The organism is Metabacillus sp. cB07, assembly GCF_016839225.1.
In the GTDB taxonomy this organism is placed as follows: domain Bacteria; phylum Bacillota; class Bacilli; order Bacillales; family Bacillaceae; genus Bacillus_P; species Bacillus_P indicus.
In genome coordinates, this window is the sequence record NZ_CP069296.1 from 743,790 (window position 1) to 801,460 (window position 57,671).

The following is a 57,671-nucleotide window of genomic DNA, read 5'->3' on the forward strand; positions in this document are numbered from 1 at the left end:
ATTGAAGCAGTAAGATTCAGCAGGAAGTCCCTATATGCGGACTTCCTGTTTTTTTATAAATCCCCGGCTATTCCATTCTTCTGAATAAAAGGTATATAATTAGGTTCATCATTTACCTAAAGAATCGGGGGGCCGATCTGCATGATCCTTGAGAAGATCCAGACTATTACAAACATTAATGATATTACGGATATGGTCAGCACCTATTTGAAAAAGCCGGTTGTGATTGAAAATGATCAATTTTCTCTTTTGTCCTACAGTTCGTATTACATCGATCAGTTTGATCAGGCGAATCAGCAGACCATTTTCACGAAACACTGGCCCATTCCCATCTTGGAAAAATTTATGGATGAAGGAATTGTGGAACAGCTGAAGACCATTCCCCATCCATTCAGAGTGAAACAGATTGCAGACATTGGCCTGAATCAGCGTGTCGTTGTAAGCGCTATTTATAAAGACCAGGTTTTTGGCTATATATGGGTCCAGGAGACAGAGCCTATGTCAGAGGGGGATCTCGATTTTCTCCATGAAGTGTCCCGTCATATCGGGAAGCTACTCTACCAGAAAAATCAGATTAACCTCAGGGAAAACGAAGAAAAAAATGAATTCTACAAAAAGATCATCGGGGAAGCCTTTCAAACGGAAAACCAGATCAGATGGGAAGCGGCAAATCACAGTATCATGATACCTGAGACGTTTATTGTCACGATCTTTACGGTTTCCCAAAGCGAGGAGGAGCAGCTGGAGGAACTGACGGAGACGGTCAGGCTGTTTGCCAATGCCCTGAATCATTTTGCGCACGTCTTCACCGATCAGCTGAAGGTGGTTGTCATTATCGGAAGCAATGCAAAAGTATCCGATCAGCTCGCGGCAAGTGCAGCAGAACTGACTTCGACGGTCATCTCCCAGCTTGGCGGCTATAAGATATATGCCGGCATCGGCAATTCGTATTCCTCCATCCTGCAGCTCAGAAAATCTTACTATGAGGCTCTTGAAGTGATTAATGCAGCCAAGTTTATCGGTTCTTCTGAAAAACTGCCGTTTACCTACAGCAAGCTCGGCATTTTCAGATACCTGGAGACCATTTCAAAGCACCACAGTATTACCGGCTACAACAATACGAGCCTGCAGATCTTAAGGAAAAAAGATGAAGAAAGCCAGACAAAGCTGATCCATACGCTTGAAATTTATCTTCTTAATAACTGCAAGCTGAAACCAACCGCTGAACAGCTGTTTGTTCACACAAATACACTCAAATACCGGATTAATCAAATTCAGGAGCTGACAGCCATCGATTTTGATGACTTTTATACGCGGATTCAGCTGTATATTGATCTGCAGCTTCTGAAAAAAGAGATCTAACCGGGGAGGGCTTTATTTGATGTATTCGATTTTTTTATTCCTGCTCGCGGGTCTTTTGGAAATTGGAGGCGGGTACCTGATCTGGCTTTGGCTCCGAGAGGGAAAACCCGCATACTGGGGAATCGCTGGCGGCGTGTCTCTTGCCGTCTATGGAATCATCGCTGCGATGCAGACGTTCCCTTCGTTCGGACGGGTCTACGCTGCTTACGGAGGGATTTTCATCATTCTCTCAGTCATTTGGGGATGGGGAGTTGACCGTAAGACACCTGATTTTTATGACTGGATTGGTGCTGGCATCTGCCTTGTCGGAGTTTCCGTCATGCTGTTTGCGCCGAGGGATTAAGGCAGTTGTTTTCCGGGCGTTTAAGATGATTGGATTGTTAGCAGGCCGGATTGGATTGTTAGACATGGAATTTGGATTGTTAGCGGATAGTTTTGGATTATTAGACGGGGTATTTGGCTTGTTAGCCAGAACAACTGGATTGTTTGACCTTAAAATTGGTTCGCAGCCCTGCTGCAGAGTTCGTAAAAGTCATTTTTCACATGAAAACGTCTGTTCCAAAGCGGAACAGACGTTTTTTTATCGCACTTATTTTATTTTCTCGTCAATGGCAGCCGTGTCGACAGAAGGTCCGAACCATTCCGTCAGCTTTTCTTTCGCCTGGCTTTTAATATCATCGTCAATATACATTGCAACCTGAAGGAGGGCGAGGCCCAAAGCTCCGAGGTCATCGGTGTAGCCCACGCCTGCGGCAAGGTCCGGTATAAGGTCAAGCGGCAGAATGAAGTAGCCTAAGGCGCCGATGATGATGGCTTTTGTTTTGGCGGGCACTTCAGGTTTTTGAAGGGTATAGTACAGCAGAAGGACGGCGTACACGACAGATGATCCGGCTTTTTTGCCGAATTTTTTTAATTTATCCCAGAACTTTGAGTCGGAATAATGTTTTTCCGCTTTCTGCAATTCCTCAAGGGTATTCTTTTCCTGCTTGATGGTCATGCTTTCACCTTCGTTTCCATGTGGTATGCCATTATTTTACTACAAGATGGGCACATCATGATAGCACTTCGCTGTTTATTAACAGATGCTTGAGGAAATATAACAGTAAGAAACCTACTCAGGAGGCGCTATATGTTTTTTCATCCGATGGATATTCTCATTTTTGCCGCGTTTGGGCTTGCCCTGTGGGCGCAGGCCAAGGTGAAAAGCAATTTTAATAAATGGTCAAAAGTTCAGGCGTCATCAGGACTTACCGGCATGGAGGTTGCACGGAGAATTCTTGATCATCACGGTCTCCACCATGTTCCGGTAGAACCGGTCAAAGGAACTCTTTCCGACCACTATGATCCGACGAAAAAAGCGGTTCGCCTCTCAGAACCTGTGTATGCCGGTCATTCAATTGCCGCCATTTCGGTTGCGGCACATGAAGTTGGGCACGCCGTTCAGCATAAAGAAGCATACGGGGCACTGACGTTAAGGCATAAAATGTTTCCGGTTGTAAGCCTGTCCTCCGGGGTGGCGCCTTTTCTGCTGATTGGAGGATTTTTGCTCGGTTCGATGAATCTGATCGGACTCGGCATTATTTTCTTCTCGGCAGCTGTCGCCTTTCAGCTTATAACGCTGCCGGTCGAATTTAATGCAAGCAACAGAGCAAAGGATTTTATGATTGCAGAGGGCATTATCCGGAATGAAGAAGAGCGCGGAGTGAATAAAGTGCTTGGAGCAGCCGCCCTGACATATGTGGCTGCGGCACTCATCTCTTTGCTTGAGCTACTGAAGTTTGTATTAATTTTTACACAGAACAGAGAATAGACAGATGCCGGACCTTGTAAAAAAAGCGTCCGGCTTTTTTGTGCTGACATTCATTTCACGGGAGCAGTACTCTCCAAATATCTCATCCCCGCCTCCGTAATTTTCGTTCCTCCGCGTCCTTTCCGTTTTTGAATCCATCCTTTTTCCTCCAGATCGTCAAGCCGTCTTCGTACTTGCTGAGGGGTAAGGGGCATGATCCATTCTTTTGTTTTTTCCGAAATCAAATCTCTGCTAGCTGCTTTTCCTGCCATGTTGCATTCTTTCACAATCGACAGGATGGCGTCGTGCTCTGACTGTTCACCGCTTGCTGCCTGCGGAATACCTGATGGGAACGAATGAGGCAGGTCATTTTTTGTTAAAACAGACCCATCGGCAACTGTAATCATATAATCGACCGTGTTTTTAAGTTCTCTTATGTTGCCGTCCCATTCGGCTGATGCAAGCAAGTTCATTAATGCGGGTTCGACCTTGAGCCACTTGCCGTTTTTTGTGATGAAGTGGTGAATGAGAAGCGGGATATCCTCTTTTCTTTCCTTCAGTGACGGAATGGAGAGGTTGAGGACATTCAGCCGGTGAAACAGATCATTGCGGAATGTCTGCTCTTTCATTTGCTTTTCAATCCGTTTATTTGTGGCCGAGATGATTCTGACATTAATGGGGATGATTTTCGTTCCGCCGATTCTGCGGATTTCCTTTTCCTGAAGCACTCTCAGAAGCCGTGACTGCATAGAGAGACTGATGTCGCCGATTTCATCGAGAAAAATCGTCCCATTGTCGGCAAGCTCAAACAATCCTTTCTTTCCTCCGCGCTGAGCACCCGTAAATGTTCCTTCTTCGTAGCCGAAAAGCTCGCTCTCAAGCAGGCTTTCAGACAGAGCACTGCAGTTGACAGGTAAAAACGGTCCGTTTTTCCTCATGGAATGCTGATGAATGGCGTGTGCAAATAATTCTTTACCTGTTCCTGATTCCCCCTGGATTAAAATAGGATGTTCAGATAGAGCCAGTTTTTTCGCGATCTGCTTGAGGTTTTTCATGCCGGTATTCTCGCAAATGATGTCATCAAAGCTGTATTTGGCAAAAAAACCTTTTTCGCGCAGCTTCCGCTGGGCTGTTTTTTCAATTTCCGATGCCTGCCGGACGCTTTTGAAGACAGCGACAGTTGTTTGTTCAAAAGCCATTGAATAGCGATAAACAGCAACATCGACTCCGTGAATGCTGAAAAGACGGCTTTCTTCGATGCCGTTCTGAATAAATGAAACCACGTCTTCCTGAAGGGCTGCTGTTTGAATGGGAGTGTTGATGATGTCAGATCCTCTTACATGAAACAGAGCTTCAAGCTTTTCATTAAAAACCGTAATTTCCTTTTTTTATTCATGGCGAGAATGCCGTCATCCACCGTGTTGACTACGTTCTCGAGATGCTGATAAATCGCTTTTGTCTGTTTTTGCGCAGCCATCAGCTTTTGCTGCAGCTCAATCATGCTGCGGATGTACCTCTCTGAAATGTGGAGAGCTGCATTTTCAGGCAGATTGCAGTAGTCCGCTATTTTTAAAATCGTGGTCATATCAAACAGCCGAACGCCAATATCGAGAATAAGCGGGATATAAGAGGGGACAAGTTCGATTTCGCCCGGTGAAACGGCTGCATCGATTTTCTCTTGATAGGTCTCATTCTTTTTAAACGGGAGAAACCGGACATGGCTGATACCCAGCTGATAAAGCGACTGAATCAGTTCCATTGTGACATTGTACTCATCATTTACGACAAGAACGCTTGAACCTTCCGGAATGGAAAGGAGTTTGTCCAGATAGTCATGATGAACGGTGCGTTTGCCGATTATAACTTTTTCTGCATCTATATTCTTTATGTAGGAAAGTTCATCTTTGAGGGCTTCAGAGGAATACAGGATAATATCTGCTTTCAAATTCGAAGGAAGACCTTCATCGGCAGCATAGCTCCTTATAGAAAGGTCATCACCCAAAAGCTGAAGAAGCTGATGGTGAAGCGTTTTCTTTGTTTTTGTACCGCCTGTCAGGAGAATGAGGGATCGTTTCATATATTCGCTCCTTTTGGTTCTATTGGTTCTATAATATCACAATTAGCCGCCAATAAAAGACCAAAAAAGCAAGGGTTATTAGAAATTTTAGATAATAACTCTTTATGCATTAAAGTGAATATGAGCCCTTGAAGAAAATATCATTTTGAATGATACTTACATATGACAAGCATTGAGGTCGGTTGATAACAGCATTTTCTCTTCTTTTTTTCATCTTGGCACACAAATTGCATTTATCTTATTAAACGCATCAAAAGAAAAAGGGGAGAAAACAATTATGGCTCTTGCAGAAAATGCTTATGAACCAAAGGGAAAAGAAGTGAAACCAAAAAAGGAAAGAAAGATCAATGTATTTGCCCTCCTGCTGGGTGTACTGGTTGTTGCAACTCTATTAACCTATGTATTGCCCGCAGGAGACTACGCCAGGGTAGAGGTTGACGGAAGAACCGAGATTGATCCGGATACCTTCACGTCTGCTGAAAATACGCCGGTCAGTCCGTTCGGCATGGTAAAGGCTCTTCACACAGGAATGGTTGAAGCGGCAAACATTATTTTCTTCGTTCTGATCATTGGGGGATTTTTTGGGGTTTTAACTGCTACAGGCACGATTAATTTGCTCATTACCACTCTTGCAAAAAGGCTGGCTTCAAGAGAAAAGCTATTGATTCCGGTCATGATGCTGTTCTTTGCAGTCGGCGGATCGCTTATGGGGATGGCTGAGGAGACGCTTGCTTATATTCCGCTGCTCATTCCGCTTGCTCTTGCTTTGGGATTTGACGTGCTTACGGGAACGGCAATCGTTATTCTCGGAGCAGCTGCCGGTTTTACTACAGCGGTCATGAATCCATTTACGGTTGGGGTTGCTCAGGGAATAGCAGAGCTTCCGATGTTCTCTGGAATGGGATACAGACTGGTATTGTTCGTGATTGTCTATGCGGTTTCCGTTATCTTCGTTTACCGTCATGCGATGAAAGTGAAAAAGGATCCGTCAAAAGGGTTCTTCGGAAAATATACAAAAGAGGAAGCGGATGTGCTGCTTCATTCAAAAGAAAGGCTGCAAACAAAGCACAAGCTGATTTTGGGTGCATTCCTTCTAAACTATGTTGTCCTTGCTTTTGGAGTTATTAAGTTTCAATGGTATATCACTGAAATTGCGGCACTGTTTGTTGTTTTAACCATTGTCATTGGTATAATAGGCAGACTTTCTGCAGATCAAATGGCAAAATCCTTTGTCGAAGGGTCTTCGCTGCTGATTGGCGGAGCGCTGATTATCGGTGTGTCGAGAGCGACACTGGTCGTTTTGAACGAAGGACATATCATTGACCCGATGCTTTTTGGAGTGTCTGATACGCTTAAGAACATTCCTGCTTTCTGGAGCGTCATCGGAATGTACAATTTCCAGGCTCTCATCCATTTCATTCTTGCTTCAGGCAGTGGACACGCGATGCTTACTATGCCGATCATGACGCCGCTTGCTGATTTGCTTGATATTACCCGTCAGACGGCTGTTCTCTCTTTCTCATTTGCAGATGGAATCGGAAATATTATTTTCCCGACAGCAGGCACGCTGATGGCCGGACTCGCGATTGCGGGCATTCCTTGGACAAAGTGGGCAAAATGGGTGCTGCCGCTTGTTTTCATTCAATATCTGATCGGCCTTGCAGCCGTTGTGATTGCTCATTTAATAGACTATGGACCGTTTTAAACGACGGATCATCCCAGATAAACAGGAGGTTTACACTTGCTTACACTTATAAAAAATACAGAAGTTTACGCGCCGCATTATTTAGGGAGGAAGGATGTTCTTCTTACTGCGGACAAAATCGGCTATATCAAAGACAAGATTGACCTTGATCTTTCAGCACTGTCCGTTCATGTGATTGACGGAACCGGCAAACTTCTTGTTCCGGGCTTCATCGATTCGCACGTTCACCTTATTGGCGGAGGGGGAGAAGGCGGGTTTAAAACCCGTACTCCCGAGCTGAACTTGACCGATGCCACGAAAGCGGGCGTTACAACAGTTGTAGGAGTGCTTGGCACAGACGGGACGACAAGAAAAATTGAAAGTCTGCTTGCAAAAGCTCATGCCCTAGAAGAAGAGGGCATAACAACGTATCTGCACACAGGGTCCTACCAGACTCCCGTAAAAACGCTGACAGGAAAAATTGAAGAAGACCTTATTTTTATCGATAAAATGATCGGGGTTGGAGAGATTGCGATTTCCGATCACCGTTCATCAGAACCGACGTTTGAAGAGCTGTCCAAAATTGCCGCCGCCGCAAGAAACGGAGGTCTGATCACTGGGAAGGCCGGCGTCCTTGAAATCCATGTCGGCGACAGTGAACGCAAACTCGACCTGCTTTTTGAAATCGCCGAAAAAACGGATATCCCAATCCATCATTTCCACCCGACCCATATTAACCGGAACGAAGAATTGTTTGAAGAAGGCATCAGGTATGCAGAGATTGGCGGATATGTGGATTTCACAACGAGCACGATTCCCCAATTTCTCGAAGAAGGGGAAGTAAAGTGCAGCCAGGGTCTCAGACTGATGCTTGAAAAAGGAGTGCCTGTCACGCAAATCACGTTTTCATCAGATGGCCAGGCAAGTCTTCCTTATTTTGATGAGAACGGAGATTTTGCCGGACTTCAAGTCGGAAAAGTTTCTTCTCTCTACCAGGAAGTAAGGTCGGCTGTTCTTGATGAAGGGGTTGAACTTGAGACGGCACTGCAGGTGATTACCTCAAACCCGGCAAGGATTCTGAAGCTTAAGAAAAAAGGGGAAATCCGCGAACAGCATGATGCAGACATTGTCATGCTTGAAAAAGAGTCTCTTGCAATCGACACGGTCATTGCGAAAGGGAAAATAATGGTTGAAGAAGGCGTCCCGCTTGTTAAGGGCACCTTTGAACAATAAATGAAAATCAGCCTGCGTATACAGACAAACATCCAACATTAAGAGGGGGAATTGGTGTGAAGAAACGTATCAGCATGCTTGCAGCGGCCTGTCTTTTAGCGTCAAGCTTCAGTATTCCGGCAGGAGCCGCCGGCAAAGAGGAAATCAAAGGAAGCCTCGTTATTGCGGGGGGGGCTTTGGGAAGCAGCAACGAAGCGGTTTATGATGCTTTCATTGACCGTGCTGGAGGCGCAGGGAAGGCGAAAATCGGCATCATACCTGCAGCGAGCGGGAAGCTGAAATCATCGAATGAGTTTAAAGCAGATCTTGTGAAATACGGCGTGAATCCTGCAAATGTTGAAATTCTTCCAATCTCTGACCATGATTTCAGCGATACAGATTTTGACGAAAAGCAATGGACGGAGAATGTGAATAAACAGGAAACCGTTAATCAAATTAAAGAGCTTGATGCCATCTGGTTTGTTGGCGGAGATCAGCTTAAAATCACGAGCACCCTTTTTAACGATAAAGCTAAGCGGACAAAAGCTCTGGATGCCATCTGGGATATTTATGAAAAAGGTGCGGTCATCGGAGGGACAAGCGCCGGCGCTGCCATCATGAGTGATGTGATGATTACAGGCGGCGACAGCCTTGGCGGCCTTAAAGGCGAGTTTACAACAAAGGATCAGTCTAACCCTGATAAAGAATATGCCCCAGTCTATATTGAAAAAGGACTTGGCTTTTTCCAGCACGGCATTGTGGACCAGCACTTCGATGAGCGTGCACGACTTGGACGTCTTGCTGCAGCGGCTGTGAAGTATGAAACGAATAAGAAAACAAACTATTCATACGGAATTGACGAAGATACGGCCTTAATCGTAGACAACAAGACCAAAACAGCGGAGATTGCCGGCCGCGGCGGCGTGACGGTTGTGGATACAAGCAAGGCGAAGCCTGCGCGCAAAAATCTGCACCCTGTAAACAATGTGGAGCTGAGCTTTTTGTCGCCAGGGGATAAGATTGATTTGAAAACGAAAGCTTTTACTTTCAGAAGCGACAAGCTTGACACAAGAGGCTACGAATACTATTCGTTCAAACCGCTTGATGCCACCGGCGTACTGACGTCATACGGAAGATTGAAGCCGTACCTTTCCTACTCGCTTGTTGATAATAGCTCAACAGATTCAGTAAAAAGCTACTTATATGACAGCAAAGGAAAAGGGTTCGCTTTAACCTTCAGCAAAACGGATGGAACAAACGGCTACTGGGGCTATCAGGATGGACAGAAAGATGACTATTCAATCGTGAAGGTCAAAATGGACGTCTCGCCGGTGAAGGTTTCATTCAAGAAGGATGACAAGGCGTTTAAAGACTATAAACCTTCTAACTTTACGGTTCCAAGCAAACAGGACCGCGGTGACATCAAAGGAAACCTGGTCATTGCAGGCGGTGCTCTTGGATCAACTAACGAGTCGGTTTACAAATCGTTCATCGATCTTGCAAACGGGAAAACAGATGCCAAATTTGGGATTATTCCGGCAGCAAGCGGATCACTAAGCTCAAGCAATACGTTTAAAAAGGATTTGATTCGATACGGAGTAAAAGAAGAAAACATTGAAATTCTGCCTATCACTGTTTCGAATTACAAAGATACGCCGGATAATGATGCAACTCAATGGGAAAAGATTAAAAACACTGATGAATTTGCAGCCAAAGTTAAAAACCTTGACGCCATCTGGTTTGTCGGAGGAGATCAGACGAAAATCACGAAAGCTCTTTTTAACGCTGATCAGTCTGAATCCAAAGCCTTAACAGCCATCTGGGACATCTATAAAGAAGGTGCAGTCCTCGGGGGAACGAGTGCAGGGGCAGCCATTATGAGTGACGTAATGCTTGCTGGCGGCGGAAGTCTTGACACTCTAGCACAAGGGTTTACTGACACTTATGACGGCATGCAGCAGCAGGAAGGCGGACCGGGCTATCTCGAGCGCGGACTCGGCTTCTTCCAATACGGCATCATTGACCAGCATTTCGACAACAAAGCCCGTCTCGGAAGACTGATTGCAACAGCTTATGAAAAAGGAGACCGCAATCAGCTTTCTTACGGAATTGATGAAGATACAGCCATGGTTGTCCGCAATGCCGAGAAGAAAATAGAAGTAGTCGGCCGTGCAGGGGTTACAGTCGTTGATCTGTCAGAAGTCCAGACGAACCCGGCGGCTCAAAGCCAATATAAAAATATCCAGCTGTCCTCACTAGCAGAAGGCGACTCTGTCGACCTTAAAACGAAGGAATTCAGCATCAGCGAACACAAAGTCAGCACAACAGGATACGAATACGGAGATTACCAGGCTGCGCCGCACTCAGGCGTACTGACTCCGCACGGAACACTCAGCAAATTCATTTCCTACAACCTTGTTGACAACTTCGGAGAAAAAGAAGTAAAAAGCTATGCCTTCAACCAGGGAAAAGGCGTTGAGCTCACATTCAGAAAAACAGAAAAAACCGACGGATTCTGGGGCTACAAAGACGGCGGCAAAGATGATTATTCATTCGTAAATGCCGTACTTGATATCCAGCCTGTTTCTGTAAAAGTGAAATAATGATTGAACCAGGCCGATTTTGGTCTGGTTTTTTTTAATTATTTAAATAAGAAACTCCAGTGGATTGCAGCGGAAGGAACTTGACTCCTGCGGGATATAGAGGGCAAGGGAGACCCCGCAGGCTGGCCGAGGAGGCTCCCGGCACTCCCCGCGGAAAGCAAGTTCCTGGAGCGGAAAGGAACGGGTACAATTTGAAATCTGCAATGAACAGCGGAAAGGAACATGTCCTATTAATAAATATATTTATACATAATCAAAAATTAACTAATTTGTATTATAGATAAACTCGAGCTAAACTAGGAATTGTTAAACAAACAAACCAACAAACTCAGGAGGTAACATATTATGAGTAAACATATACTAATGGTCGTGACAACGGCTGACAAAATGAACGAGGATCACGCAACGGGCCTTTGGCTCTCTGAATTCGGAGAAGCTTACGTTGAATTTAAAAAAGCCGGCTTTGACATCACAGTGGCAAGTCCACTTGGCGGAAAAGCCCCGGTTGATGCACGCAGCTTAGAAGGCGGAGAAACTCCGCAGGATATCCTTGATACAGCTCAATACCTTGAAAATACACTAAAGCTTGAAGACGTAAAAGATGCATCTGCTTTTGATGCAATCTTCCTTCCTGGCGGACACGGAACCATGTTTGACCTTCCGGATAACGTGAAGCTTCAGGAACTGATCCGTGACCTGTATGAAGCAGACAAAATTGTAGCTGCCGTGTGCCACGGTCCAGCAGGTCTTGTCGGCGTGAAGCTTTCAGACGGCACGCAGCTTGTCGCAGGCAAAGCTGTTACAGCATTTACAGATGAAGAAGAAAGAGCGACAACACTTGACCGTTTCATGCCGTTCCTTCTTGAAACACGCATGCGCGAGCTTGGTGCAAAATTCGTCGCAGCTGAAAACTGGACAGACCACCTTCAAGCTGACGGCCGTCTTATTACAGGACAAAACCCGCAGTCTACAATCAGCGTAGCTAAAGAAGTCGTTAAACAATTAAGCTAATTCACGGCGGAAGCCTGTAAACTGCGGTTTACAGGTCTTCTTCTTTTGTGTACCGGTTCTTCTTGCCGCAAAAAGAGAAGAATTTTTTAAAACACAGGAAAGACTATTTGATGAACGAACACATAAGGAGTGTCAGAAATGATGAAAGCATTACTGCTTAACGGCAAAAATGAATGGAAGAACATGAAGATTGAAGAAACAGAAAAACCGGCACCTCAAAAAGGTGAGGTTGTAGTCGAAATCCATGCAGCGGGGCTGAATCCGGTTGACTATAAAACAGGAACGAACGGCAACCCGAACTGGTCATTCCCTCACATTCTTGGCCTTGATGCAGCCGGAACAATCCATGAAGTCGGCGAAGGCGTCACTGAATGGAAAAAGGGAGACCGTGTTGTGTACCACGGAGATTTTAACAAAAAAGGGGCTTATGCAGAGTATGGCGTGACAACGGCTCATACGATTTCACGCATACCGGACAGCATCACGTTTGAAGAAGCGGCTGCTCTTCCAACTGCAGGATACACGGCGTATCAGGCGCTGTTCCGCAAGCTTCCGATGAATGCCATTGAGACCATCTTGATTCACGGAGGAGCAGGCGGAGTCGGCGGCTTTGGCATTCAGCTTGCAAAAGCGGCGGGCAAAACAGTCATTACAACAGCATCAGAACGCAACCATGACTATGTTCTTTCACTCGGAGCAGATCATGTCATTGATTACACAAAAGAAGATGTAAAAGCGAAGGTAATGGAACTGACAGACGGACGGGGAGTGGACGCTGTCCTCGATACAGTCGGAAGAGACAATGCAACAGCATCACTTGATTTGATTGCCTACAACGGGCACATTGCCCACATTGCCGGAGCACCGGATTACTCCCGTGTGAAACCATTTACAAAGGTCATCTCCTTCCATGAAATTGCTTTGAATGCGATTCATCATCACAATGATGTAATCTCAGAGCGCGATCTTGCAAAAATGGGCGATGAGCTACTGAAAATGGTCGAAGAGAAAAAAGTTTCACCGCTGCTTGAGAGAGTTATTACACTCGAAGAAGTGCCGCAAACGCTAGAGGAGCTTTCAAATCGTCATGTAAAAGGAAAAATCGTTGCAAAAATAAAATAACACAAAGGGGCAATCCATTCATGCAGCCAATTACAATCACAGCGATATTAACAGCTAAACAAGGCAGAGAAGCGGAACTCAGAGCAGAGCTTCAAAACGTGCTTGCCCCCTCTCGTGCTGAGGAAGGATGCATGGAATACTCGCTGCACGAATCTGCAGAAGATGAACGTGTATTCGTCTTTTACGAAACGTGGAAGGATGCGGAGGCCCTGCAGCAGCACATTGATTCGGCACATTATCAGGCCTGCAGAAAAAATACGGCAGATTTAATGGAAAGCCGGCAAGTGCTTAAACTGAGAAAACTGTCATAAAACGGCATCCAGACACCGACCGCTTAGTCCGTCGGTGTCCTTTTTTATATAATAAAAGAATACTTCATAGCGATAACGATAAAAATTTTTATAACAGAATTAAAGGGAGAGAGCTTGAAATGATTGATTTTGAATGGTACCGGAGCTTTATCAGCATCTACCAGCACAGGTCTGTCTCCGGAGCTGCAAAAGCCCGCATTCTTACTCAGCCCGCTATGAGCCAGCACTTGGCAGCGCTTGAAGCCGAAGTCGGCGAACCGCTGTTCACGCGTGCTCCGCGGAAGATGATCCCGACAGAGAAGGGGAAGGAACTTTACACAAAGCTTGTGCCGCTGATTGAGAACCTTGAAAAAATGACGCTGTCGATCCGGTATGCCTCAGCATCTGCATCTTCAGCGCCGCTGATTCGAATAGGTTCGCCGGCAGAGTATTTCACAAAGGCGGCTTTAGCAAAGCTGTCTGACATGGGCATCCGGATGTCGGTTCACTTTGATGTGGCGCCTATTCTTCTGGATGCTCTGCAAAAAGATGAGACGGATCTCATCTTAACGACTCAGAAGGTGCAGGTAGCGGGCATTGACTATGAAAAAATAGAGGACGAGCACTTTGTCCTTGTTGCTCCTGCGGGTTATCCTGAAGCGGAGGAAACAGAAGACTGGATGAAACGCCAGAAATGGCTCAGTTATGGTCTTGAACTCCCGATTATCAGAAGGTTTTTCAGGGTGCACTTTGGAAAGCGTCCGGAAGTTCAGCCGCACTGCGTTTTTCCTGATTTACGAACCATTCTTGAAGCAGTTGAACTGGGAATGGGGATCAGTGTTCTGCCGGAATATTTGATAAAGGACTCCCTGCATGCAGGGAAAATAAAAATTCTGTTTTCCGAACGTAAAGTGGATAATACGATTTTTGCAGCATATAAGGTTGAAAATAAAGACAATCCGTATCTCGGTGAAGTACTGAAGGTGCTGAAAAAGTAAACAATTCTGAACTTTTTCCGGCTGTTGTTAGAAGTGCCATTATGAGTTATACTTTTACGTATTATTCAAAATTTTTTATTCTTGTATAATTTCAGGTAAGAGGGTCTGAACGTTTCTACCTGGCAGCCGATAAAATGCCAGACTACAAGAAAGTGTGTACAGCAAAAAATGAGTTTATACGGATGCTGCAGTCTGAAGCCTTTCGGATTGACCGTGTCCTTTCCATGCTCTTATTTTGCCATGCTTTCTGTCTAGCGGCTGATGGTGTGGGAAAATAGGGGTTTTTTAATTGATTTTATGCAGATTACGTAAAAGAGCAACATGGCTCTTTTTCAGCCGGAGGAGAGAGACAGATGGATTTAGTAAAAGGAACAGTGCTCTTATTAGTCGTACTAGGTTTATTTTCATTATTCAGCTATAAAGCTCCAAAGGGCATGAAAGCGATGGGAGCTCTCGCGAACGCTGCAGTGGCGGCCTTTTTGGTTGAAGCCTTTCAGCGGTTTGTCGGAGGAGATCTCCTGAAAATTGAATTTCTCGGAGAAGTAGGAGATGCGGCCGGCAGTATGGGCGGAGTTGCAGCTGCAGCTCTTGTCGCACTTGCGCTTGGGGTTTCGCCGGTTTATGCCCTGATGCTTGGTGTATCCTGTGCGGGACTCGGTTTGCTGCCGGGATTTTTTGCAGGCTATGTTGTGGCGTTTCTGGTTAAATGGATTGAGAAAAAAACGCCTGCCGGACTGGATTTGCTCGTTACAATCATTGTCGCGGCACCGCTTGTCCGGTTCATCGGAAACGGTCTGACGCCGGTCGTTGATGCGACGCTTCTGAATATTGGCGGCATTATTACGGAAACGGCCAACAGCAATCCGGTACTGATGGGGATTATCCTTGGCGGAGTCATTACTGTGGTTGCCACTGCGCCGCTTAGCTCCATGGCTCTTACTGCGATGCTTGGACTTACAGGTCTGCCAATGGCAATCGGAGCCCTTGCAGTCTTCGGGTCATCCTTTATGAACTATGTCCTGTTCAGCCGTCTGAAATTCGGCGACAGACGGACAACGATTGCAGTTGCCATAGAGCCCCTTACACAGGCGGATATTATTACCGCGAATCCTGTGCCTGTTTATGTGACGAACTTTTTCGGCGGGGCTGCTGCAGGAGTCGTTGTTTCCCTGTTCGGACTTGTCAATGATGCGACGGGAACAGCAACACCGATTGCAGGTCTTGCTGTTATGTACGGCTTCAATGATCCAATGACCGTTACAATCGCAGCTGCACTATGCGCCATTGCCGGCGGAATTGCAGGGCTGCTCGGTTCCATCGTGTTTAAGAATTTCAAAATTAAAACAGTGTCAGAGATTAGAAAAAACAGCCTGAAAGAGGCTGCATAAAAACAATATAAGATTCCTTCAATGCAATAAAAAGAGGAACTCCAGCTGAAACTGGGGTTCCTCTTTTATATCTATTTATTTTTGTCTTTAAGCGCTTTAATTGCTTTTTCTGTTGCTTCAGCAATAAGCTTGTCGTTATATTCAGCATCTTTTTTATCACGGCTTGAAAGGACAGCAAGCACAATAGGATCTCCTTTTGATGGCCAAATGATGGCAATGTCATTCCGCGTACCGTATGATGCTGATCCAGTTTTATCAGCTACTTCCCATCCTTCCGGCACTCCAGCCCGAATTAACGCATCTCCAGTAGTATTCCTCTTCATCCAATCTATTAAAAGTTCACGTTTCTCGGGTGGAAGTGCATCTCCCAATATAAAAGCCTGAAGACTTGCAGCAAGTGCTCTCGGGGTACTCGTATCATGAGTTTCACCAGGATTGACTTCATTCAAATCTGGCTCAAAACGCTCAGGGCTTGTCGTGTTATCTCCAATATCCTCCAGTGCTTTCTTAAATCCTGCCGGCCCGTCCAATTGTTTAAGGATAAGGTTCCCTGCAGTATTGTCACTGTATCGAAGAGAAGCATCAGCAAGCTCCTTAAGAGTCATCCCCGTATCAATATACTTTTCTGTAATCGGATTATAATTAACTAGATCCTCGCTTGTATAAGCAATTCTTTGATTAAGATCTTCTAAAGATTTCTGTTGTAAAAGGACTCCTACAGCCAGAGCCTTATGAGTAGATGCATAAGCAAAACGCTCATCTGGATGATAGCTTACTGTTTGGTTTGTGCCAGTATCCAACGCAAAGACACCAAGTTTGGCATCATATCTTTCTTCAAGCTCAGCAAAATCATGATGATGGGCATTTTCTTTTTCCTTGGTTTTAGTTAAACTGGTATGAATATCGTTGTTTGAACAACCTGCAAGAGCTGCACATGAAAGAAATAGTACAGGGACAATTTTTCTAAATGTGAAAGTACTAAAGCTCAATGATTTCATTAAAATTCAACCTCTTTCTGAAAAATATTTGTTATGTATCTTCTCTGATAGCAACCGCACCTTTAGTTCTTGATGTAGAATGAAGACCATCTAAGACTATTAAAAGATTACATTTGTAGTCCGACTACATCTGTAGTAAAGTATTACATATGTAATCAAACTAAGTCAATCCTTAATTTTTTTATCATCAAGCCACTATGAGTATGCTATATTCCTGTATTTTAAAAATTTTATAGTCAAGAGAGGTGGTTTTGAAGGACATGATTATAACTCAGTTTATAATAGGTCTATTGGTGTCTTCCTTTTCCGTTACTGTGATCTTGCTTATAAGAATGTGGTTCCGAAGACAATTAACGGCAAAATGGACCTATCATTTGTGGATGCTGCTTTTTTTTGCTTTAGCACTTCCATTCATTCCTGCTAGTTTGTATAATTTTAGTTCTCTCTTTAGCAGTGGGGAGACGTATCAGACTAATGCGCCCGGCTCTAATACTGGAAAAAATGGAACTCAGAGTCTGCACCTTTTACAAGATTTTTCTGAATCTGTCAACCGGCCTGACCTGTCTTTCCTTAATATGAGTGTGATGGGCTTATGGATGTCAGGGGTGCTTATACTTACCTTTATGATGCTGCGCGGATGGATCAAACTTAGAAGGATAAAGAAGGAATCTTCTTCGTTTGGCAATAAAGAAGTTCTCGTCCTTTTCGAAGAATGCAAGAAAAGACTGCAGATTAAAAAATCAATTAAGATTGTTCATTCGAAGAGTGTCCAATCTCCAATGATTTTCGGACTTTTTCAAACATATATCGTGTTACCTTTTCAGCATGAACACTGGCTTAGCTTGAAAAATTACGAGTATATCTTTCTTCATGAACTGAGTCACTATAAAAACAAGGATTTGCTGACAAATGTCGTGATATTGTTCTATCAAATCATTTATTGGTTCAATCCCCTTATCTGGCTTGCTTTTAAAAAAATGAGATTCGATCGGGAAATTGCATGCGATGCATCTGTCTTACAGTTACTGGATGATCACTCTATTAGTGATTATGGACATACAATCATTAACTTTCTGGCTCTTTCAAAGCGGTCAAGTAAGCTGCAGTTAGTGACGCAATTAGACGGTTCGAAGGTCCAAATTAAAAAACGAATTGAGCAAATTTCTGCCTACAAGAATTCCGCAAAAAAACCAATCAGAAAAAGCATCTTTATTTATGTTTTGGCCAGTGTCATACTAACGATTCAGTTACCTTTCGTTTCTGCATTTTCTACGGAAAACGACCGATACTATTTCAGTAATGACAGAGCAGCGTATAAAGATTTGCATCAATTCTTTCGTGGGTATGAAGGAAGCTTTGTTTTATATGATCATAATGCACAGCAATATCACATTTATAATGAAGAGAAAAGTACGCTGCGGGTGTCACCTGATTCCACATACAAAATTTACAGTGCCTTATTCGCACTGGAATCAAATGTAATCTCACCTGAAGAATCCACTCTTGCATGGGATGGGAAGGAGCAGCCCTATAACGCTTGGAATGAGGATCAGGATCTCTCATCTGCTCTTCAAAAATCTGTAAGCTGGTATTTCCAGGAAGTAGATCGCAGAACAGGATTTGAAACTATACACTCCAATCTAAAAGAGATAAACTATGGAAATTCTGATATATCAGGGGGAATGGATGAATTTTGGCTAGAATCCTCATTGAAAATATCTCCTGTCGAGCAAGTTAAACTGCTGCATTCCTTTTATTACAATAAATTTGGATATAATGAAAAGCATATCAAAACTGTGAAAGAAGCACTGCTCATAGAAAATCATGAAGAAGCCCGCCTCTCGGGAAAAACTGGTACAGGAACAGTAAATGGAAAAAATATCAATGGCTGGTTTATCGGTTATGTAGAGACGAAGGACAATACATACTTCTTTGCTGCCAATATACAAAACGAAGTTAATTCAACAGGAAGCAAGGCGGCAGAAATCACATTATCAATCTTACAAGATTTAGGAATCTATAAAGGAAATGGAGGGGTGGAATATGGAGAAAAGCATACCTAGTATTTCAGAATCAGAATGGGAAATCATGAACGTACTTTGGGACAAAGCCCCTCGAACAGCGAGTGACATCATATCTTCCTTACAGGAAAGTTCCAACTGGAAGCCGAAAACAATACGCACTCTTCTCGATCGATTGGTTCAAAAAGATGTAGTAGGTGTCAATAAAAATCTGAGAGTTTACACCTTTTACCCGCTTTATACGCAGGAAGAATGCCAGCGTGCCGAGACTGAATCATTTATCAACCGCATCTACGGAGGCACCCTGAAATCCATGCTTGTCCAATTTATTCAGGAAGATACACTATCTGATGATGATATTAATGAACTTCGCTTTATGTTAAATAAGAAACCTGAAAAGTAATACCAAAAAAGTCGATTTGGAATGTTTCCAAATCGTTTTTTTTGTTTGGATCGCACTACAAGAAGCACACCATTAATAAATGATGTGCAAGTTTTAGATTTATTTAATTGCATTTCTAAACGTAATGGGCGCAGCTAAGAAAGTTTTTTATGCCTGTATACCAAGCTTCTTCATCCTATACTGCAGGCTCTGACGGCTCAGCCCGGCATCTGCCGCGGTTTTTGTGATGTTGCCCCGGTTTTTTTTCAGCATGGAGCGGATATAGCCTGCTTCTGTCCGCTCCAAATGCTCTTTCAGCTGTATGTCTTCTGTCCCTTCCTCGAGGTGTATCTCAAAAGGTGCGGCAGAGGAAGATGTTCTCGTAAATGACTTTGAGCGGAAATGCATGGGAAGGTGGCTGAAGCGGATCGTATCTTCATCTGCCATCACATTCATCGCACCTTCAATCATATGCTGCAGTTCCCTTACATTGCCGGGCCAGTCATACGTGATCAGCATGTCCATGACCTCCTGATCAACACGCCGCACGTCCATTTGGAACAGCTCATTATATTTTCTGATAAAGCGCTGAATAAGAAGAGGGATATCTTCGGTTCTGTCTCTCAGAGGAGGGACAAAAACAGTGACTACGCTTAATCGGTAATAAAGGTCTTTTCGCATCCGGTCTTTCGTGATGGCTTCAACAGGATCTTCGTTGATGGTAGCGATGATCCGCACATCAATCGGAGTGTCTTTCGTATCGCCTATCCTTCTGATCGTTCTCTCCTGCAAAGCCCGAAGCAGCTTGGACTGGAGGTTTGGATTCAATGAGTTGATTTCATCAAGCAGCAGTGTGCCGCCTTCTGCCTGTTCAAATAAACCCGGATGATCAACAGCCCCTGAAAAAGCCCCTTTTTTTGTGCCGAACAGCAGGCTTTCAATCAAGTTGTCCGGAAGTGCGGCGCAGTTCTGGGAAATAAACGGGGCGGCTGATCGGCTGCTTCCATTGTGTATGCTTTGAGCGAACAGCTCTTTGCCTGTTCCGGTTTCGCCGACTATCAGAACAGAGGAGGTTGTCCTTGTCGCCCTTTTTGCACCTTCAATCACATCTTTTATAGCAGAACCTTCTCCGATGATACTGTCAAACGTGTAAGATGTTCCGCTTCTTCCTTTTATCGTGTTCTTCATCAGACTTTCAATCTTGGTCATGTCTTTGGCAATTTCGACCGCGCCAATAATCTCATGGCCGTTTTTGATTGGAAAAGTGTTATTGACCGTTGTAATCTCCTTGCCCCTGTTGTTGAAGTAAGTCTGTTTGCTGTTCTTTGTTTCCGTTCCGTTTTGGAGAGCCTGCACAAGTGTGCTTCCTTCCTTTGAAAACATAAAGACGTCAAGGAGGTTTTTGTGCATCACATCTTTGCTGTCCATTGATTCAAGCTGGGACATTTTTTTGTTGTAAAGAATGGTGGTGCCGTTTTTGTCTATCACATGGAGCCCGACATCTATTTCATCGATGATGGCTTCCATGAAAAGCTGCATGTATTCTATGTTTATATTCATCATATTTTCTCCGGATTTTTCTTCTATTTTACTCTCATTCTGAATGGAGTGCAAAAATTTTTTGCGTTTAATAAGCAAAAAAAGTTGGCGGTGCAAAATGACTTTGCACATCAAAGCTGATTCTTTCAGCGAATGAACGTTGGCACAGAACTTGCATTTACATGTGTAAGGAAAGTATGAAGGAGGAAACAAAATGACAACTTTGACAAAATCACAGGAACTGATCCAGCAGACATCCAAGTTTGGAGCAAACAACTACCATCCGCTGCCGATCGTAATTTCTGAAGCGCTCGGTGTATGGGTGAAGGATCCTGAAGGAAATGAGTACATGGATATGCTGAGCGCATACTCTGCTGTGAATCAGGGTCACAGACATCCGAAAATCATCAAAGCCCTGAAAGATCAGGCAGATAAAATCACCCTGACATCCCGCGCTTTTCACAATGACCAGCTCGGACCGTTTTATGAAAAAGCGGCAAAATTGACGGGGAAAGAAATGGTTCTGCCGATGAATACGGGGGCAGAAGCAGTAGAAACGGCCATAAAAGCGGCACGCAGATGGGCATATGACGTGAAAGGCGTGGAAGAAAACCGCGCTGAGATCATCGCATGCATCGGGAATTTTCACGGCCGTACAATGTCAGCCGTGTCCCTGTCATCAGAAGAAGAATATAAGCGCGGCTTTGGTCCGATGCTGCCAGGCATCAAACTGATTCCTTACGGAGATCTTGAGGCATTAAAAGAAGCGATTACCCCAAATACGGCAGCGTTCTTGATTGAACCGATTCAGGGAGAAGCAGGGATTGTCATTCCGCCTGATGGATTCTTGAAGCAGGCATCTGCGCTTTGCAAGGAACAAAACGTCCTTTTTATTGCTGATGAGATTCAGTCAGGTCTTGGCCGGTCGGGGAAAACATTTGCATGTGACTGGGAAGATGTTGCTCCTGATATGTACATTTTGGGCAAAGCACTTGGCGGCGGGGTATTCCCTATCTCGTGTGTTGCTGCAAATAAAAACATCCTGGGTGTGTTCAATCCGGGCTCGCACGGTTCCACGTTTGGCGGGAATCCGCTGGCATGTGCTGTTTCGGTGGCTGCGCTTGAGGTGCTGGAAGATGAGAAGCTATCAGAGCGTTCACTGAGACTGGGAGCTTATTTTAAAGAAAAGCTTGCAGAAATAAAGAATCCTCTCATTAAGGAAGTGCGGGGGAGAGGCTTATTTATTGGGGTAGAGCTGACAGTTCCTGCGCGTCCATACTGCGAAAAATTAAAAGAAGAAGGCCTGCTCTGCAAAGAGACGCATGAGACGGTCATCCGCTTTGCACCTCCGCTTGTGATTTCAGAAGATGATCTCCAGTGGGCAATTGAAAGAATTACAAGAGTACTATCTAAGTAAAAAGCTATTATCATATCAATGGGGTGGAATCGTGGGGATTATTAAGGACGTACAACAGGCAGATAAAGAAAAAGAAAGCTTAAACTTATTTCAGTCGACGCAGACAATCATCAAAGAGGCTTTGGGGAAATTAGGCTACTCAGAAGAATTTTATGAGCTGCTGAAGGAGCCTGTGAGAATGCTGACTGTCCGCATTCCGATTCAGATGGACGACGGCTCGGTCAAAGTGTTTACAGGCTACCGTTCCCAGCACAACGATGCCGTCGGTCCGACAAAGGGCGGCGTGCGCTTTCATCCGGAAGTCAACGAAGATGAAGTAAAAGCCCTTTCCATCTGGATGAGCTTAAAATGCGGCATAGTCAATCTTCCTTACGGCGGCGGAAAAGGCGGCATTATCTGCGACCCGAGAGAAATGTCATTAAAAGAGCTCGAAAGACTGAGCCGCGGATATGTTCGTGCGGTGAGCCAGATTGTAGGTCCTACCAAAGATATCCCTGCCCCGGATGTGTTTACAAACTCCCAGATCATGGCGTGGATGATGGATGAATACAGCAGACTGCGAGAGTTTGATTCACCGGGTTTTATAACAGGCAAACCGCTTGTCCTTGGCGGTTCCCACGGAAGAGAAACCGCAACAGCAAGGGGAGTGACGATCTGCATTGAAGAAGCGGCAAAGAAAAAAGGCATCAGCCTTGCAGGTGCCCGCGTAGTCATTCAGGGCTTTGGCAACGGAGGCAGTTTCCTCGCCAAATTCATGCACGACGCAGGAGCAAAAGTCATCGGCATTTCAGATGCCTACGGCGCCCTGCATGACGAAAACGGGCTTGATATTGACTACCTGCTTGACCGCCGCGACAGCTTTGGCACGGTAACAACTCTTTTTACAGATACCATCACAAACCAAGAGCTTCTAGAGCTTGACTGCGACATCCTTGTGCCGGCAGCCATCTCAAACCAGATCACGGCTGAAAACGCCAGTAAGATTAAAGCATCCATTGTCGTAGAAGCAGCAAACGGGCCAACGACGATTGAAGCTACCAAAATTCTCACCCAGCGCGGAGTCCTGCTCGTTCCGGACGTCCTGGCAAGTGCGGGAGGGGTAACCGTTTCCTACTTTGAATGGGTGCAGAACAACCAGGGCTACTACTGGACCGAGGAAGAAGTCGCAGAGCGTCTGCAGAAGGTTATGGTCGATTCGTTTGAAAACACGTTTCAGACTGCACTCATTCACAGAGTTGACATGAGACTTGCCGCCTACATGATCGGAAGCCGTAAAATGGCTGAAGCATCACGTTTCAGAGGGTGGATTTAAATCAGAGTAAAGAACACAAATCCGGATGAGGGTTTGTGTTTTTTTTTTCTAAAACTGATGAAGAAGCCTGTGATAAACTTAAATAGAGAAATAATGGAAAGCATAGAAGCCAGTTCAAGGGGGATGCAGCATTGAAAGAGACAGAGGAAGGATTTCAAATCACTTCAGAAACAGAAAGATTAATCATTAGACCATTGAAAAAAGAAGATTATGAGAATTGGCTGAATGAATTTGAAGCACGGCAACCATCACTAAACCGGCACGACAGCGGGAAATTTGATATGAGTGAGTGCACAAGGGAATGGTTTGATCAGCTTGTAGACAAATATCAAAAGCTGGCTCTTTCAGATACTGCCCACGTTTTTGATGTTTTTAGAAAAACGGACGGCAGACACATAGGTACGGTTGATTTTTCAACTTTGGCAAGAGATGATTTTCAGTGGGGCCGGATCGGGTATACGATTCATAATCAGCACTGGAAAAAGGGATACGGCAGCGAAGCGGTGAAAGAAGCTCTGACGATCGCTTTTCAGCATCTGAAGTTTCACCGTATTGAAGCTCATATCAATCTTGATAATGCTGCTTCCGTCCGATTAGCCGAAAGGGCGGGCATGGAATACGAATGCACGCGCAAAGGATTTATATATGAAAATGATGAGTGGACGGATCATTTGGTTTATGTCAAAAACGCAGACTGATTTTTTATAAAACGAGGGACCCCAAAATCATTGGGGTCCCTCGTTTTATTATCTTTGAAGTTTATATTTTAATGCAGCTATACATATCACAAGCCAGGCGCAGCCTGCTGCAAACCCTGCGATGACATCGCTTGGATAATGAACACCCAAATAGATGCGGCTGAAGCCTATTAATAGAATGAGAAGCATCGACAGGGTCAGAATCAGGACTTTCATGCTCTTTTTTCTGACCATGGTCGTCAGCAGGTAGGCTAAGATTCCGATAAAGGAAAAGGACACCATGGAATGGCCGCTTGGAAAGCTGTAGCCGCTCTCATCTACAAGCGGATTAAAGGTCGGACGGTCTCTCTTAAACAGCCATTTCAAATAATAGTTCAGAAGAGACGAGCCGGATACCGATACGATCAGAAACAGACCTTCCCACCATTGTCTTGCGATCAAAAGAAAGATCAGGGCAATGGACATGCCGATCATAATGCCTGTTACAGATCCGAGGGAGGTGACGGCGGACATGATCTCGCCGAAGAATGGAGTGCGGAAGCCGTGTATGTACTGAATGATAGGATTATCAAAGGATTTAAGCTCCATTTCAATCACTTCATCGGCAAATTCGATAAAGACAAAACAGCACGCGCCGATGAGCAGAATGGAGTACATGATGAATGATTTGGACAGGCGCTCTTGTGCTTCGTTTTTCATGAACATGCTCCTTATGCGTTTAATTGTAGGAATACCACGTTTCACAAGCAAGCAAACATGTGGTTTCAATTGCAGGATTTTAGGAAATTAGAATACTACAATTGGAGGTGCTGCACAATGATAAAAGAACTGATAAAACGCATTCAGCTGCATGAAACTGGGGATCAGGCAGCCGTCCTGTCCCATTTCTTCCTGCTCTCATTATTTCCGCTGCTGATTTTTCTTGTAGCACTGCTTCCATACCTGCAGATTGAGACAGCGACAATCGTGGATGTTATTAAGCAATATGCGCCGGCTGAGGCGGGATCCATGCTGACGGACCACTTGACCGGTCTCATGAATGAGCCAAACGGCGGCTTGCTTTCATTCGGTCTTCTTGCCGCCCTCTGGTCTGCTTCTAATGCAACAAACGCCTTAATCCGTTCACTGAACAAAGCGTTTATTGTCGAGGAAACGAGGCCGTTCTGGAAAATCCGCCTTCAGGCCATCATTATGACGGTGGGACTTGTCCTGACGTTCGCTTTGACACTCGTCCTCCCGATCTTCGGAAGCGCCATTATAGAATTTGTCGGCAACTACTTTTCTGTCGTGAGCGAAAATGAAATCTTCTTAAATGTCTTGAGATTCATTATTTCATTTTTTATGATGTGTGCGGTGCTGATGGTACTCTACTATCTTGCACCTAATGAGGATATGACATTGAAAAGTGTATACTTCGGTGCCATCGTCGCCACTGTGATCTGGCAGGTGATTTCTCTCGGATTTGCCTTTTATGTTTCGCAGTTCGGCAATTATAATGCTACATACGGAAGTATCGGGGGCGTCATCGTACTGATCATGTGGCTGTATTTATCAGGCTTTGCCATCCTGATCGGAGGAGAAATCAATGCGATTAAAGCCTGTGAGAAGAATGGGAAAAAGTGTGTGTGAGAAGAACGAAAAAACTCCAATCGGTTGGGATTGGAGTTTTTTTGTTTATCATTTCTTTGTCTGGCGTGTTGACAGCAGCGTGAATCGTACCCTCGGAAACAGAAAAACGATTTGGGAGGGTAAGCAAACGTGCGAATCATACCCTCGGAAACCGAGAAACGATCTGGGAGGGGAAGCAAAAGCGTGAATCGTACCCTCGGAAACCGAGAAACGATCTGGGAGGGTAAGCAAAAGCGTGAATCGTACCCTCGGAAACCGAGAAACGATTTGAGAGGGTAAGCAAACGTGTGAATCGTACCCTCGGAAACCGAGAAACGATTTAAGAGGGTAAGCAAAGCACTGAATCGTACCTTCGGAAACCGAGAAACGATTTGGGAGGGTAAGCAAGCGCGAATCGTACCTTTGAAAACCGAGAAGTGGAATGGCGGATAGCACCAGAACAAAATCCCCCAAAAAGGCAAAACCGGCCTTTTCCGGTGATTTCTTTTCTGCCTGTCAGGCCTTAACAGTCGGCTCCGCTTTTCTTTATTCCCACTTCACAAACGCCTCCAACAAAATCGACAGCAAAATCCCCATCATCAGTCCGTTTGAAAGCAGCGGTGAGATGTAGACGGAAAGATCCCGGAACACGGCGGGATCTGTGTTCATGATGCTGACTCCAATCAGGAGCGGGGCGGCGATCCGGAAGATGGTTTTTGAATCGAATGCTGTTCCCTGTATGCTTTTCAGCGCAGTTCCGAAAAGCTGAAGGTAGGCGACAAACAGGACGGCGTTGCCCACAGTTACCGGGAGAGTAACCAGAATGGATACAAGAGGCGGGAAGATTCCCATAATCGTGATCATCGCTCCGCCGATCAGAAACGGCTTGCGCTTGAAAAGCTGAGTGCTTTCCAAAAAGCCGATGGTAGAGGTAAAGGGAGCATACGAAACCAGCCCAAGTACCGAGGCGAAAGCGGAATAAGAGCCTGTAAGGAAAAAGGACCTTCTGAAGGATGCAGGTTCAGGTTCGTCCTGATAAAGCTTCGCAGCCGCCTGGATGGAAGCGATCGTATTGCTTAAGTTCATCATTCCGCCAAGAAAGGCAATTAAGACAATGCCCCATTCCAGGTTTGGAAGACCAAGCGGGAAGAAAATGGATCCTTCAGGAGAAACGGATTTGGCTGCAGTTTCGCCTGGGAAGAGGATCAAATAGAGAATCCAGCCGACCGCAATTCCAAGCAGAATTGAAAAGTTTCCGAGAAAGGCATTACCTTTTATTTTAAGGAAGCTGACAAACAGAACGAGCAGGATGGAGAATAAGCTAACAGCCACGTTTAGCGTTCCGTCATCTTCTATTTTCAGCATCCCTTTAAAAAAGGTGAGAATCAGCTGAAAGGCAAGCAGGAATAAATAGACGCTTGCAACCATTGGCGTGAAGATCTTCTGAACCACTGAAGTCAAGTTGAAAGCAGCAAGGATGATGGTGACAATGCCCGCGAGCAAAATGCCGGAAGCAATCCCGCCTCCAATTTGGGTAAAACTCATCCCAAGAGAGGATGCAGACATGCCGAGGTTAAGAATCAGTCCCCAAATAATCCCTGAATGGCCTTCCATGATCGGGTATCTGTGGCCGATCCACCCCTGAAGAAAACAGGCGATACCGGTAAAAATCAGGGAGCTTCTGAGTGTGACGGCAATCTGGTCCGGAGTCAGATCAAAAGAAGTGCCGACTGATATCGGAACCACAATCGTATTTGCAAATATAAAGAACAGCCACTGCACGGAGGCAAGCGGTGTCGTGAATTTAGAGTTGTTCATGTTTCAATCGATCCTCTCTGACATACTTCAGTATCTAGTCTATCAAACATCATTTTTCAGTTGGGAACGGCAAGTAGATTTTTAAAAAACACCCATCTTCAACCATTCAATTTATGCTATCATACAGTCAGGTATATGGAAAATATTTATATGATCGTTAAAGTATATGTAAATCATATGATAGTAAGGAGGATTGCATATGGATATCAGACAATTGAATTATTTTATTGCAATAGCTGAAGAAGGCCAGATCACAGCTGCTGCAAACAGACTCAAAATGGCCCAGCCGCCCCTCAGCCAGCAGCTGAAGCAGATGGAGACAGAGCTTGGACTTATTCTTGCCGAGCGAAAGGGGAAATCACTTGAGCTGACAGATGCCAGGGAAAAACTTTACCAGCATGCATTAAAAGTAATAGATGCAATGGAAGAGGCCCTTTTTGAAGTGAAAGAAACAGGTACAGGAAAAAAAGGGAAGCTGTCCATTGGGGTGAACACACTCTCAAACGATAATCTGCCCAGTTTATTAAAGGATTTTCAAAAGAATTATCCTGATGTAACTTATAAAATTCAGCAGAATGATTCAGCCCAGCTTTGCAGGCTGTTAAAGGAAAAAGTGCTGGATCTTGCCATCGTCAGACTGCCGCTCGATCTGAATGATTTTCACGTCATTCACCTTGAACCTGAACCTTTTTACTTTGTCTCTTCAAGCCCGCTTGATTCTGATCAAAGAACCGTTAGAGCAGAGGAAGCCATAAAGGTTCCTCTCATTATTCCAAGTACAGAAGGACTTGGTCTTTACAGCAAGATTTTATCTGTTTTTACATCAAGAGACTTGGAACCTGACGTCATATGCGAATGCTCGGATGTCACCATTCTCTTTGATCTGGTCGCAGCAGGTTTTGGCGCAACGATTGTACCTGAGACGGTCATCAGATTAAAACCGCCTGAGGGTCTTCACGTTTATCTGATGGAAGAAACGGAGGGGTTGGGAGAATCAGGACTCATTTATTTAAAAAATCACTACCTGCCGAAAACGGCACAGAACTTTATTGATCTTCTGCAAGAAAAGAAAAAGGGACAGACGGAGGGGTAATTGTGAAGAAAACGCTTGTAAAGAATGTGATGATTGAAAAGGGCTATGCTTTTAATGAATTGGGAGATGTCACCGCTACAAAAACAGACATGGCTGATTTCATTCTTTCTGACGGGAGAATCGAAGAAATTGTTCCTGCCGGTTCAGAAGTATTTGAAGATTATGAGCTGTTCGATGCAGAAGGCGCATTGGCACTTCCTTCGTTTGCGGAAATGCATATCCATTTGGACAAGACCTATTACGGAGGGAAATGGAAAGCTCCGACTAAGGCGAAATCGATTTTTACGAGAATAGAAGAGGAACAGATCCTGCTCCTTGAACAGCTGCCCTCCGTGCAGGAACGTGCAGAAAAGTTGCTTGAGCTCCAGCTGATGAACGGGACCGGATTTGTCAGAACACACTGCAATGTCGATCAGGTTGTGGGTGTGAAGCATATTGACCTGCTTCAACAGGCATTTAAGACATATGAAAATAGGCTTGAAGGTGAGATTGTCGCTTTTCCCCAGCACGGTTTGCTCAGAAGCAGCAGCGTTGAGCTTGTAAAAGAGGCGATGAGAAACGGAGCACAGTTTGTCGGAGGTGTTGATCCGGCTACAGTGGATGAAGATATTGAAACGTCACTCTCTTCAATGGTAGAGATAGCTGTGGAATTTGGGGCAGGAATTGATCTGCATTTGCATGACAGAGGACACCTTGGCATTTATACAATTAAACGTTTATTGAGCATGCTGGAAGATGCGAAGTTCAAAAAGCCTGTGGCAATCAGCCACGCATTCGGACTTGCTGCCCTTTCAGAAGGCGAAGCACGGGAGCTCGCGCTCAGATTTGCAGAACTTGGAGTCAGCCTTGCTTCAACCGTACCCCTTGATTTTAAGATGCCGCTTGCTTTAATGAAGGCTGAAGGGGTAGACGTTTATCTGGGCAATGACAGCATTACAGACCACTGGGATCCTTTTGGTACCGGGGATATGCTTGAGAAGGCAAACGTGCTTTCACAGGTAAACCGGTGGAAGGATGAGCTTGCCTTGAGTCAGTCGCTGGGCTACATCACAAAAGGAATAACTCCGCTGTCAAAAGAAGGTGAGCAGCTTTGGCCAAAACCGGGAGACCGCGCGGATTTTCTTTTAACGGAAGCATCCTGCTCTGCGGAAGCCATCGCGAGAAGAACAAAAAGAAAGGCCGTGTTCTTTAGAGGAAAGGCTGTATATGAAACAGAATAACCATGAAGGCCGAGTTGTGCTTGTTCATTGAAGCGGTTACAATAATAGAAGCTTTATTTTTTCATAGGAGATGAATGGAAGATGAAACGAGTTGCAGCGGGGATTTTGCTGATGTCAGTTTTTTTTGTTCTTTTTGCCTGTTCAAAAGGCGAAAGCGAGGCAGAAGGTTCACTGATGGTTCATGCCGAAATCAGCGTTCCTGAAAAGATCAGCCTGAATACGGAAGAAACCCTTTCCGTCTCTGTCACACAAGGAAATCAGGCTGTGGAAGATGCTTCTGACGTGCAGTTTGAAATTTGGAAAGCAGACAGCAAGGAAGAAAGTGAAATGATCAGAGCGGAGCACACAGGTGACGGTATCTATGAAGTTAAGAAATCGTTCAGTGAAGAAGGCAGCTACTTTGTGCAGACTCATGTCACGGCCCGTGACTTGCATGTTATGCCCAAAAAAGAATTTGTTGTCGGCAAAGGGACTCTCACGGATAAGTCAGAAGATAAAAAAGAAGACCATTCTCATCACTAAAAGCTTCCAGCGGAGGCTTTTTTTTTATAGTATGAAATTCTTCAATCTTTACATAGAATTAATCATTCTTTGTTACAATATTGATTAGCAATATCGAATTCCGATATCAAGAAAGGTGATGGTCAATCGTGCGTGAATTTATTTTAGGCGCCATTAAAATTCACATTCTGTACCATGCGAAAATCGAGCCGATCTACGGGTCCTTCATGATTGAGGAGCTTAGAAGCCACGGATATGAAATCGGTCCGGGAACACTCTATCCGTACCTGCACAATCTTGAAAAGGCAGGCTACTTAACGAGAGAAGACCGCAAGGAAAACGGCCGGATCCGCAAATACTACAGCATCACAAAAGAAGGAGAGCAAGCGCTCATCGATGCGAAGAGAATGCTGAGAGAGCTTGCAAAAGAAGTGTTGAGGGAGGAGTATTAATGCTTAAAACGTGGATTGAAATTCTGCTGGTGTCAACGAGGCTTGGCCTCACTTCATTTGGCGGGCCAGTGGCTCATCTGGGTTATTTCAGAGATGAATATGTGAAAAAGAGGCATTGGCTTGACGAACGCAGCTATGCAGATCTTGTGGCGCTCTGCCAGTTTCTGCCCGGTCCTGCGAGCAGCCAGGTAGGCATATCCATAGGAATTGTAAGAGGAGGATTGGTCGGAGGCTTTATCTCCTGGTTTGGATTTACAATGCCGTCTGTCATTGCTCTTATCCTGTTTGCCTACTTTGTTACCGGTTTTCAGGCTGAAGACGCCGGGTGGATCACGGGTCTGAAGATTGTCGCAGTTGCGGTTGTAGCACAGGCGATTATGGGAATGGGGAAAAATCTCGCACCTGATCGGCCGAGAATTGCCATCGCTGTGATTGCCGCAGTATGCGCCCTGTTTTTCCCGACAGCGATCGGCCAAATTGCCATCATCATCATTGCCGGAGTGACCGGTTATATCATGTACCGGAATCAGGATGTTCCAAAGGCTGATAAACTCGCTATTTCCATAAGTAAAAAGACAGGAGCTGCAGCCTGGATTCTATTTGCCGGACTGCTGATCGGACTTCCGCTGCTCCGCCAGCTCTTCCCGTCTATTTGGATGGCGATGTTTGATACGTTTTACCGTGTCGGATCGATCGTCTTCGGCGGAGGGCATGTCGTTCTTCCGATGATTGAGAGAGAGGTCGTGCCTCCAGGCTGGATTTCTGAGGAAACCTTCCTTGCCGGATACGGTGCGGCCCAGGCGGTTCCAGGACCGCTGTTTACGTTCGCGAGTTATCTCGGGGCGTCAATGAACGGAGTGACAGGAGCCCTTGTTGCGACAGCTGCCATGTTCCTGCCTTCATTCCTATTGGTTGTCGGCATGCTTCCGTTTTGGAACTTTCTTCGGGAGAAAAGCAGCGTGCAGGCAGCACTGATGGGAGTGAATGCCGCTGTTGTCGGTATCCTTCTTGCTGCACTCTACGATCCGGTCTGGACAAGTGCGATTAAATCAACAGGAGACTTTGCACTTGCCCTGGCAGCATTCGCCTTGCTTGTCTACTTTAAACTGCCTCCATGGCTTGTCGTGCTGCTGGCTGCTGCCGGCGGTATCGTTCTTGGGCTAATTGGATAGCAGTTGAATGATGAAAAGACCTTCTTTTGGAGGTCTTTTTTCTGTTTAATATAAAAAATCACCCGGGAAAATCCCGGGTGATTTGCAATTAACCTCCTGGCTGCACCTCTACAGCTTGATCCAAGACTTCTTGAGGAATACTGAAGCCTTCAAGCTCGTTCATTTCTGAGAATTTGGTAGAGATAGCCTGCTGCAGTTCCACTTTCTGTTCGTTTTCCGTAACGAACATTTTAATCACCATATCCAGGGCTTTCGGATAGTGGGTTTCTTTATCAAGTGTGTACGTATAATCAATTTGTTCAATGTCCATTTGGTCCATAACAGCCTGCATATTCGGATCAGAGCCCATCATGTTTCCAGTCAGGCCCATCAGTTTTTCTCCATTACCTTTTACGCTCAGGATATATTCAGTGTCTGTTTCTTCAAGCTGAATGTCATCAGCCATTGCTTCCATTTGCTTAATCTGGTCTGCAGGCGTCATTGTTTTCGCCTGATTCATCATTTCTCCCATGCCCGGTCCTGCCTGGCTCATTTTGATCCAGCCTCCTGAAGCAGGATCGTTCATGTATATGTACTGGTCATCCATATACATTTCAATGGAAGTTGTCTGTCCTTCAGCTGACATATTCATTGTCTGCTGCATGACAAGCGGCTCGATATTCGTTTTTGTCTGCATGTCGGCCGTTGTTTCCATTTTTCCTTCACTTGATGTAATTGTCATATCCATTGTGCCGTCCATAGCGAAGTTTTTGAGATCAGCTGATTTCTCAGCAGCCGATGCAAGGACTTCTTCAGCTGTAGCTTCTTTCTCGGTATTTTCTGTTTCAGTCGTCTCCGTCTCCGCTTTTTCTGCTTGCTTGTCTTCTTTCTCCTCATTTGTTGCAGCACTCTGTCCGCATCCGGCCAAAACGAGTGTTAACAGTAAACTGATCAATAAACCCCATTTTTTCAAAATAAACAAGCTCCTCTCAGGTTTGGTCTATCAAGCTGTACATACTTATAAACGTTTGAAATCTCTTAAAGTTTCACTTTTTTTACCCCCTGACACTACCTGTAAATCATTTGAACTTTTCCCTTTGTTATCCAATTTAAAACCATTAAATAGGAAAATAGCAGGAATAGAACACATCAGGGATTCCATTGCCGAAAAAGGCCTTCCTTTCCATAAAAAAATCCGAACTGGCTAACCCAGCTCGGATTTTATTTAGCTTTAATACTTAAACGGTAGGTTCGTCGCCCCATGTTTTGATTCCGTCAGATTCAAAAATGCCCAGCGTGACATCCGCGATATCAGGATCTGTATATAGCAGGTCCCGTACTCTGATTTTAATATCGTCGGCTACGGCAAGGGATAATCCCGGTTTCAGCTCAAGGTAGCTTTCAACATGATACTTCCGGCCTTCCTGGAGTATGCGGAGGTTTTTAATGTCCTCAACGTCCGGATCAGTCAGGATTAATTCGGCAATCCGGTCTTCCACATCTTTCGGTGCAGCAACCCCGATCAGGCCGATCGTATTCTCATAACCGATTTTAACGGCGATGACAATAAGCAGGATTCCAATCAGCAGCGTGCCGATCCCGTCAAGCACATAGAGGCCGGTGAAATAAGAAACAACAATGGATACCAGGGCAAGAAGCGCACCGAACGTTGCAATAATATCTTCATAAAAAACAAGACGGGTCGGGGGAGAGGCAAGGCTGACATTTTTGAATGCATTTGATGCGAGCGCAAGTCCTTTTCCTTCCGTTCTTGTTTCGTGCGCAATTTCCTTCATTGCTTTTATCAGAATGAGTCCGTCAATGATAACGGCAATCACAAGGATACTGGCATTCAGCACGATATTTGTGGTTTCTTTCGGATGCTGAATCAGCTCCCATCCTTTATGCAGCGTCTCATAAGCCATAATGGATATAACAATAACCGCTATCAGAACAAAAAGATTCACTACCCGGCCAAAGCCTGTTGGAAACCGTTTCGTCGGAGCCTTTTCTGCAAGCGCGCTTCCCACAAAAACGAAGCCCTGATTGATTGCGTCTGCCGCTGAATGGAGAGTAGTTGCAAACATCGTTCCATTGCCGCTTATGAAGGCGGCAATCCCTTTAATAATAGTCAAAGCCGTATTTCCAAGAGCGGCAATCCCTGATGATTTGTTTCCCTTTTTCAATAGTTGAAAAAACGACATAGTCCACCTGCCCATTTTTATTTGGTCATTTCCTATTACTATCCTGCAAATGCGTAAAAATTACTCCATTTCAATGTCAATTGCTGAGTTGCGGAGCGGATCCTTCTTTTCTTTTCTGAGCAGATACAGCCTGTATGAATGACTGACTATGACTTTTAAGATGGCATAAGTCGGAACGGCAAGCAGCATGCCCAAAAGGCCGCCCATGCTTCCTGCAACAATCAACAGCAGGATAATGGTTAACGGATGAATATCCAGTCTTTTCCCCATGATCAGCGGGGATGTAACGTTGCCGTCGATTTGCTGGACGATAATGACCACAATCAGAACCTGTATGACCATAAATGGCGAGTCCAAAAAGCCTACAATCACGGCAGGAATCACCGCAATAAATGGTCCGAGGAAAGGAATAACGTTCGTCAGCATCGCAAAAAGAGCGAGGAGAATGGAGTAATCAAGGCCGATAATCAGGTAGCCAATATACATCATGACCCCGACGACAAGGCTGACAAGAGCCTGCCCCTGAATATAGGAGCTGAGGGCATGATCCATGTCCTTTAAAATCAGCTTTGCTTCTTCAGCTTTTGTGTATGGAAGAAAGCGAAGCACTTGTTTAGGTGCATGGTCCCCGTCTTTCAGCAGATAAAAGACGATAAACGGAACGGTCACAAATATGGTCGCTATGCTTGTCAGAATGCCGATAAACCCTGTAATTCTGCTCCCGATATTGCTGACGTTTGACTGGAAATAATCTGTTACAGAAGCCGTCATTTTTTCAAACGTCATGATGTCATTCTGTTCAAAGCGGGCAAACCATTTGTTTTCCCTCAGTGCTAGAAGGTTGTCCTGCAAGGTCTGGACAATTTGCGGGAAGTTGTTGATCAGCTGCTGAAACTGCTGTTGAATCGGCGGGCCAATCAGGAAAACAGCGAGTGTGCCAAGTCCAATCACAAGCAAGTAAATAATGATGATGGAAATGGTATTTGGAACACCTTTTCTTCCGAGGAACCTTACAATGGGCCGGAGCAGATAAAAAATGATGCCCGATACAAGAAACGGAAAGAAAAGAGTCGTGAAAATGATTTCAAGAGGCCTGAAGATGAAATCCACTTTCGTTGATAAAAGAATGATTGTCAGAAAAATAATAATGCCGTATCCGATTTTAAACATTTTGTCTTTCGGCAAATAGATGCACCACTTTCTGTCGTATTTCTCACTTTCATGAGCTTCGGCAATTTGCCATAATCAGCTTTTCCCGAGAAGGGATTGAATGAAACCATGTGATTATTCCCACTGCTTGTACTGGCTCTCAAGCTGGTCTGCTGAAAGCTTATTTTTCTGGAGAGCAGGCGGACATATCCGATTATAGCTGATAATGTCCTGATTGATTTTCTCAACTTCTTTTATACGCTGATTTTTATCTTTAAGTTTCATTGCCCTCTCAATCTGCTGTCTGATTTCTTTTTGACGCTGCAGCCATGCGGGCAGATAGTTAGCATTTTTGACGATTTTGGAGAAAATATCCCCTTCGAGAGCACTTTTTGGCAGGGGCTTTCCCATCCCCGGCAGTTTTGCAGCACCGCCTTTTTTCTCAAAGTCACCGTAAATCGAGCTCATCAAATCTCTGTTCTCTTTATTGTGTGGTTCTTTTTTCATCGCAGCCTCCCGTATTGCCTTCTTTTAAGAGAACTTCTGTATCCATTCCCAAATTCCTTGCATGTACGAAGATAAAAAGAAAAACCTATCATAAAAGATAGGTTTCAAGCGCGGAACTGAGGCTGCTGACATATGTGGCATCAAGTGTTGTATGGCTGCTGTAAACTTGTTTCGCCTGAACCGGATTCAAGCTTGCAAAACAAGTGGAAGCTCCCATCAAAGTGAACTCCTTCACGAGATTTGCAAGAGCCTTCATACCGGTTTCAGTAATGGATCCTACACCATGAAAATCAATCGTGACTTGCTCTGCACAGGTTTCCTGGAGAAGATTTAAAAGTCTTCCGGCATTAGCTGAAACCAGCTCTTCGGTCAAATCACCGTACAAGGGGAGAAGGGCTGTCTTTTTCGTGAGCATAATAAATGGGCACGAAAGCTCAATGATTTTCCTGTATGCGTCCTCGGCCTCTTCTTTTTTTGCAAGCAGCTGCAGGTCTGTTTCCGCAAGTCTTCTGCGGTGAAGCTCGACCTGCTGAACAAGCATCTCCATTTTTGAGTTTTGTTCAGTAAGAATCAGATACAGAAATTCATTATCTGTATTTATGTTCAATTTAAACAGAGCAAGGGGAGATTGTAAGGTTCTGAGTACAAGCTCTGAGTCGTTTTTTCCGGAAGATAACACTTTCTCGGCTTTTCTTCTGCTGTCCTCATCAGCCAGATCAAGAAAGCTTTCCTTCTCTGCAAACAGCTTGCCGGCTGCAAGAGAGCGTTCAAGGATACGGAATTTTTTATCTAATTTAAAGAAAGGAAGCGGAAGGTGTCTGCCGTCAAGCATAGCTGTTTTCCTTCAGCAGCCAGTCATTTGCTGCAGATAGACTGGAGAAAAGCTGGGTGTTTGATGAACAGATGTTCTTGAAGTCATACGAAGCAACCAGTCTTCCTCCCACAATCACCTGAGGAGAGTGATCAAGTTTTTCTATTTCATCTATATAGTGTGACAGACGTTCAGAGTTTTTACGGAGTGAAAAAGAAAGTCCGACAACATCCGGCTTCCATTCTTCTGCGTATTCAAGAGCGTATTCCAGCGGCAGACTCGCTCCAAACAGCCTCGTCTGATAACCATGCCATTCAAACAAAATAGAAACCATCTTCAGCCCCAGGTGATGAAGTTCATCTTCCAGGCAAAGAAACATGGCTTTTTTTTCGGTTTTTGGTATTTGCTTTAAACTGTATTCTTTATACCGCGACAGAATAAAGTCGCAGGTTGTGGTTGCAAGGTGTTCATCAGCTACAGAAATCTCATCTTCTTCCCACAGCAGGCCAATCTTTGCCATAGAAGGAGTAAGTAGCTCCTGCATAACCGCCAGAGGATGTGCACCGTCATCGTGGCTTTTTTTTAAGATATCCCACGCGCCATTCTGATTGCCGTCAAGCAGCAATCTTGTAAAAGCAGCAGTATCTATATTCATTCTGTCACCTCAGAATCCATCAATTAAATGTTATGACCCGATTTCTGCCATCTTCAACCTATCTTACCATATTGGGGCTGATTTAGAGGAGGAAGAAGCATCCATCAGCTTTGAAAAGAAACCCCATTTCCCGGTTCAAATATTAGACTGTACAGGCAGAAATGCGATAAAATAGACTTATTCCCCTATTTAGTACCTTCAAAACCGAATCAGCTTTGATGGTTATTCCAGAAATTCCTTTATACCAGCCCCAGGCTGCCATCTTCATTTAAAACACTTTTTTACCATAAATCTGAATCTAGAGGTGAGGCCATATTGACATTTTCTGTAGATAACATCATTCTCATATTCGCTGTTCTCCTGACAATCGGAGTTATGACCGCAAAGTTTTCCTCGCGGCTTGGATTGCCTTCACTTGTCTTCTTCATTGCTGTCGGAATGGTGCTGAGCCATTATATTTACTTCGACAATGCAAAGCTTGCCCAGCTTTTTGGGGTGATTGCCCTCATTATCATCATCTTTGACGGAGGTCTCCAGACGAAATGGACGGATGTACGCAAGATCATCGTTCCGTCTTCAATGCTTGCGACAATCGGCGTTTTTGTCACAACCATCATCATAGGGGTATTTGCTAAATATGTTCTGGGTCTGACGTGGCTTGAAGGGCTTCTGTTCGGTGCAATTGTCGGATCAACGGATGCAGCAGCTGTTTTTGCCGTGCTCGGCAATAAAAACATAAAGAAACGGCTGACTTCAACACTTGAAGCAGAATCCGGAACAAACGATCCAATGGCTGTTTTTTTAACCGTTACCATCATCCATTTAATTGGCCAGCCGGAAACGGGATTCTTCGGCCTTATCCTGCGCTTCTTCTGGGAAATGGGCTTTGGGCTTGCTGCAGGATTGCTTTTTGGTAAACTCGCTGTTTGGGTCATCAACAAAATCAATCTGGATTCTTCCGGTCTTTATCCGGTTCTTTCACTAGCGATGGCTGTCCTGACTTACGCTCTGACTACCGCAGCAAATGCAAGCGGACTGCTTGCGGTTTATGTGATGGCGGTTATTGTAGGAAATTCAGACCTTACTTTCCGTCATTCCATTATCCGCTTTAACGAAGGCCTAGCTTGGATGATGCAGATTCTGATGTTCATTTTACTTGGTTTGCTTGTTTTCCCGAACCAGCTTGTTGATATCGTTTGGGAAGGACTGCTGCTCTCCATCGTTCTGATGATCGTCGCGCGTCCGGCAGGAGTGTTCCTGAGCATGATAGCCTCCAAGTTTTCATTGAAAGAAAAACTGTTTATTTCGTGGGCCGGACTGAGGGGCGCCGTTCCGATTGTCCTCGCAACCTATCCGATGCTCGCGGGGCTTGAAAACAGCCAGCTGATCTTTAACGTCGTCTTTTTCGTCGTTTTGACATCTGCGCTGCTTCAAGGAGCGACACTGACGCCTCTTGCAAACAAATTAAAGCTGTCTGAAAGCAAGAAAAACTCTGTGCCGCATTCGCTTGAGCTGATTTCAATCGGGAGGACGAACAATGAAATGGTTGAACTGGAGGTCGGAGAAGGGGCTGCCGTCTCAGGAAAAGAACTGAAGGACATTGAGCTTCCGAATGATGCGCTTATAACAGCTGTCATCAGGAACGAAAAACTTCATACGCCGCGGGGGGAAACGAATATTTTCTCAGGTGACACCCTGTATATTCTTGTTTCGAAAAAGAACCGCGAAAAAATTAAAGCGATCTTTCAGGGAGATGGCCATGAAGCAGCCGAGAGTTCTGAGTAGGAATCAGAACTCCGAATTTCATTTCCTTAGAATAATCAGGCTCACTTAAATGAAAGGGCAGTGAAAAACATGGAGAGTTCGGAGCTTCTTATTTTTATGGAGGAATACGGATATGTTGCCCTTTACGTCATGCTTTCAGCGGGTACCTTCTTTATTCCCCTTCCTAACGAAGTCATCATCATGATGGGAGGATTTGCATCTTCACACGGGATCCTGCATCCGGTTCCTGCTTTTTTCACCTCATATTTGGGTATCATGACTGCCCTTACATGCTGGTTCTTGATCGGAAAAAGTTTTGGCGGGCTTGCCCTTTCCATTCTTGTCAGAAAAGAAAGAGCAAAGAGACGGTTTGAACGATTTCAGCACCGCTTCTCAAAATACGGAGAATATACGCTTGGAATCACTTATTTTTTTCCGCTTCTGCGTCATTTAGGCCCTGTGCTTGCAGGGATGAACAGAGTAAAGTTCTGGAAATTCGCGCTGCTTGCATACGGTTCTGCATTTATATGGGCTCTCGCGTTTTTTTGGCTCGGAAACCGGTTTGGCGACTCGGCTGAAACAGTTAATGCCCTGTTCAACCGTTTTGGCCCGGCTTTTATAGCTGCAGGCTGTGCACTATTTGCAGGAATGATCCTGCTGCGCTACGTTCAGAGAAAAAGAATAAAATCACAGCAGCATGGGGGTTAGGGAATGAGTACTGAAACGATGGATGTGTTTCATAAGAAAACGGCAGTAACCTTATTTAATGGAGTTTGGGACCTGATGGAGAAGGAAACGAGGAGTCAGCAGGAGACCGATGCGATGATTCATATGGCTCATGCATCCCGCTACCACTGGGAGCAGGCTGGAAATGCTCTTAATCTCTCAAGGGGAGAATGGCAGATCTCAAGAGTTTACGCCATTTTAGGAAGAGCTGAGCCGGCACTGTATCATGCGCACCGAAACTTGGAGATCTGCCTTTCGAATGAAATCAGGGATTTTGATCTTGCTTATGCATATGAAGCCCTCGCGCGGGCATATTTGACGGCTGGTGATGGCACTAAATACAGCGAGTATATGGAGACTGCAATTCTTGCTGCTGGACAAATTGAGAAAGAAGAAAACCGCACTCTCCTTGAAAATGATTTAAATCAGCTGAAACTTCATGCAGCAAAACTTGGATGGTAGGACATATCCGGGTTTTTTTGTTTGTGTAAACAAACATCCAAACTTATAAAAAACGCGTTCTCTATGTAATCAGGGCTGACAGAAGTTTAGAAAACTGTTGAAATTAGGCGAATGTCCCTCCGGTATACCGTGATAAGATACAGTGGATGATATAAGTGAAAGGAATTGATCGAGATGAAAAAATGGATAAGTATAGCGGTAATGGCCGTTTTGCTGATTTTCCCCAATGCCGTCATGGCGCACACACATATGACTTCTTCTCTTCCTGAAGAGGGTTCAACTGTTACAGAACCTTTGAAAACAATAGAATTGACATTTGATACACAGATAGAACCCCTAAGTTCGATGAAGCTTGTGAAAGATGGATCTGAGGTGCCTGTTGAGGTTAAAGCAGAAGGGGAAAAGCTGGTTGGCACGCCTCAAAATGAGCTTGAAAACGGAGCTTACACAGCTGAATGGAAAATTATCGGCGAAGACGGACATGAAATGGAAGGAACGCTTTCTTTCAATGTTCAGCAGGAGGCTGAAGAAGCTCCGCAAACAGATGAGGAAGCCCCGCAAACGGAAGAAGAACCTGAAGACAGCGGGAAATCTGAAGGGGAAGCTGCAAAGGAACAGCCGGCTGATGAGCAGACCGGAAGTGCTGAAGCTTCCGAGGAAAACTCTCCGGTTATGCCAATAGCCCTTGCGGCAATTGGCGTTCTGGCGGTTATTTTCATCATTTCTCTCATGAGAAAAAAACGGTAAAGAGCTGTGAATATCCTAATACCCATCGGAGAAGGAATAACCTATATTCTTTTCTCCTTTTTAATTGGCCATGTGGTTCTGCAGCTTGTGCCGGCCTCAAAAAAACCTGAAATGGCTGTTCCTAAGAAATATTTGCTGCTGTCTGTTGTGCTGATCATCGGGCTCACATTTCTGCCTGTGTTAAAAGTAATCCTGAGCTTTTATCAGGCGGCAGGAATCAGCCAGACCGTGCAGTCTGTGCTGATGGATTTCCAGATTGGACAATCCTGGATGATGACAGCGGCTGCAGCCATTGTCTTATGGCTCGTCCTATATATGGACGGCCCGAGAGTCATTCAGGGGATGCTGCTGCTGTTTATAATCTTTGCACTTGGCTATGCAAGCCACGCTGCGTCCTTGGCGTTTTGGGCGGGCATGGCTTCGCACAGTATTCATTTTCTTGCTGTGGCTCTATGGGCGGGTGTTTTACTGCATGCTGCCTGGTTTACGGTCCATCCTGAAAACTTGCAGTCCTTTTTAAAGTGGTTTACGCCTTTTGCGGTTGTCTGCTTTGCTGTCCTGACTGCAGCGGGTCTGATTGTAATGAACATGATGGTTGATTTACGGGACTATGTGCAGGCATGGCCGCTGTCATATGGACAGGTGATCTTGCTGAAGCATTTAAGCATTATTCCCCTGCTTGTTTTTGCTTTTCTAAATGGCTTTGTAAGAAAGAAGGCGGGAGAAACGGTAACATTCGCGTGGATCAGAGCGGAGAGTCTGATCATTGGCGCTGTATTTTTTCTGACAGGCTTTCTTGGAACACAGGCCCCGCCTCACAACGTGAATGTGACGCTGCGTTCAGAAGGAGCAGCTCCCCTGTTTGAGTGGGTCAAGGGCACAATAGAGCCTCAGGGAACGGTAAGCCTTCATTTTTCAATAGATGGCATCCTTCTATTATTTATGGCAGGTCTTTTTCTAGGAATGATTGTTTTAAGTTTTATGAAAAAAAGAAACGCTTATGCAGCGGTTGTTCTTGCTTTGCTTTTTATTGTCTCAGCCTATTTGGGACTGATGTCAGGTGTGTCGGTTTCCTGACTGAGCACAATTTCTGACATTCCGGTCTGCTGAAGCTATACTTTAATGGTGAGATGCACATTATTTTTGGAGGGATCTATATGGCTGAACATTCTTTTTATCTGAAAGCCCACTGGCCCGGACTCAGAAATGACGTTGGGGAAATCGAGAGCGGACAGCTGAAAACAAAGGTTTCCATTCCGCCTGAAATGGATGGGCCGGGTGTCGGAACGAATCCTGATGAAATGCTGCTCGGCGCTGCAGCAACGTGCTACATTATTACGCTTGCAGCCATGATGGAGCGAAGCCGCCTTGATAAAGAGGATTTAACGATGGAATCTGAGGGGATTGTTGAAGTGGTAAACGGGGTCATCACCTATAAGCGAGTCGTGCATCGCCCTGTTATCACGTTAACAGCTGCAGCTTCAGAAAAAGATATAGAGCTCGCGAAGAAACTTGCTGAACGTGCTGAAAGCTCGTGTATGATCAGCCGTGCGGTTAAAGGGAATGTGGAAATTGAACTTCAGGCAGAAATCAAGAAAGCAGCCGCTTAAGTAACGGCTGCTTTGCTGTTTATTCGGATTGATTATACATGCAATCTTCGTTTTTTGAGCGTTGTAATGATGCTGTATGAAACTTCTTTCCAGAGCGATTCGTCTTCTTTATAGGAGGCAGTCAGTTTTTGGATCATCTCTGTCTGCTTTTCTTTAAAATCAGGGTGATCTTTTTCAGGCAGATGTTTTCTGAGTGAATCAACAAGCTGCTGGATTTTCGGGGCGCGCGGACCCCAGACCGCTTTTTCATTTCCGTCCCGGTCGATGAAGATGAAGATTGGGATGGCACGGGATGTACCGTTTGTTAAGTACTGATCCATTAAGTCAAGGTTGGAGTCGCGAAGCAGAAAACGCACGTCCATCCCTGCCTCTTCGGCAATTTTCAACAGAATCGGGTTGTTGAGCATGGCGTCTCCGCACCAGTCTTCTGTCAGGACAATAACGCGAAGAGACTGGCTTCTCATGCTTTCGAGAATGGAGATGTCGTCTTCATCCAGTGAAAATCCATCGTGAATAATCGTCATTTCTTCCTTGTTGACATTCATTTGCTCCATGTATTCCTGTGCTGTTAACCCTTTTGCAAACCAAGCGTTTAGTGACATTGAATGTACCTCTCTCTGGTTTTTATGATAACGGTATCAGAATCTCAGGGAAAAATCCAGAAAGTTGTTCTGAGCCGGATGGAATCATAATCCCTTAAGGGAAGCTTAAGAAAAATGTCTTTTAAAATAGGGACCAAAAGACCATGAGGATCTCGAAGAGTTTAGTATAATAGTATTTTGTGAAAAATATAAGGGATACAAATATAAGGGAGAGAAACGTATTGCTTGAAAAATATACCTCAACTGAAAGCCTGATTGAGATCGCCGTCAGTATAGGGATTTTCGTTCTGTTCATGGTTCTCCGCAAGCTGTTTACGAAATATGTGTTTAAGATGATTCTTAAATTCAGCAGCAAAACACCGACGGATTTGTTCAGAAATGTCCTAGTTGCCTATGAAAAACCGCTGCGGATGTTTTTTATTCTTATCGGATTGTATTTGGCGATTTTGTATTCTCCTTTTTTGGACAATCAAAGGGACATACTCAGCCAGTTTTACCGTTCTTCCATTGTTCTCACACTGGCGTGGGGACTGTATAACCTTACAGCATCATCATCCCTGCTTTTTGATAAAGTAAACAAGCGGTTTGAGCTTGAGATGGATGATATTCTGGGGCCGTTTTTATCCAAAGTCATGAGATTTGTCATTCTGGCTCTTACTTTCAGCATCATTGCCCAGGAATTTAATTATGATGTGAACGGGTTTGTCGCCGGACTCGGTCTTGGAGGTCTTGCTTTTGCCCTTGCAGCCAAAGAGACGATCGGCAACTTTTTCGGGGGCATCATTATTATCACAGAGAAGCCGTTTACCCTTGGTGACTGGATCAAAACACCAAGTGTAGAAGGAGTTGTAGAAGACATATCCTTCAGAAGCACAAAAATCCGGACATTCGCTCAGGCCCTTGTGACGGTTCCAAACTCTACACTTGCCAATGAGCCGATTACAAACTGGACGAAGATGGGGAAAAGGCAGATTCAGTTTACACTTGGTGTCACTTATAATACAACGCAGACACAGCTTAAGACGTGCGTGAAAAGAATTGAGCATTTGCTTGCAGAGCATGACGGCGTTCATGATGAAACAATCAACGTTGTTTTTAACGCTTTTGGCGACAGCAGCCTCAATATTTTCCTGAATTTCTTTACGAAAACAACCGCTTATGCCGACCATTTAAGCGTGAAGCAGGACATCAACTTTAAAATCATGGCAATCCTGGAAGAGGAAGGCGTCGATTTCGCATTTCCAAGCCGGACCATTTACGTTGAAGAAGCCAAACAGGAAGTGAAAGAAAAAGAAAAGCAGTACAGCTAAAGCCGGTGCGGATGCACCGGTTTTTCTGGTACACTGATTACACTACATAAAGAGAGGAAGAACGCTTTGAAGAAACAGACAATTCTTTTTATCGGTGCAGGCCGGATGGCAGAATCCATTATTTCCGGGCTGGTAAAGTCGCCGAATATCGAGGATATTTATGTATCAAATCATAGAAACAGAGAAAAGCTCCTGTATCTTGAGAACAAGTACGGCATCAGGCCTTCGCTTAGCTGGAGCAGTGATGCTGAAAAAGCGGACATGATTCTGCTGGCTATGCCTCCTGAAGCTCACCCAGAATTTCTGAAGGAGCTTAAGCCGGTCTTAGCGGGGCAATTTGTTGTGACGATTGCAGCCGGCATCGGCCCGTCTTTTCTTGAAGAACATCTTGGCCAAGACGTGCCTGCGGCATGGATCATGCCAAATACAGCCTCTGAAATCGGCGAGTCGATGTCACTTGTTGCTTATGGTCAGGCAACTTTAGAACATCATAAGCTGATGCTGAAGGATGTACTGGATGCGATAGGTGAATCAGAAGTTTGCACAGAGGAACAGGTTCATCAATTAACGGCCATTACGGGAAGTGCCCCTGCATTTCTGTATGCATTTGCGGAGAGCTTGATCGAACAGGCAGAGACGTACGGCATTTCACATGAACATGCAGTAAAGCTTGTCTCCCAAATGATGGCCGGTTCCTCTGCCATGCTGAAGCTGAAAAAAGCGCCGAAGGAACTTAGAGAACAAGTGACAACCCCAGGAGGAGCTACAGCGGAAGGAATAAACGTTCTTGTAGAGGGTGGATACAGCCGTCTGATTAAGGAAGCGGTTATCGCCACCAATCGAAAAGCATTGGGCAAGTGGCAGGAGAATCAATAGAGAAATGAAAAGAGGATGAGGACGGTCAGGCGCGCTTAGAATCTTTAATTGTCGTCTGGCGCTTGCCCGTCCCATTGCAGAGTGTGCAGGTTTTCTTGAAAAAAGGCAGCTTGGATCTGATTTTTCCTTTTCCATTGCATTTCAAACAAATGTTGACCAGTTTCATCCGCATCACCGTCCGAATTTTCTTTATTTTCATTTTATCACAGAGATTTGCAGCAATCACCCGGATTAAGGGTGGTTTTTTTTTGTTCATTAGTCATGCCGCGCTCATTCTCTACTTATATTTAATATATAAATCCACAAGAAAAAGAGTGACTAAAAGGAGGAGGATAAATGGAGCCCCATCAAGTTTCCTTGATCAAACAGCATAAAAAGCTGCCAAAAGCAGAGATTGGAAAGCGGATGGTGCTCATTTGTTCGGGTGCGGTCCTTATGGCTGTCGGTCTTGAGATTTTCCTCGTTCCAAATCGCATCATTGACGGCGGAATTGTGGGAATCTCAATTATTCTGTCTCACCTGACAAATATGAAGCTGAGTCTTTTTCTCTTTTTTCTCAATGTCCCTTTCCTGTTCATCGGCTATAATCAGATCGGAAAAACATTTGCTCTTTCGACTCTGTTTGGTGTCGTCGTGCTGAGTTTTGCAACGGCTCTATTGCATCCAGTTCCTGTTTTAACTGAAGATTTGCTTCTTGCGTCTGTTTTTGGAGGAATTATTCTCGGCATTGGCGTCGGGCTTGTCATCAGATACGGCGGCTCGCTTGACGGTACGGAAATTCTGGCTATTCTGTTCAATAAGCAGTCGCCTTTTTCTGTAGGGGAACTGATTATGTTTTTCAACCTGTTTATCTTGGGAAGTGCGGGATTTGTATTCGGATGGGACCGGGCCATGTATTCGCTGATTGCTTATTTTATTGCCTACAAAACGATAGATGTTGTCGTTCAGGGACTTGATGAATCAAAGTCTGCATGGATCATCAGTGAAAATCCAGATGAGGTCGGTCAGGCGATTCTTGCCAGGCTTGGACGTGGAGTCACTTATTTAAACGGAGAAGGCGCCTATACAGGTGAAGGAAAGAAAGTCATATTCTGCGTGATTACAAGACTTGAAGAAGCCAAGCTGAAATTGATTGTCGAAGAGCTGGATCCTTCCGCATTTTTGGCAGTAGCAAACATTACTGAAGTCAGAGGCGGAAGATTTAAAAAGAGGAGCATTCACTAACATGACACATTCCGGAAAAAAACATCATCAATTGTTGGAATAAGACATTTCCTGCATAAGTCATTAGTCCTTTTTTTGGACGGTTCACCAAAATGTACGTCTAAGTGGATTTTCAACTGAAAAAAGTCGAAACTTTGCCGACAAAGTAGGATGAACTTTCCTATCCTTTTACACAGACTTCAAAAATTCGTCAAATAAATAGGGCGAAATTATTATTTACTAAATTTTCAGATTAATTATGATATCAATAAAGGAGGAGATAAAATGGGTAAAGGAAGAATTCGTGTGGAAGAGAGCATTAAAGTGCAGACTGATGAGGAAATGTATGAAGCGACTTTAATTGAGAAAGCGGAAGAAGAAGCTGTAAAGCCGTAAATCCTGCTGCCATGTGAATCCTTGACACATTTGTCTCTTGAAAAGGCAGATCATCCGGAATATAGTTAGAACACACCTTAAAATGGAAACGGGGGATGAGCAATGCCGCTCTGGGCTTGGCTTCTGGCCGGATTTCTCGTACTTGTTCTTATAGGATGGATCAGTGACCTGCGATCAAAACGAAGACGAAAGCTGAATGTTTATCACTCCGACCCTAAAGCTGAAGCAATGAGAGCTGAACAGCAGATGCATAACCAAAACCGCGGTATGGATCATTTTGGGCTATAAACAAAAAGGAGGCGATCCCGCTGGATCGTCTCCTTTTTATTGTTCGAGGTTTTCTTATGAAACGCTTCTTTTTCTTCTTTGGTAAAGCAAAACTGATGCTCCGGCGAAGATAAATAAGCCTCCTGCAGCAAGCAGGTTGTACATGTCTGTTGCAGTGGAAGGCAAATGGCTTCCTTTAGCTGCATCATTGCTGTCCTCTGGTGTACTGTCATGATCACGTGCCGAATCCTCATTGTCTGGAACCCGGGGATTTTCAGACTCCTTAGCCTGGCCGTTTTTATCAGGGGAAGCACCAGGGACGTTATTGCCGCTGTCTTCTCCAGGATTACCGCCGCCGGCAGGAGGATTTCCTGTATTTCCGCCGCCGTCAGCAGGAGGATTTCCTGTATCCTCTCCTCCGTCAGCAGGAGGTGAAGAAGGGTCTTCTTCATCAGGGGCCTTACCTTTCTCTCCTTTTGTAAAGGACCAGATGTCTGAAACGGTGTTTCCTGTAAATGAATCTTCGGCTGATGCGTACCAGAAATAGGTCTGGCCGGTTTCGAGGCCTGTCCAGATTGTTTCTGCAATCGAGCCGCTTTCTATGTTTTCATCCGAGCCGATTGCCTGGTCTGTATAAACATTTACTGAGAAAGAATCGGTGGCAATTCTCTTCTTGGCAGGGGCAAGGTCAAGACTGATTTCAAACTCATCCATTTCTGGGAATTCACCTGTATCGTAATAGTTATAGTCATCCAGATAAGGTGAATACGTGTTTACAAGGATTCTGTTGTTGTCCTGATCAAAATGAAGCAGTCTCATATAGCCCTGCCCGCCTTCAGGTCCTGCCTGATAATCAGCCAGCATTTGAGTAACCGTGCGGTCAGGCGTGCCGTCGCCGTTATCGTCAATTTGATCAATGTACGTTTTTGCGGCATGATAGTGGCCGCTCAGTACAGCAAATACGTTTTTATTTGGAACGACTACTTCATTATATAATTTCTCCCCCAATGGGTGACGTGTGCCGCTTGCCAGTAAATACTCATGGAAGCTTAAGATGGCCTTTCGTTCAGGGTAGGCGGAAAGAACATCATTCATCCAGGCTATCCCTTCATCTGTTACTCCCCAGCCAAGATAAACCATGATGTAGTCATTGCCTCCGGCTGAAATTAAATCGTAGTGGCCGCGGTTGTTAAGATAGGAGCCGCCGTAATAATCTTTTGATTGAAAGCGGTCCTCTCCAAAATAACGATAGTAATCGGTATAGTCGTTTGATACCTGATCAACATCATGGTTACCGGCCAGCACCCCGTACGGGATGTTTTGATCGTCAAGCACCTTCATTGACGTATCGGCATTTTTCCACTGCTTTTCATCTGTAGAGATATTGACAAGATCTCCGGTATGGAAGACATACTTAATCTTTAACTCTTCCTGTTTTTGGGCAATCCATTCTGTCTGGCGCTGGTAAATATGCGGGTAGCTTTCCGAATAATACTGCGTGTCGGACATCCAGGCAAATGTGTAATCATACTCTTCCGGACTTTTTGGAATCTCATCTTGTACAAGAACATTGATTTTTGAGCCTTTTACAAATTCTCCTGCTTGCACGCTTCCGGTAAGTTCGAAGTCCTCTGTCCCTGCAATTTCAACATCTACCATGGACCAGTTCTTTTGCTTATGGCTCCAGGCATACATGGATACTTTTCTGCCTTCTAATGAATTTCCGTCCCATTTAAGCTCAATGTGGTCACTATCATCCACAGCCGGATCAACAGTTACATCGAATCTGTGATAAGGGAACTGGGTGCTTGAATCTGTCGTCAGATAAGTGCCGTCTTTTTTTGACGTCAGCTGTATATCTTCAGACGTAAAAGCCTGTTCGCCTGCCGGTGCTTGCTGCTTGGGCGGTTCTGTGTCCGCTGCATGTTTGAATGATTTAACACTGCTGTCAGACGGTGTATATTGATACCCTTTATAAAAGGAGACGTTCATGCTGTCGTTTGAAGGGTCCGTTACCTTTACCTGCAGCTTCGGATCGCCTGCAGGAAGTCCTTTTGCACCGTCTGCCGGTCCAATCAGTTCAATTTTGTCAGGATTTTCGTTTGCCGTTTTAAATTTGATGACTTTCTCAACGTGATTTCCTGCCTTATCTGCTGCTTTAACTGTTAATTGATGGTCACCGGGCTTCATCTTCCCGGAGGCGGTGCTGTACGGAAGATCAATTTTTGCACCATCAAGCCATGCCTCTGAAGAAGCAATGCCTGCTATTGAATCCTCGATCCCCGCATTGATTTCAAATGAACCTTTGTATTCTTTGCCTTCTTCAATTGAAGGAGTGATAACCGGAGCCGTATTGTCTACTTTAACAGCGGCTGTCACGGCACGATTTAAATGCTGTACAGATATGACATGGTCTCCGTCAAACGAAGATTTTGTATCCCATTTATAGGTTTTGCTTGCTGCAAGCTCATCTGCAAGCTGAAAAGAAAAATCTTCAAACGGGTGAGCATCATTCATGGTCATAATTTTCTTTTCATCTGCGAAATTGTCCGGTCTCAGGACAGTGCCGTCGGATAAAACAAGTCTTACGTTACGAATTGTATAATCATCACGGTTTTCCTCTGATTCAAGATCAAATGGCGACGCTTTATTTCCGGAACGGACTGTGAGAATATTTTCGCCAGTCTGTATTCTCTCAGGATCAACCGGAACGGTGTACGTTTTCCATTCTGTTAACCAATCCTTGTCCATTAAATAAAGGATGTCCTCGCCCATCGTAACAGCGTTCTGGAAATACGTGTTGAGACCGTTCGCCTCAAATGCGAAATACGCGGTGCGCTCAATCGAACGGTAGGTTTCCTCTGCCTCTTTGCCGTCAATTTTAATGGAAATCTGATCCGGATTTCCGTCTTTTGCTGTAGCTTTGATGATTTTTTCTCCGCTTAGAATCTGTCCATCTTCAAGATTCAACCGAAGATCGGCATCATCAAAATCACTTGTAATGGAAATTTTCTTTTTGCTGCTGACGGTTTCATTCATTCCGTCTGAGACAGTAAAATAATATTCGACTGATTTTCTTCCAATCAAGTCAGGTGAGTAAATGGTATGGTGATAGAGCATATCATCATAATCTTCCTTAAGAATGACGCTCTGGTAGTCAGATTGCTTATCGGTCTTGTAGAACAGACGGACCGATTTAACAGAGTTGTTATCCTTCGCATCTGCAAGAATATGAATATCTTCTTTCTGATCTATTTCTGTCAGATCAGTAAGATCTTTTACAGTTGGCGGACTGTTGTCCTCTTTTGGAGTAACCGGTTTTTTTGGAATCTGGTAGGCTTCAACAGAACCCGGCGCTGCCGCCTTCACGCCTGCGCTGACCTTCACCTGAACGGTTGATCCGTCAGAAGGATATTTGTAGAAGATTCCTTTATCTGCTGCGGTATCGTCAATTCCGGTTTGCTCATTATAGTAGGCAACAGAAACTTCTTTGTTTGTGTTGGTTGAAACGACAAGACCCCTTGTACTTCCGTTTGCCATACCACCACTGTAAATACGGACAATATCTTTGTTTTCTTCAAGGTCTGTGCCGTAATTCTTATTAAAGTCGGCTACTGTGCTGTTTTTGTTGTGGTCATTGATGATCCAGAAAACAAGTGTTTCACCGGAAGGAATCAAAAGATCTTCAGGTACCGAAGGCCAGACAACGTCGGTAGACGGCTCCATGCCGTAACGGTAATTAATCTTATAGTCTTTAAAATTAACAGTCTGGTTCGTATTATTGTAGATTTCAACAAACTCATACCCGTCACCTGAACCGACATTGGTCGAATCAGGAACGACTTCCGTCACAAGGAATGAAGGAAGCTTTTCCGTATCCACTTCAGGAAGATCTACGGCAATCGTTTGTTCTTCTGTAGCAGCAGTGTTGATGCCATCAGAGGCTTCAATGTAATAAATCAAATCTGAATGGACGTCAGTACCTGCTATCACTGCATTGTACTGTTCAGGTTTTGCTTCAGCAGGGTTCATCGGAACAGATAAAAACGTGCTGTCATTTGCTGATTTGTAGAACAGCGTCGCAAAAGGGACAGCTTTATCATCGGTAATGTCAGCTTCAATGACTATCTCTACAAAGCCTTCTGCTTTCGTTACAGGAGTATGCGTGATTTCCGGCTTAACAGAATCATTTGTTTCTTCAGGAGCTTTCGCAGGAGAGGATGGGACCTGTTCTGCGAATATGGCTCCCGGATCAGGATCAGCAAGAGTTTGAAGCTTGCCCATCTCTGTTCCTGTTTTCGGGTACTGGTACTTAACCGTTTTCCCGTTATTATCGGTCTCATTGGCCAAATAAGCTGCGGAGATAACTTCAGCTCCTGTGCGGTCTTTTATCGAGATGGCTCTATTGCCTCCGTTAGCGAAGCCTGGGAATACATCTTTAAAGAACGCGAGGCTGGCTGATTCCAGCGCTGTTCCGAACTGTTTATTGAAATCCCCGGCTGTCAGATTTCCATTATTAAACCAAAGGACCAGCGTTTCCTGCGGATTAACCGTCAGACCTTCAGGAATCTTAAAAGGCACTTCGCTGCCTGTATCCGTATAGCGGTATGCAAACGAATAATCAGAAAGCGACTGAGTCTTGTCTGTGTTGTTGTAGATTTCAAAGTATTCATAGTAGTCAGTACCCGGTCCTGCTGAATTCGGTGAAATCTCAGTAATCAGGAGGTGCGCATAACTGTCGAAATCTTCCGGATCATCAGGTTCTGCCGGAGGGGCTTCCGGCCGGTCAATGACCACCTTGTAGTTTGCGCCGCTGTTGTTCAGCAGCACCCGGTTATTTGGATCGGTCATTTCAATGTAATAGATGAAACTCTCGCCGGTCAGCTCTTCTTTTGGAATGGAGGCACTGAACGTATTCCCCTCAGAAGCCATTGGCGCTTTTTTGAATTCACCGTCTGTTTTGTAATAAAGATGTGCTCTGATGTCGGCAGTGTCATCTGTAATGACCGCAGTGAAAGAAGGAGAGCTGCCTTCCGTAATTGATGCTAATGTCTCGTGAACAGCAGTAGGCGCCTGATTTTCAGGTGTCGGGACAGTTTCCGACGGTGCCTGTGTGTTCAGAATGGTTCCCGGCGTGGGATCAGCTTTTTTTTCAAGCTTCTTCATTTCCGTGCCGGATTCAGGGAAGTTGTAATGTACGGACTTGCCGCTGCTGATATCTTCTGCGAGATATGAGGCTGTTGCGGCATCTCCAATTGGACCCGTAATCACAAAGCCGCGGTTTCCGCCATTTGCAAAGTTAGGCGTGCCCGTAAATTCTACAACCTGCTCAGAAGTTAATTGGACACTGTATTTTTGATTAAAGTCTTCAAGGGATTTATCTGTCAGGTTCAGCCAAAGAACGGCTGTCTTCCCTGAACCAAGAGTATAAGGACTGAAAAGAGCCGGTTTATCCGTGCTGCTTCCGTCCGTATAGCGGAGTGAAATGGTGTAGTGGTCTAAGATGACGGGCTTATCTGTTGGATTGTGTACTTCTATGTATTCAAATTCGTCTGCACCGGCATTGTCGGCCATTATTTCTGTAATAAGGAGGGGGGAGCCGGTCATCTGCACACCACTCTTATTTTCTGTTTCAATGGCTGCTTCAGACGGTGTTTTTTGCTCCTTTTCAGAAGGTTCCTGCTCAATGTTTGGTTCATCGGAAGGCTCCTGTTCAGGTTTTGGTTCACTTGATTCAGCAGGCTCTTGTTCAGGCTCTGCTTTTTTAGATTGAACAGGTTTTTGTTCTGTCTCCGTTTCCTTTACCTGATCCGGAGTTTGAGCTGCGGGAGGTGTCTGCTGACCATCTTGCTCAGCCGGTATTTCCAGCTTGCTTTCAGGTGCCACAGGATTTGCTTCGGCTTCTGCTGGCAGAGCATCCTGCTCCTTTTTGTCCGTCTCCGTTTCATCGGCTGGAACAGCAGTTACTGAACCTGATGGAACTTCATTTACTTCTGCAGACACGTTTGCCGGAGTAAAGGCGGCAAGCAGATTTGAGACAAGCATCATAAGAATTAAGGGATAAATAAAACACGAACGTCTTTTTTGGCGTGACATGAAAATCTCCTTTTTTACAATTTTTTTACACAAATTCAATTTTAGTTGGAAGATGTAGGGTTTTCGTGAATTTAACGTAAAAATAATGTAAATATTGGGGTATTTTGCTCAATTCTGTCATTTTATGATGCATGAGGGAGGGAATTTGGCTCAAATAAAGGGTTTCAGCACAAAAAAAAGAGGGTACGGTATTACCGTACTCTCTGGGGGACTATAGCTGTGACGCAAGTACAACAGCGCCTTCAGGAGCTTTATTTCCTGCTTTTGGTTCAATCGTTATGGCTATCGTATCCCAGTTGAATCCGCCTTCCAGATTCATTTCGTACATGACGGCACCATGTCCGGATGAATCTGGAACGAATGAACCTGCCGCTACCGGCTTGTCATTTTCTATCAGCCATACTTGATAGACTTCACCGTCATTCAGCTGCTTCAACTGCTCGGCCTGAAGAAAGACCATTTCTTTAGAGTCTTTTTCCATCAGGGCTGCCATAGCTGTTGTTTCGCTCAGCTGATCATCGACAGGTGCTAGTGCAACCTGTTTTTTAAGATCGTCCATACTGAAAGCTTTTTCCTGAGGAGCTTCATTCTCCATCTGAGTGACAAAATAAGCATTTCCAAGCAATGATGCAAAAAGCAGAGCTGCAACAGACGGGAGGACAAATCGTTTTGGCCGTTTTTCGGACTTAATGCCAATAGGGGTAACGGTCTCCTTGGTCGGTTCTATCTTTTCATCCTTCATTTCAAGAGGAGTATCAGACTCAAACACATTTCCGAGAATTCTCTGCTTCATTTCCTTCGGCGGCTGCACCGGCACAGACAAATAAGGGAGGTCTTCGGTCAGCGAGGTCAATTCCTGAAATTCTTCTGAGCAATCAGGACAGGACTTCAAATGAGCTTCAAATTCAGCCTTTTCTGCCGGTGTCAAATTCTCACTAAAATAATCATACAGCTTCTCACACATTTGGCTACTCATCCATAACCCTCCCTTCTTTTTCAAGCATGCTCCTCAGGTGCTTCAGCGCAAGCCTTATTCGTCCTTTCACTGTTCCAAGCGGTATCTGGTACACATCCGAGATCTTCTGCTGGGTAAACCCTTTAAAATAGAAAAGTTCTATCATCTGCTGCTGGTCCTTTTTCAGTTTGGACACAGCTTCTCTTAAAATCTCGCCTTTTTCCATCCATTCAACCTCATGTTCGACGGATTGTTCCGGAGTGGAAACAGAGTCCTTTTCTAATATTTCGACGGTGTCCGCCTTTTTATGTTTGCGAATCAGGTCAATGGCCTGATTTCTTGTGACGGTTAATAGCCAGGAGGTGAATTTTCCTTTGCTGCTGTCGTAGACACTTTTCCCGTGCCACAGCTTCATAAAAACATCCTGAAGAACTTCTTCAGCGAGAGTATGATCATGAGTGATGCGGAAGGCAAAAGAGTAAAGCAGTTTTTGGTAGCGGTCGTACATAGCTTCCAGAGCATCCTTGTCTTTCCTCAGGATCCTTTCGTACAACTTAGCGTCGTCGTTTACTGTCATCTCCTAATCTCCTCTAATTTAATCAGACATTCGTCTAAATTAAAGAATATCATTTATTGTCGCATATTGGAAAGCGGGAGACGGTTTATTCCTGCTGTAAAGCTAACGGATTAAATATAATTTTGTATCACATTTCCCCAAAAAAAAAACGCCGTAATGGCGTTTTTTTACAAATGATTTACAAATCATCAAATCCGTTGTCAATGGAGTTGACTTTCGTATACTGTCTTGACTTCTGCTCGAAAAAATCTGATTTGCCGAGGTCTACTTCCTCGTAAGCCTTGATCCATTTCAGCGGGTTTGTCCGGTTTGCTTCAAACGGACGATCAAATCCCAGCTGATTGCATCTTACGTTTGCATAAAACTTAATATAATCTTCCACATCCTGCATATGGATGCCGTCGATTTTGTTCCCGATAATGGTGCGTCCCCACTCGATTTCAAGGGAGGCTGCTTCTTTAAAGGTTTCCTGAACGAATGCTTCCAGCTCAGCTGTATGATACTCTGGATATTCGCGGAGAATTTCCTTGAAAATTTTCACAAACAGATCCACATGAATTTGCTCATCCCGATTAATATAGTTAATCATCGTGGATGTGGCGACCATTTTCTGATTGCGTGCGAGGTTATAGAAATACGCGAAGCCTGAATAGAAAAAGAGCCCTTCAAGAATGACGTCATACACAATCGATTTCAGCAGGTTCAGCACATTCGCTTCCTCCGCAAACGCCTGATAGCCGTTTGTCACAAATTCATTTCTCTTCCGCAGCGTCGGTTCGCTGCGCCAGTATTCAAACACTTCATCCTGAACATGCTTTGGAACGATGCTTGATAAAACATATGAGTAGGAATGGTTGTGGATGACTTCCTGCTGGGCGAGCATAATCATCAGGGCATTGATGCTTGAGTCTGTGATATACTCCGCTACTTTTCCGGCATAATCAGTCTGGATGCTGTCAAGAAGGGCGAGAAGGCCGATGATTTTAAGAAATGCCTCCTGTTCGTCACCTGAAAGTTCGGGAAACTGTTTTATGTCCCCCGACATGTTGATCTCAAACGGCGTCCAGAAATTGGAGAGCATTTTCTTGTATTTTGCATAAGCCCAGGGATAGGATACGTCGTCCCAGTTTAAAACATTGGAGCTCCTTCCATTAATGACGGAAGTTGAACGGTTTGGTGCAGAAGCGTCCATGATCGGACGCGCGTTCAATGAATGTGTCATATACGATCTCTCCTTTATCAGCTTGCGCAGGATTCGCAGTCTTCGATATCGCTTGATGTTGACCGGACGTAGTAAGTGGTTTTAAGACCCGCTTTCCATGCTGTCAGGTGCAGGTCGAGCAGCTCTTTTGCTTTTATGGTGTTGCGGACGTAAAAGTTAAATGAGACAGATTGATCGATGTGCTTTTGTCTGGCTGCGTTCTGTTTAATGCTCCACATCTGGTCAATCAAATAGGCTGACTTATAAAACCAGGTGGTTTCTGCATTCAAGTCCGGTGCAGTAACAGGTATTTTGTAGTCTTTTTTCTCTTCAGAGTACATTTTTTGAAAAATAGGATCGATGCTTGCCGTGCTTCCCGCGAGAATCGATGTTGAAGCATTCGGGGCAACGGCCATTAAATATCCGTTTCGGATGCCGTTTACTTTAATCTTTTCTGAAAGCTCATCCCATGGCATAGAGTCAGATGTATAGTTTCTGTTCTTAAAGTAGTCGCCGGTATGCCAGCCTGAACCTTCAAAGACAGGATAGGCGCCTTTTTCTTCAGCAAGCCTCATGCTTGCCTGAATCGTGTAAAAGGCTATTTTTTCATAGAGTTCATCTGCATACTGAACGGCTTCTTCGTCTTCCCAGCGCAGACGCTTAAGAGCAAGAAGGTGGTGCCATCCAAAGGTTCCGAGGCCGACTGCACGGTACTTTTTGTTTGTGAGCTTAGCCTGAAGAACGGGAATGTCATTTAAATCGATGACGTTATCGAGCATTCTGACCTGAACGTGGATCAGCCGCTCAAGCACATCATCTGACACAGCGCGGGCAAGGTTGATGGAAGAGAGGTTGCACACAACAAAATCTCCCGGTGTTTTAACAGTAATGATTTTGCCGTCTTCTGTATACTGTTCATCCATTGTTGTCGGGCTTTGGTTCTGAGTGATTTCTGTACAGAGATTGCTGCAGTAAACCATTCCTTTATGCGCATTGGGATTTTTCCGGTTCACTTCATCCCGGTAAAACATAAAGGGGGTCCCTGACTCAAGCTGGCTTTTCATAATGCCCTTCATAATGTCAATTGCAGGAACGGTAGTTTTTGAGAGTTCCGGATGATTGGCGCATTCCCAATATTTTTCGCGGAACGACCCTGCGCCTTTTTGCTCATCATAATAATCTTCCAAGGAGTAACCCATGACTTTCCGAACTTCATGAGGGTCGAACAAATGCCACTCTCCGCGGTTTTCAGCCTGTTCCATGAAAAGGTCCGGCAGGCAGACGCCGGTGAAGAGGTCATGTGTGCGTAAACGCTCATCCCCGTTGTTCAGCTTGGAATCAAGGAAGGAATAGATATCCTTGTGCCAGACGTCGAGGTAAACGGCGATCGCGCCTTTTCTTTGCCCGAGCTGATCCACGCTTACCGCCGTATTGTTCAGCTGCTTCATCCACGGTATGACACCGGACGATACTCCTTTAAAGCCTTTAATATCACTCCCGCGGCTGCGGATTTTCCCGAGATAAACGCCGATGCCTCCGCCTGATTTTGAAAGATTGGCAATGTCTGTGTTGCTGTCGAAGATGCCCTGCAGACTGTCATCAACTGTATCAATAAAACAGCTGGACAGCTGTCCGACAGGCTTTCCTGCGTTCGACAATGTTGGTGTTGCAACGGTCATATACAAATTGCTGAGTGCCCAGTAGGCTTCTTTTACAAGCTGAAGTCGGTGTTCCGTGTCTTCCTTTGCCATCAGCGTCATGGCGATGACGAGGTACCGCTCCTGGGGAAGCTCATAAACCGACTTGT

The 57,671-nt window shown here is 44.8% G+C and carries 53 protein-coding genes and 1 riboswitch (2 of these 54 cut by a window edge); of the genes, 34 read left to right on the forward strand and 19 right to left on the reverse strand.

Features of this window, described 5'->3' with window-relative positions; genetic code table 11:
* The 3 genes from putP to JOJ89_RS03855 all read left to right on the forward strand — a co-directional run.
* Positions 1-13: the final stretch of a sodium/proline symporter PutP gene (gene putP / locus JOJ89_RS03845; protein ID WP_481825269.1), read on the forward strand. 1,418 nt of this gene lie to the left of the window's left edge; 13 of the gene's 1,431 nt are visible here — the last part of the coding sequence; its start codon lies off the left edge, out of view; it ends in the stop codon at positions 11-13.
* Between the two features lie 128 nt (positions 14-141).
* The gene (locus JOJ89_RS03850) at positions 142-1,362 is read left to right on the forward strand and encodes a PucR family transcriptional regulator (RefSeq protein ID WP_029567254.1); all 1,221 of its coding nucleotides are present in this window, start codon (positions 142-144) and stop codon (positions 1,360-1,362) included.
* Positions 1,363-1,381: 19 nt separating this feature from the next.
* Complete coding sequence (locus JOJ89_RS03855; RefSeq protein WP_203290248.1) at positions 1,382-1,705, forward strand: YnfA family protein; 324 nt, start codon at positions 1,382-1,384, stop codon at positions 1,703-1,705.
* Positions 1,706-1,951: 246 nt separating this feature from the next.
* Here the strand turns inward: JOJ89_RS03855 and JOJ89_RS03860 are convergent, their stop codons facing one another.
* Positions 1,952-2,359 (reverse strand): YkvA family protein, encoded by a 408-nt coding sequence (locus tag JOJ89_RS03860; protein WP_029283490.1) that lies wholly within the window; start codon positions 2,357-2,359, stop codon positions 1,952-1,954.
* A 132-nt stretch (positions 2,360-2,491) separates the two neighbouring features.
* Here JOJ89_RS03860 and JOJ89_RS03865 point away from each other — a divergent pair, with 132 nt between their 5' ends.
* Positions 2,492-3,172: a zinc metallopeptidase gene (locus tag JOJ89_RS03865; RefSeq protein ID WP_203289631.1), complete on the forward strand. Its 681-nt coding sequence runs from the start codon at positions 2,492-2,494 to the stop codon at positions 3,170-3,172.
* Between the two features lie 50 nt (positions 3,173-3,222).
* Here JOJ89_RS03865 and JOJ89_RS21105 read toward each other — a convergent pair whose 3' ends face one another.
* Positions 3,223-4,434 carry a sigma-54 interaction domain-containing protein gene (locus JOJ89_RS21105; protein WP_242524660.1) on the reverse strand — a complete coding sequence of 404 codons (1,212 nt, stop codon included), beginning with the start codon at positions 4,432-4,434 and terminating at the stop codon, positions 3,223-3,225.
* Positions 4,435-4,487: 53 nt separating this feature from the next.
* Complete coding sequence (locus JOJ89_RS21110; protein ID WP_242524661.1) at positions 4,488-5,228, reverse strand: hypothetical protein; 741 nt, start codon at positions 5,226-5,228, stop codon at positions 4,488-4,490.
* A 277-nt stretch (positions 5,229-5,505) separates the two neighbouring features.
* On the opposite strand from JOJ89_RS21110, the gene JOJ89_RS03875 reads away from it, so the two are divergent.
* The 8 genes from JOJ89_RS03875 (at position 5,506) to JOJ89_RS03910 (ending at position 15,536) form a co-directional block, all read left to right on the forward strand.
* Positions 5,506-6,933 (forward strand): YfcC family protein, encoded by a 1,428-nt coding sequence (locus JOJ89_RS03875; RefSeq protein ID WP_203289632.1) that lies wholly within the window; start codon positions 5,506-5,508, stop codon positions 6,931-6,933.
* Positions 6,934-6,969: 36 nt separating this feature from the next.
* Positions 6,970-8,145: a beta-aspartyl-peptidase gene (gene iadA / locus JOJ89_RS03880; RefSeq protein WP_203289633.1), complete on the forward strand. Its 1,176-nt coding sequence runs from the start codon at positions 6,970-6,972 to the stop codon at positions 8,143-8,145.
* Positions 8,146-8,201: 56 nt separating this feature from the next.
* The gene (locus JOJ89_RS03885) at positions 8,202-10,727 is read left to right on the forward strand and encodes a cyanophycinase (RefSeq protein WP_242524662.1); all 2,526 of its coding nucleotides are present in this window, start codon (positions 8,202-8,204) and stop codon (positions 10,725-10,727) included.
* A 345-nt stretch (positions 10,728-11,072) separates the two neighbouring features.
* The gene (locus JOJ89_RS03890) at positions 11,073-11,738 is read left to right on the forward strand and encodes a type 1 glutamine amidotransferase domain-containing protein (protein ID WP_203289634.1); all 666 of its coding nucleotides are present in this window, start codon (positions 11,073-11,075) and stop codon (positions 11,736-11,738) included.
* Positions 11,739-11,879: 141 nt separating this feature from the next.
* A complete protein-coding gene (locus tag JOJ89_RS03895) occupies positions 11,880-12,860 on the forward strand; it encodes a zinc-binding dehydrogenase (protein ID WP_029283502.1) in 981 nt (326 codons plus the stop codon).
* Between the two features lie 20 nt (positions 12,861-12,880).
* On the forward strand, positions 12,881-13,171 hold the full coding sequence (locus JOJ89_RS03900) for a putative quinol monooxygenase (protein WP_203289635.1): 291 nt from the start codon (positions 12,881-12,883) through the stop codon (positions 13,169-13,171).
* 119 nt (positions 13,172-13,290) lie between these two features.
* Positions 13,291-14,148, forward strand: coding sequence for a LysR family transcriptional regulator (locus JOJ89_RS03905; RefSeq protein ID WP_203289636.1), 858 nt, complete (start codon positions 13,291-13,293; stop codon positions 14,146-14,148).
* A gap of 61 nt (positions 14,149-14,209) precedes the next feature.
* Positions 14,210-14,313: riboswitch (purine riboswitch) on the forward strand.
* Positions 14,314-14,501: 188 nt separating this feature from the next.
* On the forward strand, positions 14,502-15,536 hold the full coding sequence (locus JOJ89_RS03910; RefSeq protein ID WP_203289637.1) for a PTS sugar transporter subunit IIC: 1,035 nt from the start codon (positions 14,502-14,504) through the stop codon (positions 15,534-15,536).
* Between the two features lie 71 nt (positions 15,537-15,607).
* On the opposite strand, the gene bla is transcribed toward JOJ89_RS03910, so the two are convergent.
* Complete coding sequence (gene bla / locus JOJ89_RS03915) at positions 15,608-16,534, reverse strand: class A beta-lactamase (RefSeq protein ID WP_203289638.1); 927 nt, start codon at positions 16,532-16,534, stop codon at positions 15,608-15,610.
* Positions 16,535-16,794: 260 nt separating this feature from the next.
* On the opposite strand from bla, the gene JOJ89_RS03920 reads away from it, so the two are divergent.
* Positions 16,795-18,597: a BlaR1 family beta-lactam sensor/signal transducer gene (locus tag JOJ89_RS03920; RefSeq protein ID WP_203290250.1), complete on the forward strand. Its 1,803-nt coding sequence runs from the start codon at positions 16,795-16,797 to the stop codon at positions 18,595-18,597.
* The gene (gene blaI / locus JOJ89_RS03925) at positions 18,578-18,958 is read left to right on the forward strand and encodes a penicillinase repressor BlaI (protein WP_029283513.1); all 381 of its coding nucleotides are present in this window, start codon (positions 18,578-18,580) and stop codon (positions 18,956-18,958) included. The genes JOJ89_RS03920 and blaI overlap by 20 nt, the downstream gene beginning before the upstream one ends.
* Before the next feature lie 147 nt (positions 18,959-19,105).
* On the opposite strand, the gene JOJ89_RS03930 is transcribed toward blaI, so the two are convergent.
* A complete protein-coding gene (locus JOJ89_RS03930) occupies positions 19,106-20,497 on the reverse strand; it encodes a sigma-54 interaction domain-containing protein (RefSeq protein ID WP_029283515.1) in 1,392 nt (463 codons plus the stop codon).
* Positions 20,498-20,690: 193 nt separating this feature from the next.
* Here JOJ89_RS03930 and JOJ89_RS03935 point away from each other — a divergent pair, with 193 nt between their 5' ends.
* From JOJ89_RS03935 to JOJ89_RS03945, 3 genes are all read left to right on the forward strand, one after another.
* The gene (locus tag JOJ89_RS03935; RefSeq protein ID WP_203289639.1) at positions 20,691-21,893 is read left to right on the forward strand and encodes an ornithine--oxo-acid transaminase; all 1,203 of its coding nucleotides are present in this window, start codon (positions 20,691-20,693) and stop codon (positions 21,891-21,893) included.
* A gap of 37 nt (positions 21,894-21,930) precedes the next feature.
* Positions 21,931-23,205, forward strand: coding sequence for a Glu/Leu/Phe/Val family dehydrogenase (locus JOJ89_RS03940; protein WP_481825270.1), 1,275 nt, complete (start codon positions 21,931-21,933; stop codon positions 23,203-23,205).
* A gap of 131 nt (positions 23,206-23,336) precedes the next feature.
* Complete coding sequence (locus tag JOJ89_RS03945; RefSeq protein WP_203289641.1) at positions 23,337-23,903, forward strand: GNAT family N-acetyltransferase; 567 nt, start codon at positions 23,337-23,339, stop codon at positions 23,901-23,903.
* Between the two features lie 48 nt (positions 23,904-23,951).
* Here JOJ89_RS03945 and JOJ89_RS03950 read toward each other — a convergent pair whose 3' ends face one another.
* Complete coding sequence (locus tag JOJ89_RS03950; protein WP_203289642.1) at positions 23,952-24,602, reverse strand: phosphatase PAP2 family protein; 651 nt, start codon at positions 24,600-24,602, stop codon at positions 23,952-23,954.
* Between the two features lie 117 nt (positions 24,603-24,719).
* Between JOJ89_RS03950 and JOJ89_RS03955 the strand changes: the two genes are divergently transcribed.
* The gene (locus JOJ89_RS03955) at positions 24,720-25,532 is read left to right on the forward strand and encodes a YihY/virulence factor BrkB family protein (protein ID WP_035207743.1); all 813 of its coding nucleotides are present in this window, start codon (positions 24,720-24,722) and stop codon (positions 25,530-25,532) included.
* A 525-nt stretch (positions 25,533-26,057) separates the two neighbouring features.
* On the opposite strand, the gene JOJ89_RS03960 is transcribed toward JOJ89_RS03955, so the two are convergent.
* Entirely contained in the window at positions 26,058-27,329 is a 1,272-nt protein-coding gene (locus JOJ89_RS03960) for a uracil/xanthine transporter (RefSeq protein ID WP_029567270.1), read from the reverse strand.
* 199 nt (positions 27,330-27,528) lie between these two features.
* On the opposite strand from JOJ89_RS03960, the gene JOJ89_RS03965 reads away from it, so the two are divergent.
* The 5 genes from JOJ89_RS03965 (at position 27,529) to chrA (ending at position 31,767) form a co-directional block, all read left to right on the forward strand.
* Positions 27,529-28,422 carry a LysR family transcriptional regulator gene (locus JOJ89_RS03965; RefSeq protein ID WP_203289643.1) on the forward strand — a complete coding sequence of 298 codons (894 nt, stop codon included), beginning with the start codon at positions 27,529-27,531 and terminating at the stop codon, positions 28,420-28,422.
* 2 nt (positions 28,423-28,424) lie between these two features.
* Positions 28,425-29,642, forward strand: coding sequence for an amidohydrolase (locus tag JOJ89_RS03970; protein WP_203289644.1), 1,218 nt, complete (start codon positions 28,425-28,427; stop codon positions 29,640-29,642).
* A gap of 81 nt (positions 29,643-29,723) precedes the next feature.
* A complete protein-coding gene (locus JOJ89_RS03975; RefSeq protein ID WP_029283539.1) occupies positions 29,724-30,164 on the forward strand; it encodes a FixH family protein in 441 nt (146 codons plus the stop codon).
* Between the two features lie 128 nt (positions 30,165-30,292).
* Complete coding sequence (locus JOJ89_RS03980) at positions 30,293-30,595, forward strand: PadR family transcriptional regulator (protein ID WP_320155107.1); 303 nt, start codon at positions 30,293-30,295, stop codon at positions 30,593-30,595.
* The gene (gene chrA, locus JOJ89_RS03985) at positions 30,595-31,767 is read left to right on the forward strand and encodes a chromate efflux transporter (RefSeq protein ID WP_203289645.1); all 1,173 of its coding nucleotides are present in this window, start codon (positions 30,595-30,597) and stop codon (positions 31,765-31,767) included. The genes JOJ89_RS03980 and chrA overlap by 1 nt, the downstream gene beginning before the upstream one ends.
* Before the next feature lie 88 nt (positions 31,768-31,855).
* Here chrA and JOJ89_RS03990 read toward each other — a convergent pair whose 3' ends face one another.
* The 6 genes from JOJ89_RS03990 to JOJ89_RS04015 form a co-directional block, all read right to left on the reverse strand.
* Positions 31,856-32,719 (reverse strand): DUF6612 family protein, encoded by an 864-nt coding sequence (locus tag JOJ89_RS03990; protein WP_203289646.1) that lies wholly within the window; start codon positions 32,717-32,719, stop codon positions 31,856-31,858.
* Between the two features lie 265 nt (positions 32,720-32,984).
* A complete protein-coding gene (locus JOJ89_RS03995) occupies positions 32,985-33,950 on the reverse strand; it encodes a cation diffusion facilitator family transporter (protein WP_035207745.1) in 966 nt (321 codons plus the stop codon).
* 60 nt (positions 33,951-34,010) lie between these two features.
* A complete protein-coding gene (locus JOJ89_RS04000) occupies positions 34,011-35,135 on the reverse strand; it encodes an AI-2E family transporter (RefSeq protein WP_029283549.1) in 1,125 nt (374 codons plus the stop codon).
* Positions 35,136-35,234: 99 nt separating this feature from the next.
* Positions 35,235-35,606, reverse strand: a complete 372-nt coding sequence (locus JOJ89_RS04005; RefSeq protein WP_234703464.1) for a DnaJ family domain-containing protein — start codon at positions 35,604-35,606, stop codon at positions 35,235-35,237.
* Between the two features lie 88 nt (positions 35,607-35,694).
* Positions 35,695-36,438, reverse strand: coding sequence for an STAS domain-containing protein (locus JOJ89_RS04010; protein WP_029567274.1), 744 nt, complete (start codon positions 36,436-36,438; stop codon positions 35,695-35,697).
* Positions 36,431-37,072, reverse strand: coding sequence for a cobalamin B12-binding domain-containing protein (locus tag JOJ89_RS04015; protein ID WP_029283554.1), 642 nt, complete (start codon positions 37,070-37,072; stop codon positions 36,431-36,433). Before JOJ89_RS04015 ends, JOJ89_RS04010 begins: the two co-directional genes overlap by 8 nt.
* A gap of 315 nt (positions 37,073-37,387) precedes the next feature.
* Between JOJ89_RS04015 and JOJ89_RS04020 the strand changes: the two genes are divergently transcribed.
* The 6 genes from JOJ89_RS04020 to JOJ89_RS04045 all read left to right on the forward strand — a co-directional run bounded on the left by JOJ89_RS04020 (position 37,388) and on the right by JOJ89_RS04045 (position 42,381).
* Entirely contained in the window at positions 37,388-38,857 is a 1,470-nt protein-coding gene (locus JOJ89_RS04020) for a potassium/proton antiporter (RefSeq protein ID WP_029283556.1), read from the forward strand.
* 69 nt (positions 38,858-38,926) lie between these two features.
* On the forward strand, positions 38,927-39,544 hold the full coding sequence (locus JOJ89_RS04025; protein WP_203289647.1) for a DedA family protein: 618 nt from the start codon (positions 38,927-38,929) through the stop codon (positions 39,542-39,544).
* A 3-nt stretch (positions 39,545-39,547) separates the two neighbouring features.
* On the forward strand, positions 39,548-40,024 hold the full coding sequence (locus tag JOJ89_RS04030; protein ID WP_029283560.1) for a hypothetical protein: 477 nt from the start codon (positions 39,548-39,550) through the stop codon (positions 40,022-40,024).
* A 174-nt stretch (positions 40,025-40,198) separates the two neighbouring features.
* Positions 40,199-40,771: a copper resistance CopC family protein gene (locus tag JOJ89_RS04035; RefSeq protein ID WP_203289648.1), complete on the forward strand. Its 573-nt coding sequence runs from the start codon at positions 40,199-40,201 to the stop codon at positions 40,769-40,771.
* Between the two features lie 6 nt (positions 40,772-40,777).
* Positions 40,778-41,848 carry a copper resistance D family protein gene (locus JOJ89_RS04040; RefSeq protein WP_203289649.1) on the forward strand — a complete coding sequence of 357 codons (1,071 nt, stop codon included), beginning with the start codon at positions 40,778-40,780 and terminating at the stop codon, positions 41,846-41,848.
* An 80-nt stretch (positions 41,849-41,928) separates the two neighbouring features.
* Positions 41,929-42,381, forward strand: coding sequence for an OsmC family protein (locus JOJ89_RS04045; RefSeq protein ID WP_203289650.1), 453 nt, complete (start codon positions 41,929-41,931; stop codon positions 42,379-42,381).
* Between the two features lie 32 nt (positions 42,382-42,413).
* On the opposite strand, the gene JOJ89_RS04050 is transcribed toward JOJ89_RS04045, so the two are convergent.
* Positions 42,414-42,983: a thioredoxin family protein gene (locus JOJ89_RS04050; RefSeq protein WP_203289651.1), complete on the reverse strand. Its 570-nt coding sequence runs from the start codon at positions 42,981-42,983 to the stop codon at positions 42,414-42,416.
* Positions 42,984-43,204: 221 nt separating this feature from the next.
* On the opposite strand from JOJ89_RS04050, the gene JOJ89_RS04055 reads away from it, so the two are divergent.
* From JOJ89_RS04055 to JOJ89_RS04075, 5 genes are all read left to right on the forward strand, one after another.
* Positions 43,205-44,293: a mechanosensitive ion channel family protein gene (locus tag JOJ89_RS04055; protein WP_242524663.1), complete on the forward strand. Its 1,089-nt coding sequence runs from the start codon at positions 43,205-43,207 to the stop codon at positions 44,291-44,293.
* Positions 44,294-44,329: 36 nt separating this feature from the next.
* Complete coding sequence (gene proC, locus JOJ89_RS04060) at positions 44,330-45,169, forward strand: pyrroline-5-carboxylate reductase (RefSeq protein WP_203290252.1); 840 nt, start codon at positions 44,330-44,332, stop codon at positions 45,167-45,169.
* A 336-nt stretch (positions 45,170-45,505) separates the two neighbouring features.
* Positions 45,506-46,393 carry a YitT family protein gene (locus JOJ89_RS04065; RefSeq protein ID WP_029283574.1) on the forward strand — a complete coding sequence of 296 codons (888 nt, stop codon included), beginning with the start codon at positions 45,506-45,508 and terminating at the stop codon, positions 46,391-46,393.
* 264 nt (positions 46,394-46,657) lie between these two features.
* Positions 46,658-46,768, forward strand: a complete 111-nt coding sequence (locus JOJ89_RS04070; RefSeq protein WP_087946378.1) for a YhdX family protein — start codon at positions 46,658-46,660, stop codon at positions 46,766-46,768.
* 102 nt (positions 46,769-46,870) lie between these two features.
* Positions 46,871-47,056 carry a hypothetical protein gene (locus tag JOJ89_RS04075; protein ID WP_029283576.1) on the forward strand — a complete coding sequence of 62 codons (186 nt, stop codon included), beginning with the start codon at positions 46,871-46,873 and terminating at the stop codon, positions 47,054-47,056.
* A gap of 54 nt (positions 47,057-47,110) precedes the next feature.
* Here JOJ89_RS04075 and JOJ89_RS04080 read toward each other — a convergent pair whose 3' ends face one another.
* The 5 genes from JOJ89_RS04080 to JOJ89_RS04100 form a co-directional block, all read right to left on the reverse strand.
* Entirely contained in the window at positions 47,111-53,131 is a 6,021-nt protein-coding gene (locus JOJ89_RS04080) for a lamin tail domain-containing protein (protein ID WP_203289652.1), read from the reverse strand.
* 211 nt (positions 53,132-53,342) lie between these two features.
* A complete protein-coding gene (locus tag JOJ89_RS04085) occupies positions 53,343-54,107 on the reverse strand; it encodes an anti-sigma factor (RefSeq protein WP_203290253.1) in 765 nt (254 codons plus the stop codon).
* Positions 54,100-54,663, reverse strand: a complete 564-nt coding sequence (locus JOJ89_RS04090) for an RNA polymerase sigma factor (RefSeq protein WP_203289653.1) — start codon at positions 54,661-54,663, stop codon at positions 54,100-54,102. Before JOJ89_RS04090 ends, JOJ89_RS04085 begins: the two co-directional genes overlap by 8 nt.
* A 178-nt stretch (positions 54,664-54,841) precedes the next feature.
* A complete protein-coding gene (locus JOJ89_RS04095) occupies positions 54,842-55,885 on the reverse strand; it encodes a ribonucleotide-diphosphate reductase subunit beta (RefSeq protein WP_203289654.1) in 1,044 nt (347 codons plus the stop codon).
* Between the two features lie 17 nt (positions 55,886-55,902).
* Positions 55,903-57,671: the 3' portion of a ribonucleoside-diphosphate reductase subunit alpha gene (locus JOJ89_RS04100; protein ID WP_029567288.1), read on the reverse strand. The gene runs 502 nt beyond the window's last position; the window shows 1,769 of its 2,271 coding nt (coding positions 503-2,271); the start codon falls outside the window, past its right edge — the gene reads right to left on this strand; it ends in the stop codon at positions 55,903-55,905.

Excerpts from the sequence above, each read along its gene's own strand:
- JOJ89_RS03850 (WP_029567254.1), top strand. The coding sequence starts at position 142 with ATGATCCTTGAGAAGATCCAGACTATTACAAACATTAATGATATTACG.
- JOJ89_RS03855 (WP_203290248.1), top strand. The coding sequence starts at position 1,382 with ATGTATTCGATTTTTTTATTCCTGCTCGCGGGTCTTTTGGAAATTGGA.
- JOJ89_RS03860 (WP_029283490.1), bottom strand. The coding sequence starts at position 2,359 with ATGACCATCAAGCAGGAAAAGAATACCCTTGAGGAATTGCAGAAAGCG.
- JOJ89_RS03865 (WP_203289631.1), top strand. The coding sequence starts at position 2,492 with ATGTTTTTTCATCCGATGGATATTCTCATTTTTGCCGCGTTTGGGCTT.
- JOJ89_RS21110 (WP_242524661.1), bottom strand. The coding sequence starts at position 5,228 with ATGAAACGATCCCTCATTCTCCTGACAGGCGGTACAAAAACAAAGAAA.
- JOJ89_RS03875 (WP_203289632.1), top strand. The coding sequence starts at position 5,506 with ATGGCTCTTGCAGAAAATGCTTATGAACCAAAGGGAAAAGAAGTGAAA.
- JOJ89_RS03890 (WP_203289634.1), top strand. The coding sequence starts at position 11,073 with ATGAGTAAACATATACTAATGGTCGTGACAACGGCTGACAAAATGAAC.
- JOJ89_RS03895 (WP_029283502.1), top strand. The coding sequence starts at position 11,880 with ATGAAAGCATTACTGCTTAACGGCAAAAATGAATGGAAGAACATGAAG.
- JOJ89_RS03900 (WP_203289635.1), top strand. The coding sequence starts at position 12,881 with ATGCAGCCAATTACAATCACAGCGATATTAACAGCTAAACAAGGCAGA.
- JOJ89_RS03905 (WP_203289636.1), top strand. The coding sequence starts at position 13,291 with ATGATTGATTTTGAATGGTACCGGAGCTTTATCAGCATCTACCAGCAC.
- JOJ89_RS03910 (WP_203289637.1), top strand. The coding sequence starts at position 14,502 with ATGGATTTAGTAAAAGGAACAGTGCTCTTATTAGTCGTACTAGGTTTA.
- bla (WP_203289638.1), bottom strand. The coding sequence starts at position 16,534 with ATGAAATCATTGAGCTTTAGTACTTTCACATTTAGAAAAATTGTCCCT.
- JOJ89_RS03920 (WP_203290250.1), top strand. The coding sequence starts at position 16,795 with ATGATTATAACTCAGTTTATAATAGGTCTATTGGTGTCTTCCTTTTCC.
- blaI (WP_029283513.1), top strand. The coding sequence starts at position 18,578 with ATGGAGAAAAGCATACCTAGTATTTCAGAATCAGAATGGGAAATCATG.
- JOJ89_RS03930 (WP_029283515.1), bottom strand. The coding sequence starts at position 20,497 with ATGAATATAAACATAGAATACATGCAGCTTTTCATGGAAGCCATCATC.
- JOJ89_RS03935 (WP_203289639.1), top strand. The coding sequence starts at position 20,691 with ATGACAACTTTGACAAAATCACAGGAACTGATCCAGCAGACATCCAAG.
- JOJ89_RS03950 (WP_203289642.1), bottom strand. The coding sequence starts at position 24,602 with ATGAAAAACGAAGCACAAGAGCGCCTGTCCAAATCATTCATCATGTAC.
- JOJ89_RS03955 (WP_035207743.1), top strand. The coding sequence starts at position 24,720 with ATGATAAAAGAACTGATAAAACGCATTCAGCTGCATGAAACTGGGGAT.
- JOJ89_RS03960 (WP_029567270.1), bottom strand. The coding sequence starts at position 27,329 with ATGAACAACTCTAAATTCACGACACCGCTTGCCTCCGTGCAGTGGCTG.
- JOJ89_RS03965 (WP_203289643.1), top strand. The coding sequence starts at position 27,529 with ATGGATATCAGACAATTGAATTATTTTATTGCAATAGCTGAAGAAGGC.
- JOJ89_RS03975 (WP_029283539.1), top strand. The coding sequence starts at position 29,724 with ATGAAACGAGTTGCAGCGGGGATTTTGCTGATGTCAGTTTTTTTTGTT.
- chrA (WP_203289645.1), top strand. The coding sequence starts at position 30,595 with ATGCTTAAAACGTGGATTGAAATTCTGCTGGTGTCAACGAGGCTTGGC.
- JOJ89_RS03995 (WP_035207745.1), bottom strand. The coding sequence starts at position 33,950 with ATGTCGTTTTTTCAACTATTGAAAAAGGGAAACAAATCATCAGGGATT.
- JOJ89_RS04005 (WP_234703464.1), bottom strand. The coding sequence starts at position 35,606 with ATGAAAAAAGAACCACACAATAAAGAGAACAGAGATTTGATGAGCTCG.
- JOJ89_RS04010 (WP_029567274.1), bottom strand. The coding sequence starts at position 36,438 with ATGCTTGACGGCAGACACCTTCCGCTTCCTTTCTTTAAATTAGATAAA.
- JOJ89_RS04015 (WP_029283554.1), bottom strand. The coding sequence starts at position 37,072 with ATGAATATAGATACTGCTGCTTTTACAAGATTGCTGCTTGACGGCAAT.
- JOJ89_RS04025 (WP_203289647.1), top strand. The coding sequence starts at position 38,927 with ATGGAGAGTTCGGAGCTTCTTATTTTTATGGAGGAATACGGATATGTT.
- JOJ89_RS04030 (WP_029283560.1), top strand. The coding sequence starts at position 39,548 with ATGAGTACTGAAACGATGGATGTGTTTCATAAGAAAACGGCAGTAACC.
- JOJ89_RS04035 (WP_203289648.1), top strand. The coding sequence starts at position 40,199 with ATGAAAAAATGGATAAGTATAGCGGTAATGGCCGTTTTGCTGATTTTC.
- JOJ89_RS04045 (WP_203289650.1), top strand. The coding sequence starts at position 41,929 with ATGGCTGAACATTCTTTTTATCTGAAAGCCCACTGGCCCGGACTCAGA.
- JOJ89_RS04050 (WP_203289651.1), bottom strand. The coding sequence starts at position 42,983 with ATGTCACTAAACGCTTGGTTTGCAAAAGGGTTAACAGCACAGGAATAC.
- JOJ89_RS04065 (WP_029283574.1), top strand. The coding sequence starts at position 45,506 with ATGGAGCCCCATCAAGTTTCCTTGATCAAACAGCATAAAAAGCTGCCA.
- JOJ89_RS04070 (WP_087946378.1), top strand. The coding sequence starts at position 46,658 with ATGGGTAAAGGAAGAATTCGTGTGGAAGAGAGCATTAAAGTGCAGACT.
- JOJ89_RS04075 (WP_029283576.1), top strand. The coding sequence starts at position 46,871 with ATGCCGCTCTGGGCTTGGCTTCTGGCCGGATTTCTCGTACTTGTTCTT.
- JOJ89_RS04080 (WP_203289652.1), bottom strand. The coding sequence starts at position 53,131 with ATGTCACGCCAAAAAAGACGTTCGTGTTTTATTTATCCCTTAATTCTT.
- JOJ89_RS04085 (WP_203290253.1), bottom strand. The coding sequence starts at position 54,107 with ATGAGTAGCCAAATGTGTGAGAAGCTGTATGATTATTTTAGTGAGAAT.
- JOJ89_RS04090 (WP_203289653.1), bottom strand. The coding sequence starts at position 54,663 with ATGACAGTAAACGACGACGCTAAGTTGTACGAAAGGATCCTGAGGAAA.
- JOJ89_RS04095 (WP_203289654.1), bottom strand. The coding sequence starts at position 55,885 with ATGACACATTCATTGAACGCGCGTCCGATCATGGACGCTTCTGCACCA.